The organism is Microbacterium sp. 4-7 (genome assembly GCF_014332665.1).
Classification (GTDB): Bacteria; Actinomycetota; Actinomycetes; order Actinomycetales; family Microbacteriaceae; genus Microbacterium.
This window is the reverse complement of record NZ_MCRH01000004.1, coordinates 169,553-225,356: the sequence shown is the minus strand read 5'-3', so window position 1 is coordinate 225,356 and position 55,804 is coordinate 169,553. Positions and strand designations below refer to the sequence as shown.

51 protein-coding genes and 4 tRNA genes (2 of these 55 cut by a window edge) are annotated in these 55,804 nt (G+C 67.8%); 29 read left to right on the top strand and 26 right to left on the bottom strand.

Features of this window, described 5'->3' with window-relative positions:
• On the bottom strand, nt 1-1,115 hold the 5' portion of the coding sequence (locus BEP68_RS08135; protein WP_187249688.1) for an AI-2E family transporter. It extends 40 nt beyond the left edge of the window; the window shows 1,115 of its 1,155 coding nt (coding positions 1-1,115); it begins with the start codon at nt 1,113-1,115; its stop codon lies beyond the left edge, outside the window.
• A 141-nt stretch (nt 1,116-1,256) separates the two neighbouring features.
• Here BEP68_RS08135 and BEP68_RS08130 point away from each other — a divergent pair, with 141 nt between their 5' ends.
• Nucleotides 1,257-1,445, top strand: coding sequence for a hypothetical protein (locus BEP68_RS08130; RefSeq protein WP_187249687.1), 189 nt, complete (start codon nt 1,257-1,259; stop codon nt 1,443-1,445).
• 49 nt (nt 1,446-1,494) lie between these two features.
• The gene (locus BEP68_RS08125; RefSeq protein ID WP_053096281.1) at nt 1,495-1,734 is read left to right on the top strand and encodes a hypothetical protein; all 240 of its coding nucleotides are present in this window, start codon (nt 1,495-1,497) and stop codon (nt 1,732-1,734) included.
• A 243-nt stretch (nt 1,735-1,977) separates the two neighbouring features.
• On the opposite strand, the gene glnA is transcribed toward BEP68_RS08125, so the two are convergent.
• Nucleotides 1,978-3,402, bottom strand: a complete 1,425-nt coding sequence (glnA, locus tag BEP68_RS08120; RefSeq protein WP_053096279.1) for a type I glutamate--ammonia ligase — start codon at nt 3,400-3,402, stop codon at nt 1,978-1,980.
• Between the two features lie 160 nt (nt 3,403-3,562).
• Between glnA and BEP68_RS08115 the strand changes: the two genes are divergently transcribed.
• On the top strand, nt 3,563-3,949 hold the full coding sequence (locus BEP68_RS08115) for an RDD family protein (RefSeq protein ID WP_187249881.1): 387 nt from the start codon (nt 3,563-3,565) through the stop codon (nt 3,947-3,949).
• A gap of 6 nt (nt 3,950-3,955) precedes the next feature.
• On the opposite strand, the gene BEP68_RS08110 is transcribed toward BEP68_RS08115, so the two are convergent.
• A complete protein-coding gene (locus BEP68_RS08110) occupies nt 3,956-4,435 on the bottom strand; it encodes an ATP-dependent zinc protease (RefSeq protein WP_053096276.1) in 480 nt (159 codons plus the stop codon).
• 26 nt (nt 4,436-4,461) lie between these two features.
• On the opposite strand from BEP68_RS08110, the gene BEP68_RS08105 reads away from it, so the two are divergent.
• A complete protein-coding gene (locus BEP68_RS08105; protein WP_053096274.1) occupies nt 4,462-5,649 on the top strand; it encodes a RimK family alpha-L-glutamate ligase in 1,188 nt (395 codons plus the stop codon).
• 64 nt (nt 5,650-5,713) lie between these two features.
• Here BEP68_RS08105 and BEP68_RS08100 read toward each other — a convergent pair whose 3' ends face one another.
• Nucleotides 5,714-6,424, bottom strand: a complete 711-nt coding sequence (locus tag BEP68_RS08100; protein WP_053099128.1) for a DUF4191 family protein — start codon at nt 6,422-6,424, stop codon at nt 5,714-5,716.
• A 161-nt stretch (nt 6,425-6,585) separates the two neighbouring features.
• On the opposite strand from BEP68_RS08100, the gene BEP68_RS18175 reads away from it, so the two are divergent.
• Complete coding sequence (locus tag BEP68_RS18175) at nt 6,586-8,088, top strand: hypothetical protein (protein WP_261987777.1); 1,503 nt, start codon at nt 6,586-6,588, stop codon at nt 8,086-8,088.
• A gap of 8 nt (nt 8,089-8,096) precedes the next feature.
• Here the strand turns inward: BEP68_RS18175 and sucB are convergent, their stop codons facing one another.
• The 3 genes from sucB to BEP68_RS08080 all read right to left on the bottom strand — a co-directional run bounded on the left by sucB (nt 8,097) and on the right by BEP68_RS08080 (nt 12,812).
• On the bottom strand, nt 8,097-9,893 hold the full coding sequence (gene sucB / locus BEP68_RS08090; protein ID WP_187249686.1) for a 2-oxoglutarate dehydrogenase, E2 component, dihydrolipoamide succinyltransferase: 1,797 nt from the start codon (nt 9,891-9,893) through the stop codon (nt 8,097-8,099).
• A gap of 67 nt (nt 9,894-9,960) precedes the next feature.
• Entirely contained in the window at nt 9,961-11,334 is a 1,374-nt protein-coding gene (gene lpdA / locus BEP68_RS08085) for a dihydrolipoyl dehydrogenase (protein WP_187249685.1), read from the bottom strand.
• Nucleotides 11,335-11,336: 2 nt separating this feature from the next.
• Nucleotides 11,337-12,812, bottom strand: a complete 1,476-nt coding sequence (locus BEP68_RS08080; protein WP_053096266.1) for a leucyl aminopeptidase — start codon at nt 12,810-12,812, stop codon at nt 11,337-11,339.
• 103 nt (nt 12,813-12,915) lie between these two features.
• On the opposite strand from BEP68_RS08080, the gene BEP68_RS08075 reads away from it, so the two are divergent.
• From BEP68_RS08075 to BEP68_RS08065, 3 genes are all read left to right on the top strand, one after another.
• Nucleotides 12,916-13,857, top strand: coding sequence for a proteasome assembly chaperone family protein (locus BEP68_RS08075; protein WP_053096264.1), 942 nt, complete (start codon nt 12,916-12,918; stop codon nt 13,855-13,857).
• 167 nt (nt 13,858-14,024) lie between these two features.
• A complete protein-coding gene (locus BEP68_RS08070; RefSeq protein ID WP_053096261.1) occupies nt 14,025-15,257 on the top strand; it encodes an RNA polymerase sigma factor in 1,233 nt (410 codons plus the stop codon).
• Nucleotides 15,257-15,949, top strand: a complete 693-nt coding sequence (locus BEP68_RS08065; RefSeq protein WP_053096259.1) for a coenzyme F420-0:L-glutamate ligase — start codon at nt 15,257-15,259, stop codon at nt 15,947-15,949. Before BEP68_RS08070 ends, BEP68_RS08065 begins: the two co-directional genes overlap by 1 nt.
• Nucleotides 15,950-16,024: 75 nt before the next feature.
• Here the strand turns inward: BEP68_RS08065 and BEP68_RS08060 are convergent, their stop codons facing one another.
• On the bottom strand, nt 16,025-17,041 hold the full coding sequence (locus tag BEP68_RS08060; protein WP_187249684.1) for a sugar-transfer associated ATP-grasp domain-containing protein: 1,017 nt from the start codon (nt 17,039-17,041) through the stop codon (nt 16,025-16,027).
• Between the two features lie 79 nt (nt 17,042-17,120).
• Between BEP68_RS08060 and BEP68_RS08055 the strand changes: the two genes are divergently transcribed.
• The gene (locus BEP68_RS08055) at nt 17,121-17,828 is read left to right on the top strand and encodes an alanine racemase (RefSeq protein WP_230101208.1); all 708 of its coding nucleotides are present in this window, start codon (nt 17,121-17,123) and stop codon (nt 17,826-17,828) included.
• Nucleotides 17,825-18,865, top strand: coding sequence for an alanine racemase (locus tag BEP68_RS08050; RefSeq protein ID WP_187249683.1), 1,041 nt, complete (start codon nt 17,825-17,827; stop codon nt 18,863-18,865). The genes BEP68_RS08055 and BEP68_RS08050 overlap by 4 nt, the downstream gene beginning before the upstream one ends.
• A gap of 54 nt (nt 18,866-18,919) precedes the next feature.
• Here the strand turns inward: BEP68_RS08050 and BEP68_RS08045 are convergent, their stop codons facing one another.
• A complete protein-coding gene (locus BEP68_RS08045) occupies nt 18,920-19,132 on the bottom strand; it encodes a hypothetical protein (protein ID WP_042540282.1) in 213 nt (70 codons plus the stop codon).
• Nucleotides 19,133-19,314: 182 nt separating this feature from the next.
• On the opposite strand from BEP68_RS08045, the gene BEP68_RS08040 reads away from it, so the two are divergent.
• Entirely contained in the window at nt 19,315-21,417 is a 2,103-nt protein-coding gene (locus BEP68_RS08040) for a type IIA DNA topoisomerase subunit B (RefSeq protein ID WP_410054839.1), read from the top strand.
• An 87-nt stretch (nt 21,418-21,504) separates the two neighbouring features.
• On the opposite strand, the gene BEP68_RS08035 is transcribed toward BEP68_RS08040, so the two are convergent.
• Nucleotides 21,505-23,946, bottom strand: a complete 2,442-nt coding sequence (locus tag BEP68_RS08035; RefSeq protein WP_082297818.1) for a DNA topoisomerase (ATP-hydrolyzing) subunit A — start codon at nt 23,944-23,946, stop codon at nt 21,505-21,507.
• A 59-nt stretch (nt 23,947-24,005) separates the two neighbouring features.
• Between BEP68_RS08035 and BEP68_RS08030 the strand changes: the two genes are divergently transcribed.
• Nucleotides 24,006-25,127, top strand: a complete 1,122-nt coding sequence (locus BEP68_RS08030) for an alkaline phosphatase family protein (protein WP_187249682.1) — start codon at nt 24,006-24,008, stop codon at nt 25,125-25,127.
• A 27-nt stretch (nt 25,128-25,154) separates the two neighbouring features.
• On the opposite strand, the gene sepH is transcribed toward BEP68_RS08030, so the two are convergent.
• Nucleotides 25,155-26,189, bottom strand: coding sequence for a septation protein SepH (gene sepH / locus BEP68_RS08025; RefSeq protein ID WP_187249681.1), 1,035 nt, complete (start codon nt 26,187-26,189; stop codon nt 25,155-25,157).
• Nucleotides 26,190-26,385: 196 nt separating this feature from the next.
• Here sepH and BEP68_RS08020 point away from each other — a divergent pair, with 196 nt between their 5' ends.
• The gene (locus BEP68_RS08020; RefSeq protein WP_042540214.1) at nt 26,386-26,679 is read left to right on the top strand and encodes a DUF4193 domain-containing protein; all 294 of its coding nucleotides are present in this window, start codon (nt 26,386-26,388) and stop codon (nt 26,677-26,679) included.
• A 114-nt stretch (nt 26,680-26,793) separates the two neighbouring features.
• Here the strand turns inward: BEP68_RS08020 and BEP68_RS08015 are convergent, their stop codons facing one another.
• Nucleotides 26,794-27,258 carry a DUF3093 domain-containing protein gene (locus BEP68_RS08015; protein WP_187249680.1) on the bottom strand — a complete coding sequence of 155 codons (465 nt, stop codon included), beginning with the start codon at nt 27,256-27,258 and terminating at the stop codon, nt 26,794-26,796.
• Between the two features lie 12 nt (nt 27,259-27,270).
• Between BEP68_RS08015 and dut the strand changes: the two genes are divergently transcribed.
• From dut to dxs, 5 genes are all read left to right on the top strand, one after another.
• A complete protein-coding gene (dut, locus tag BEP68_RS08010; RefSeq protein WP_056278807.1) occupies nt 27,271-27,744 on the top strand; it encodes a dUTP diphosphatase in 474 nt (157 codons plus the stop codon).
• Entirely contained in the window at nt 27,737-28,324 is a 588-nt protein-coding gene (locus tag BEP68_RS08005; RefSeq protein ID WP_056278806.1) for a DUF3710 domain-containing protein, read from the top strand. Before dut ends, BEP68_RS08005 begins: the two co-directional genes overlap by 8 nt.
• Nucleotides 28,321-29,055: a DUF3159 domain-containing protein gene (locus BEP68_RS08000; protein ID WP_056278805.1), complete on the top strand. Its 735-nt coding sequence runs from the start codon at nt 28,321-28,323 to the stop codon at nt 29,053-29,055. The genes BEP68_RS08005 and BEP68_RS08000 overlap by 4 nt, the downstream gene beginning before the upstream one ends.
• A 108-nt stretch (nt 29,056-29,163) precedes the next feature.
• The gene (locus BEP68_RS07995; RefSeq protein WP_187249679.1) at nt 29,164-32,046 is read left to right on the top strand and encodes an aconitate hydratase; all 2,883 of its coding nucleotides are present in this window, start codon (nt 29,164-29,166) and stop codon (nt 32,044-32,046) included.
• Between the two features lie 168 nt (nt 32,047-32,214).
• A complete protein-coding gene (dxs, locus tag BEP68_RS07990; RefSeq protein ID WP_187249678.1) occupies nt 32,215-34,155 on the top strand; it encodes a 1-deoxy-D-xylulose-5-phosphate synthase in 1,941 nt (646 codons plus the stop codon).
• Nucleotides 34,156-34,212: 57 nt separating this feature from the next.
• Here the strand turns inward: dxs and BEP68_RS07985 are convergent, their stop codons facing one another.
• The 3 genes from BEP68_RS07985 to BEP68_RS07975 all read right to left on the bottom strand — a co-directional run bounded on the left by BEP68_RS07985 (nt 34,213) and on the right by BEP68_RS07975 (nt 37,100).
• Entirely contained in the window at nt 34,213-34,908 is a 696-nt protein-coding gene (locus BEP68_RS07985) for an SPFH domain-containing protein (protein WP_053096235.1), read from the bottom strand.
• Between the two features lie 141 nt (nt 34,909-35,049).
• Nucleotides 35,050-36,495: a glycerol-3-phosphate dehydrogenase/oxidase gene (locus BEP68_RS07980; protein ID WP_187249677.1), complete on the bottom strand. Its 1,446-nt coding sequence runs from the start codon at nt 36,493-36,495 to the stop codon at nt 35,050-35,052.
• On the bottom strand, nt 36,492-37,100 hold the full coding sequence (locus tag BEP68_RS07975) for a TetR/AcrR family transcriptional regulator (protein WP_261987776.1): 609 nt from the start codon (nt 37,098-37,100) through the stop codon (nt 36,492-36,494). Before BEP68_RS07975 ends, BEP68_RS07980 begins: the two co-directional genes overlap by 4 nt.
• Nucleotides 37,101-37,120: 20 nt before the next feature.
• Here BEP68_RS07975 and BEP68_RS07970 point away from each other — a divergent pair, with 20 nt between their 5' ends.
• From BEP68_RS07970 to BEP68_RS07960, 3 genes are read left to right on the top strand one after another with little or no spacing between them, the layout of a single operon-like run.
• On the top strand, nt 37,121-38,752 hold the full coding sequence (locus BEP68_RS07970; RefSeq protein ID WP_261987775.1) for an FAD-binding oxidoreductase: 1,632 nt from the start codon (nt 37,121-37,123) through the stop codon (nt 38,750-38,752).
• The gene (locus BEP68_RS07965; protein WP_187249676.1) at nt 38,745-39,656 is read left to right on the top strand and encodes a YegS/Rv2252/BmrU family lipid kinase; all 912 of its coding nucleotides are present in this window, start codon (nt 38,745-38,747) and stop codon (nt 39,654-39,656) included. The genes BEP68_RS07970 and BEP68_RS07965 overlap by 8 nt, the downstream gene beginning before the upstream one ends.
• Nucleotides 39,653-41,305 (top strand): GMC oxidoreductase, encoded by a 1,653-nt coding sequence (locus BEP68_RS07960; RefSeq protein WP_187249675.1) that lies wholly within the window; start codon nt 39,653-39,655, stop codon nt 41,303-41,305. Before BEP68_RS07965 ends, BEP68_RS07960 begins: the two co-directional genes overlap by 4 nt.
• A gap of 46 nt (nt 41,306-41,351) precedes the next feature.
• Here BEP68_RS07960 and BEP68_RS07955 read toward each other — a convergent pair whose 3' ends face one another.
• The 4 genes from BEP68_RS07955 to BEP68_RS07940 all read right to left on the bottom strand — a co-directional run bounded on the left by BEP68_RS07955 (nt 41,352) and on the right by BEP68_RS07940 (nt 46,563).
• Nucleotides 41,352-43,511 carry a 3-hydroxyacyl-CoA dehydrogenase NAD-binding domain-containing protein gene (locus BEP68_RS07955; protein ID WP_187249674.1) on the bottom strand — a complete coding sequence of 720 codons (2,160 nt, stop codon included), beginning with the start codon at nt 43,509-43,511 and terminating at the stop codon, nt 41,352-41,354.
• A gap of 5 nt (nt 43,512-43,516) precedes the next feature.
• Nucleotides 43,517-44,722: a thiolase family protein gene (locus BEP68_RS07950; protein ID WP_053096225.1), complete on the bottom strand. Its 1,206-nt coding sequence runs from the start codon at nt 44,720-44,722 to the stop codon at nt 43,517-43,519.
• A 73-nt stretch (nt 44,723-44,795) separates the two neighbouring features.
• Nucleotides 44,796-45,989: a ribonuclease D gene (locus BEP68_RS07945; protein ID WP_053096223.1), complete on the bottom strand. Its 1,194-nt coding sequence runs from the start codon at nt 45,987-45,989 to the stop codon at nt 44,796-44,798.
• Nucleotides 45,982-46,563 carry a DUF3000 domain-containing protein gene (locus BEP68_RS07940; protein ID WP_056278798.1) on the bottom strand — a complete coding sequence of 194 codons (582 nt, stop codon included), beginning with the start codon at nt 46,561-46,563 and terminating at the stop codon, nt 45,982-45,984. The genes BEP68_RS07945 and BEP68_RS07940 overlap by 8 nt, the downstream gene beginning before the upstream one ends.
• Before the next feature lie 25 nt (nt 46,564-46,588).
• Between BEP68_RS07940 and BEP68_RS07935 the strand changes: the two genes are divergently transcribed.
• Nucleotides 46,589-47,743 carry an alpha/beta hydrolase family protein gene (locus BEP68_RS07935; protein ID WP_056278797.1) on the top strand — a complete coding sequence of 385 codons (1,155 nt, stop codon included), beginning with the start codon at nt 46,589-46,591 and terminating at the stop codon, nt 47,741-47,743.
• Here BEP68_RS07935 and BEP68_RS07930 read toward each other — a convergent pair.
• Nucleotides 47,727-48,158, bottom strand: coding sequence for a SufE family protein (locus tag BEP68_RS07930; RefSeq protein ID WP_072591311.1), 432 nt, complete (start codon nt 48,156-48,158; stop codon nt 47,727-47,729). The genes BEP68_RS07935 and BEP68_RS07930 overlap by 17 nt on opposite strands.
• 19 nt (nt 48,159-48,177) lie before the next feature.
• Nucleotides 48,178-49,071 carry a sulfurtransferase gene (locus BEP68_RS07925; protein ID WP_072591310.1) on the bottom strand — a complete coding sequence of 298 codons (894 nt, stop codon included), beginning with the start codon at nt 49,069-49,071 and terminating at the stop codon, nt 48,178-48,180.
• Between the two features lie 146 nt (nt 49,072-49,217).
• Here BEP68_RS07925 and zapE point away from each other — a divergent pair, with 146 nt between their 5' ends.
• From zapE to BEP68_RS07905, 4 genes are all read left to right on the top strand, one after another.
• A complete protein-coding gene (gene zapE, locus BEP68_RS07920) occupies nt 49,218-50,267 on the top strand; it encodes a cell division protein ZapE (protein ID WP_056278794.1) in 1,050 nt (349 codons plus the stop codon).
• Between the two features lie 115 nt (nt 50,268-50,382).
• On the top strand, nt 50,383-51,621 hold the full coding sequence (locus BEP68_RS07915) for an ammonium transporter (RefSeq protein WP_187249673.1): 1,239 nt from the start codon (nt 50,383-50,385) through the stop codon (nt 51,619-51,621).
• Between the two features lie 20 nt (nt 51,622-51,641).
• On the top strand, nt 51,642-52,220 hold the full coding sequence (locus tag BEP68_RS07910) for a type II toxin-antitoxin system PemK/MazF family toxin (protein WP_083569336.1): 579 nt from the start codon (nt 51,642-51,644) through the stop codon (nt 52,218-52,220).
• Nucleotides 52,221-52,313: 93 nt separating this feature from the next.
• Nucleotides 52,314-52,697, top strand: a complete 384-nt coding sequence (locus BEP68_RS07905) for an SPW repeat protein (protein ID WP_053096209.1) — start codon at nt 52,314-52,316, stop codon at nt 52,695-52,697.
• Between the two features lie 51 nt (nt 52,698-52,748).
• Here the strand turns inward: BEP68_RS07905 and BEP68_RS07900 are convergent, their stop codons facing one another.
• From BEP68_RS07900 to BEP68_RS07890, 3 genes are all read right to left on the bottom strand, one after another.
• The gene (locus BEP68_RS07900; protein ID WP_232224440.1) at nt 52,749-53,111 is read right to left on the bottom strand and encodes a GIY-YIG nuclease family protein; all 363 of its coding nucleotides are present in this window, start codon (nt 53,109-53,111) and stop codon (nt 52,749-52,751) included.
• A gap of 89 nt (nt 53,112-53,200) precedes the next feature.
• Nucleotides 53,201-53,653: a hypothetical protein gene (locus tag BEP68_RS07895; RefSeq protein ID WP_056278792.1), complete on the bottom strand. Its 453-nt coding sequence runs from the start codon at nt 53,651-53,653 to the stop codon at nt 53,201-53,203.
• 92 nt (nt 53,654-53,745) lie between these two features.
• Nucleotides 53,746-53,821, bottom strand: a tRNA-Val gene (locus BEP68_RS07890).
• Between the two features lie 152 nt (nt 53,822-53,973).
• On the opposite strand from BEP68_RS07890, the gene BEP68_RS07885 reads away from it, so the two are divergent.
• From BEP68_RS07885 to BEP68_RS07875, 3 genes are all read left to right on the top strand, one after another.
• Nucleotides 53,974-54,046: transfer RNA gene (locus BEP68_RS07885), tRNA-Gly, on the top strand.
• Nucleotides 54,047-54,099: 53 nt separating this feature from the next.
• A tRNA-Cys gene (locus BEP68_RS07880) sits at nt 54,100-54,170 on the top strand.
• Between the two features lie 25 nt (nt 54,171-54,195).
• Nucleotides 54,196-54,267 (top strand) — tRNA-Val (locus BEP68_RS07875).
• Between the two features lie 71 nt (nt 54,268-54,338).
• Here the strand turns inward: BEP68_RS07875 and BEP68_RS07870 are convergent.
• Together BEP68_RS07870 and BEP68_RS07865 are read right to left on the bottom strand one after the other, a co-directional pair.
• Nucleotides 54,339-55,688 (bottom strand): cryptochrome/photolyase family protein, encoded by a 1,350-nt coding sequence (locus BEP68_RS07870; protein ID WP_056278791.1) that lies wholly within the window; start codon nt 55,686-55,688, stop codon nt 54,339-54,341.
• Nucleotides 55,689-55,744: 56 nt separating this feature from the next.
• Nucleotides 55,745-55,804, bottom strand: partial view of a hypothetical protein gene (locus BEP68_RS07865; RefSeq protein ID WP_053096202.1) — the end only. Its footprint extends 360 nt past the window's final position; 60 of the gene's 420 nt are visible here — the last part of the coding sequence; its start codon lies beyond the right edge, outside the window; its stop codon occupies nt 55,745-55,747.

Sequence of the window (55,804 nt, the reverse complement as noted above, 5' to 3'; positions counted from 1 at the left end):
TCCTGCGTCGGGAAGACGACCTTCTGCACGATGATGATGATGCTCGCGGCGACGGGGATGGCGACGAGTGCGCCGAGGATCCCGCCGAGTGCGCCACCGGCGACGGCCGCGATCACCACGAGCGCTCCGGGAACGGCGACCGCCTTGTTCATGATTCGCGGGGACAGGACGTATGCCTCGATCTGCATGTAGACAAGGTAGTAGCCGAACGCGATGAGAGCGGTCACCGGGCTCACGATGAGGCAGATCAGCGCATTGATGATCGAGGCGCTCAACGTTCCGACGAGCGGGATCATCGAGCCGATGAAGGCGATCAGCGCGAGAAGCGCCGGCACGGGGGCTCCGATGATGCTCAGCACTATCAGGCTCAGGATGCCGTTGATGAGCGCCAGGCTGGCCTGCCCCATCACGTAACGCCCGACGGCGCCGGAGACGTCTTCGAGGAGCCCTCCGAAGGTGTCGCGCTGGTAGGACGGGACGAAGCGCACCGCGACGCGCTTCATGCTTCGAAGCGAGGCCATGAAGTACAGGGTCAGGATGAGCACGATGGTGACGCCGGTGAAGCCGCCGGCGATGCCGGCGCCGACCGCGAAGACTCCGCCGCTGATGTTGAGGATGTTGCCCGGATCCTGGACGAAGCTCAGCACGCCCTGCGCCGCGTCGTCGAAGGTGGAGCCGAACTGCTCGCTCACGTCCTTGAACCAGGCGCTGGCCATGAAGTCCTCGACCATCTTCGGGCCGTCCTGGATCAGGTTGGTCACCTGCTCGATGAGAAGAGGCACGATGGCCAGGATGATGCCGGCGAAGACCAGGATCACGACGGACACGACGATGGCGACGGCGGCCGGGCGAGGGAGCTTGCGTTCGATGAACGAGACGATCGGGTCGAGTCCGAGTGCGAGGAAGATCGCCACCCCGATGTAGACCAGCACCGTGGCGAGCTGGTTGACGATTCCGCCGAGCATCAGCGCGACGAGCACACCCAGAGCACCGAGGAGGCCGAACATGAACGGGTTGATCCGGGCGATCGCCGCGGCCGCTGTCTTCGGCTGCGCGGGAGGAGCCTCGGTGGTGTGGACCCTCTTCGGCTGCAGCCTGTCGTACTTGCGGCGCATGATGGCCCCCCACTTGTGTTCATTCGGACCCCTCAGTTGACCAGTAGGGGCGGGTGAAAGCAAGCGCGACACGGTCGTGCGGGCGGCGGATCCCCCATGCGGGGGATGCGGTGACCGCCAGGCGTTCGTACGGTGGATGACATGACGGATGCAGAGAAGGATTCGCAGAAGAAGCCGCAGAACGGTCTTGCAGTCGGCCTCGGCCTGGGCATCGCCATCGGTGCGGGGCTCGGACTCACCGTGTTCGACAACCTCGCACTCGGAATGGGCCTCGGCCTCTCGATCGGCGTCGCGATCGGCGTCGCTGTGGATTCGCGCGCCGGCGAGTGAGTACTTCCGCGACCGGGGGGATGCCGCGGGCTCGCGTAGTCTTCAGAACATGGCGAAGCGGGGTGGACGGGGTGCACGGTGGCGGTACCGCCGCGAGTGGCTGCTGACTGCGGTGTCGGCGCTGCTCTTCGCCTACATGGTCGGGCTCGTGCTGGTCACGCTGACCTGGAGCGTCGCCTATTCCCTCCCGCAGTGGATCCTCATCGGAGTCATGGTGACCGGGTCGGCCGTGCTGCTCGCATGGCAGGTGCGCAAGGTCCGCGGGCTTCGACGCAGCCGCGACCGGTGAGCTCGGCGCCGCCGTCCGTCGCCCAGGGCTACACCGTAGCGGGCGCGTAGGCCCATCCCGGCCCGGCTCGAACGGGCAGCCTCCCTCTCCGAAAAACTGGACGCGGAGCCGGGGTGAGCTCACGCGCCTAGGGCGGGACCGAGAAAGACTCTACGCGAGACGCACAGAGAGCCCGCCAGGCATGGCCTGACGGGCTCTCTGTGCGATTCGGCGGACCTACCCCCGGAATCCCGCGGGATCTGGTTACACCCCGAAGTACAGCTCGTACTCGAACGGGTGCGGGCGCTGAGCCATCGGCAGGATCTCGTTCTCGTACTTGTACGAGATCCAGGTCTCGATGAGCTCCTCGGTGAAGACGCCACCCTCGAGGAGGAACTGGTGGTCCTCCTTCAGTGCGTCGAGCGAGTCGAGCAGCGAGTTCGGGACCTGCGGGATGTTCTTCGCCTCCTCGGGGGGAAGCTCGTAGAGGTCCTTGTCGACGGGCTCGTGCGGCTCGATGCGGTTCTTGATGCCGTCGAGGCCGGCCATGAGCTGCGCGGCGAAGGCGAGGTACGGGTTGCCCGATGCGTCAGGCGCGCGGAACTCGATGCGCTTGGCCTTCGGGTTGGAGCCCGTGATCGGGATGCGGATGGCAGCCGAGCGGTTTCCGGCCGAGTAGACCAGGTTGACCGGAGCCTCGAAGCCCTTGACCAGACGGTGGTAGCTGTTGAGGGTCGGGTTCGTGAAGGCGAGCAGCGCCGGAGCGTGCGCCAGGATGCCGCCGATGTACCAGCGAGCGATGTCGCTGAGCTGACCGTAGCCGGCCTCGTCGTAGAAGAGCGGCTTGCCGTCGTTCCACAGCGACTGGTGCGTGTGCATTCCCGAGCCGTTGTCGCCGTACAGCGGCTTCGGCATGAAGGTGGCGACCTTGCCCCACTCTTCGGCGGTGTTCTTGACGATGTACTTGAACTTCAGGATGTCGTCCGCCGAGTGCACCATGGTGTCGAAGCGGTAGTTGATCTCCTGCTGGCCGGCGGTGCCGACCTCGTGGTGCGAGCGCTCGAGGATGAACCCGGCGTCGATCAGCTTCAGGGTGATGTCGTCGCGCAGGTCAGCGGTCTTGTCGACCGGGCTGACGGGGAAGTAGCCACCCTTGTACGGGGTCTTGTTGGCGAGGTTTCCGCCCTCTTCCTCACGACCGGTGTTCCACGCGGCCTCTTCGGAATCGACCTTGTAGAAGCTCTCGCCGGCGGTGACCGAGTAGCGCACGTCGTCGAAGATGTAGAACTCGGCCTCGGGGGCGAAGAACGCCGTGTCGGCGATGCCGGTGGAGGCGAGGTACTTCTCGGCCTTCTTCGCGACCTGGCGCGGGTCCTTCGAGTAGATCTCTCCCGTGCGCGGGTTGTAGATGTCGAAGATCATCACGAGGGTGCTCGCCTCGCGGAAGGGGTCCATGTATGCCGTCGTGACGTCAGGGATGAGCTGCATGTCGGACTCGTGGATGCTGGCGAAGCCACGGATCGAAGAGCCGTCGAACAGCTGTCCGTCCACGAAGAAGTCCTCGTCGACAGTGGCCGCAGGGATGTTGAAGTGCTGCTGAACACCAGGGAGATCAGTGAATCGGATGTCAAGGAACTTGACGTCGTTCTCCTTGATGTAGGTCAGCACCTCGGACGAATCTTTGAACATGTACGACTCCTGGATTGCGGATCGATGGCTTCACGGCCATTGTGCACAGTACGTGCGGGGCGTTACCCCACGGTATCCGCTTTGTTTCGAGCATGTTACGCGCCGGTAGGCTGGATACGTGACGGACGCTGTGAACACGTACCCCGGAGAACGACTCGGAATGCCGCAGACGGGGACGGGCAGCATCGCCCGCCCTGGACGGCGAATCGGGGCCCTTCTCATCGACTATGTGGCTGCGACGATCATCGCCACCGGGTTCCTCGGCTACGACCAGTTCGCACTGCCCGCCGAGGCCGGCCTCACCATGTTCGCGCCGATGGCGGTCTTCGCCCTGCTGCAGATCCTCTTCATCCCGACGGCCGGCGGAAGCCCCGGGCACCGTATCCTCGGCATGCGCGTGGTACGTCTGGGCGGCGGCTGGGTGGGGATCTGGCGTCCGATCGTCCGCACGCTGCTGATCGTCATCGTGATCCCGGCGGTCATCTGGGACGCCGATCAGCGAGGAATCCACGACAAGGCGACGGGACTCGTGCTCATCCGCGCCTGATCGGGCTCACTCCTTGCCGCGATTGCGGCGTCTGGCCTCGCGCGGAGCGCGACCGCCGAGGAACGAACGGGCAGGGTCGACGATATAACCCTGTCGCAGCGCTTCGCGACCGATGAGCATGCGGAAACCCATCTCGTCCCGGTTGCTCAGCGTGACCTCCGCGAGCACCTCCCGGTCGTGCAGACGGATCAGCATCTCGACGACGAGTCGCTCCTGGGCATGGCCCGATGAGCTGCGCACGGCGCGGCGATCATGCACAGGGGACTCGACGATGACGGCATCCTCCTGGCTGTCCTGCCAGGGCTTCACACGGAACCGGACCCACGACACGCCGTCGCGCTCGAACTCCTGGATCTGGAATGCGTGCAGCGAAGAGGTGCGCGCGCCCGTGTCGATCTTGGCTTTGAGCCAGTCGACTCCGAGATCAGGCAGGCTCACCCATTCTCGCCACCCGATAAGGGTGTTTGAATGGGATGACTTACTCACCCGACCATCCTGGCAGGAAATCCCCCGTGAAGATCGCAGTGCTCTCCCGCGCGCCGCAGGCGTACTCCACCCAAAGGCTGCGCGCCGCTGCGCTCCAGCGAGGTCACAACGTCAAGGTGCTCAACACGCTGCGATTCGCGATCGACCTCACCGCAGACGAGCCGGACCTGCACTACCGGGGCCGTCAGCTCAGCGACTACGACGCGATCCTGCCTCGCATCGGCAACTCGATCACCTACTTCGGCACCGCCGTCGTGCGCCAGTTCGAGCAGATGGACGTCTACACGCCGAACACGGCGAACGGGATCTCGAGCGCGCGGGACAAGCTCCGCGCGAATCAGATCCTCTCGCGCCACAACATCGCGATGCCTCCCACGGCCTTCGTCCGCAACCGTGCGGACGTCCGTCCGGCGATCGAACGCGTCGGGGGTGCTCCTGTCGTCATCAAGCTCCTCGAGGGCACGCAGGGGATCGGTGTGATCCTCGCGCCGCAGGTGAAGGTGGCCGAGGCCATCATCGAGACGCTGCACTCGACCAAGCAGAACGTGCTGATCCAGAAGTTCATCTCCGAGAGCCGCGGGCGCGACATCCGCGCTCTCGTCGTGGGCGACCGCGTGGTCGCCGCGATGCGGCGATCGGCGGCGGGTGACGAGTTCCGCTCGAACGTCCACCGTGGAGGCTCGGTGGAAGCCGTCGAGCTCGATCCGATCTACGAGCGCGCAGCCGTGCGCTCAGCCCAGATCATGGGACTCCGCGTCGCCGGAGTCGACATGCTCGAAGGCGACGACGGCCCGCTCGTCATGGAGGTCAACTCGTCGCCTGGCCTGCAGGGCATCGAGACGGCCACGAAGCTCGACGTCGCGGGCGCCATCATCGACTACATCGCCGGCCAGGTCGCATTCCCCGAGATCGATGTGCGTCAGCGCCTGACTGTCTCCACGGGATACGGGGTCGCCGAGCTCATGGTGCACGGAGCTGTCGACCTCGTCGGCAAGACACTCGGCGAGGCCGGACTGTGGGAGCGCGACATCACGGTGCTCACGCTGCACCGCGGCGTCTCCGTCATCCCGAACCCGCGCAAGCACGTCGTCCTCGAGGCCGAGGATCGGCTCTTCTGCTTCGGCAAGCTCGACGAGATGCGGTCGATGGTTCCGGAACGTCGCCGTCGCCGGGCGAAGGTCCGTCGCCTTCCGCGTCAGCCGCTGTCGGAGTGAACGACGAAGCGCGGCCGCCCTCGCGATGAGGTGCGGCCGCGCTTCTGCGTGTGCGGGGGTCAGCTCAACGCGGACGCTGCGCCCTGACCTTGGTGGGGTCGATGCCCTTCGGGATAGGGAGCGACGAGATCGACTGCGACACGGACTCGATGCGTCGGATGACGGCACCCATGGTGGCCTTGTCGATGACCTTCGGAAGCTTCTTGATGGTCTTTGCGAGGTCGGCGATCGCGACGTCGTCGTCGCCGTGGCCGACGTAGAGCACCGTGACCGGCACGCCGTGGGCCACACGGGCTGCCTTGCTGCGCTCATCGTTGACCAGTCGGGTGAGGCGGCCGCGGGAGCCCTCTCCGACGACCACGACGCCGCCGCGACCCACGGTGCGGTAGACGGCATCCTGCGTCTTCGGGTTGATGCCGACCGGCGTCTCGGATCCCTGCCAGTTGCGTCCGAGGCTCGTGCTCAGCACGTGGCCCGTGGCGCCCGGCATACCGTCGATCTTCTGGTACATCGCAGAAGTCGACAGGCGCGTCATCAGGAACATCGCGCCGAGCAGACCGAGCATCAGACCGGAGATGCCCCAGAGGATGAGAGTCCAGACCTGGAACGGCGGGATCAGGTAGCCCACGATGAGGCCGATGAGGACACCGATGACCAGCAGCGCGATCTGGGCCCAGGGCAGCCAGGGGTAGATCTCCCTCGTGAACTTGAAGAGGGACTTGATCTGGGAGAAGAATCCCGGACGCTTCTCGGGCGCGGACGTGCGGTTTGCCATGTGCATAAGAATACCGACTCCGGGGTGCGCTGATGGCGTCGTTCGCGTCGGGCGGATTCGGGCGCCTCGTCTTCTCCTGCACACGCGGCCGATTCGTGCGCATGCGTGCACATCATGCGATGTCTGCGTGGGAGCGCCGTGCGATGCGATGACATGGGGGAATGGCGGAGACGGAAACGAAGGCGAGCGGTGCGGCACTGGTGCCCGGTGCGCATCGGACGATCAGGAGGATCGACGCGGACGAGGGGCCGTACGCGGGAACGCTGGTCACCCGAGGCGCGGCGATGGCCGTTCTGGTGGACTCCGCCTCGATCAGCGGGTGGGCTGGGTGGGACCACGCCGGTGACGACCACGTCGCGGGGCCGCTCGACATCGTGCGGCGCGCCGACGGGCACGACGCGCTGCTCCCATGGTGCACCGAGAGGGTCGCGACGTTCGTCGGTCGTCGCGCGGCAGCCGGCGTCGCGCTCGGCTCCGGGGAGATGACGACCCTGGTCGCCAGCATCCTGCGAGGTCTCGGTGAGCTCGGACGGACCGACGAGCACGAACACACGGGTGGCTGGTGGCTCACGGATGACGGGCGACCGACTTTCGTGATCGGCGCAGGCGAGACGGCACGGACGGCAGCGGCGGGTCTCGTCGCGCGGATTCGCGAGGACTGCGTCGACCGCGCACTCGGTCGCCTGCTCGTCACGATCGAGGAAGGGCTGAGCGCTGCCACAGGACGGCCGGGGATGCCGATGCGACAGCTCGAGGGGTGGGAGGCGGACCTGTTCGACACCGCGGCGCCGAAACCGCTGAGACGCGATGTGCATGCGCCTGAGCTGGCGAGAAGTGCGGACGCAGCGATCCGCGCAGCGGTCGTGCGACCCGACGCGCGAAGTCGGGTGAGAACTCGTGCCACTCGACCCATGGCGGACAACCGCGTGCGCGCTGTGACGTCTCGCGTCGTCGCGCCCTTGCTGCGTCGCCTCGACCTCTGGCGGGGCGCGATGCTCTTCGTGGTCGCGCGCCGGCATCGGAGAGACGCGGATCGAGCACGCGCCGCCCGCGTCGACAGCAGTGTGGAGGCCCCCACAGCGGGCGTCCGAACCCCCGTGCGACGTGGGCGGAGGGCGATCGTCGCAGCGGCTGCGGCCGTAGCGGTGCTCGCCGGCGGACTCCTCTGGCCGGGAGGCGCGACAGGGGAACCGGGCGACGGGGGTGCCGCGGCGGTGCCGACAAGCGCTCAGGACGCGGAGCAGATCGACTCTGCGTCTGCCGATCCTTCACCGGCGGCGACGCCGACGGCACCCGAACCGAAGCCGGACGAGTCCCCGAAGGGATCACCGCCCGAGCGAGCCGATCCGGAGGATCCGGTCGAGGCGGCGCACCACCTCATCGACGCGATCAGGACCTGCGCGGCGAACGACGACGGGGTCTGCGCCGAAGCGGTCGCTCAGGGGTCCATCGGGGTCGCGGACGCATTGGCGGGAGGTGAGGGAGTGCTACAGCTCGAACCCGTGGACGAGTACGGGGATGTCGCCGTGATCCGAGCTTCTGCGTCGGGAGGGGAAGAAGACGGTGCGGAGTCCGCCGCCGGGGAGCGCATGGTCGTACTCGTCCGGGTGGCAGAGAAATGGCTGGTCCGCGACGTGTACGACGTCGCGGACCAGCCAGGATGATGCGGTGGTCAGGCTCCGAGCTGAGCGGCGAACTGCGCCGACTCGAGGCGGGCCTTCACAGCACCGAGGAAGCGTGCGGCGTCTGCTCCGTCGATGATGCGGTGGTCGTACGAGAGAGCGAGGTACACGTACGAGCGGACGGCGATCGCGTCTGCGCCGCCGACCTTGACGAGACCGGGGCGCTTGACGACCGTTCCGGTGCCGAGGATCGCCGACTGCGGCAGGAAGACGACCGGAGTGTCGAACAGCGCGCCACGCGAACCCGTGTTGGTCAGCGTGAACGTGCCGCCGGCGAGCTCGTCGGGCTTCAGCTTGTTGTCGCGCGTGCGTGCCGCGAGGTCGGCGATCTCATGCGCGATCTCGGCGATGTTCTTCGACGCGGCGTCGCGCAGCACCGGCGTGAGCAGACCGCGCTCGGTGTCCACGGCGATCGAGACGTTCTCGGACTCGGGGTAGACGATCTGCTCGCCGTCGACCGTGGCGTTCACGATCGGGAAGGCACGCAGAGCCTCTGCGGCAGCGAGGGCGAAGAACGGCAGGAACGACAGCTTGTCGCCCGTCTTCTCGAGGAAAGACGCCTTGACGCTGTCGCGGTACTCCGCCAGAGCGGTCACATCGACCTCGACGACCGTCGTGAGCTGTGCGGTCTGCTGCATCGACTCGACGGCGCGCTTGGCCAGAACCTTGCGCAGGCGCGACATCGGCTGCGTGGTGCCACGCAACGGCGAGACCTCGAGCGGAGCGGGCGCAGCAGGGGCGGCCGCAGCGGCGGGTGCCGCCGACGCGCTCTCTGCGGCCTTGAGCACATCTTCCTTACGGATGCGTCCGCCGACGCCGGTACCGGTGACACTGGCCAGGTCGACGCCCTGCTGCGAAGCCAGACGGCGCACGAGCGGGGTCACGTACAGGTTGTCGTTCTCGGTCGGGAGGGACAGCTTCTGCTCGGCCGGAGCCGGAGCCGGAGCCGCCGCGGGCGCGGGCTCGGACGGCGCGGCCGCCGGGGCGGGGGCGACAGGTGCGGACGCACCCTCGCTTGCCGGAGCCTGCTGCACGGGGGCTTCTGCCGCGGGAGCAGCAGGTGCCTCTGCCGCAGATGCGGGAGTCTCGGTGGGAGCGGCAGGAGCCTCGGCGGCCGGAGCCTGCGCAGCCGGTGCGGCGGCGGGAGCTGCTCCAGAACCGACACGAGCAAGCACAGCGCCGACCTCGACGGTCTCGTCTTCGGCGGCGACGATCTCCTGCAGCACGCCGGCGACGGGCGAGGGGATCTCGGTGTCGACCTTGTCGGTCGAGATCTCCAGCAGGGCCTCGTCGACCTCGACGGTGTCGCCGATCTGCTTGAGCCAGCGGGTGACGGTGCCTTCGGTCACACTCTCGCCGAGTTCGGGGAGGACGATGTCCGTAGCGTCGCCTGCGGGGGCAGCGGCCGGGGCAGCCGCGGCAGCGGGCGCAGCTTCGGCAGCAGGAGCGGGCTCCGAGGGGGCCTCGGCCTGCGGTGCTGCAGCCTGAGGCGCCTCCTCCGCGGCGGGCGCTGCGGCTGCAGGAGCATCCGCGGCAGGAGCAGCGGCGCTGCCGTCGCCGATACGCGCGAGGAGCGCGCCGACCTCGACGGTCTCGTCCTCGGCGACGAGGATCTCCTCGATCACACCGGTGACGGGCGAGGGGATCTCGGTGTCGACCTTGTCGGTCGAGATCTCGAGCAGGCCCTCATCCGCCTGAACGGTGTCTCCCACCTGCTTGAGCCAGCGGGTGACGGTACCCTCTGTGACGCTCTCGCCGAGAGGGGGGAGGACGACGGATGTGCTCATGACTGAGTCTCCTTCAGGAAGTTAAATGACGCGTGTCTAGCTTAGTGAACTGTTCACCGGTTGGTGTTCAGAGGGCGTGCAGCGGCTTTCCGGCGAGGGCGAGGAAGGCTTCACCGAGCGCCTCGCTCTGTGTGGGATGCGCATGGATCAGGGGGGCGATGTCCTCGGGGTGGGCCTCCCACGCGACGGCCAGCTGGCCCTCGGTGATGAGCTCGCCCACTCGGTCGCCGAGCAGATGGACACCGATGACGGGCCCGTCCTTGAGCCGGACCACCTTCACGAGGCCGGCTGTGCCGATGATCTCGCTCTTGCCGTTGCCGGCGAGGTTGTACTCGTACGCCACGACAGCGTCGGCGCCGTGCTCGGCGACGGCAGCCTCCTCCGTGACGCCGACCGAGGCGACCTCGGGGCTCGAATACGTGACCTTCGGGATCTGGATGTCCGGGACGTGCGCGGGGGAGAGACCGGCGATGCGTTCCGCGACGGCGATGCCCTGCTGGAAACCGCGGTGAGCGAGCTGCAGACCGGGCGTGATGTCTCCGACGGCCCAGAGCCCGGGCACACCGGTGCGCAGGTCCTGATCGACCGTGACGAAACCACGATCGAGAGTCACGCCGGCCTCTTCGAAGCCGAGGTCGGCCGTGACCGGACCTCGTCCGACCGCCACGAGAAGGTAGTCGGCGGTGAACTCCTTGCCGTCCTCCAGCGTGACGGTCACCGAGCTGTCGTCCTGCGTGGCGCTCTGGTAGCGGATTCCGAGGGAGTACTGGATGCCGCGGCGGCGGAACGCCCGTTCGAGGCCCTTGCTCATCGCGATGTCCTCGTTGGGCACCAGGTGCGGCAGCGCTTCGATGATGGTGACCTCGGTGCCGAACGAACGCCAGACGCTGGCGAACTCCACGCCGATCACGCCGCCGCCGAGCACGAGCACGCGCTCGGGGATCACGTCGAGCGACAGCGCCTGTTCGCTGGTGAGGATCCGCCCGCCGATCTCGAGTCCCGGGAGGGTCCGGCTGTACGAGCCGGTGGCGAGGATGACATCGGCGCCGACGTAGACGTCGTCGCCCACGCTCACCGACCGGTCGGCGTTCAGGCGACCGAAGCCGGCGACGGTCGTGATGCCGCGGGCCTTCACCAGGCCCTCGAGGCCCTTGTACTTCTTCGCGACGATCCCCTCGCGGTATGCGCGCACCCCGGCGGGGTCGATTCCGTCGAGGGTCGCGGAGATGCCGACGTGGGCGGCGTCTCGCACATGCTCGGCGACCTCGGCCGCGTGCAGCAGCGCCTTCGTCGGGATGCAGCCGCGGTGCAGGCAGGTGCCGCCGACCTTGTCCTTCTCGATGAGCGCGACGGACTTGCCGAGCTCGCTCGCACGCAGAGCAGCGGCGTACCCGCCGCTGCCTCCGCCCAGGACGACGATGTCGAAGGTGTGCGTGGTCATGGTCATGCCTCCTTGTGGGATGCTTCGGCGAACGCGATGATCGACCGGACCATCGCTCCGGTGGGGCCCTTGTCGGTGAAGCCGTACGGTGCGCCGTTGTGCTCGCCGGAGCCGGCGATGTCGAGGTGCACCCACGGGATGCGCGGGGCGTCCTTCTCGTCGGAGACCCGGCCGACGAAGCGGCGCAGGAAGAGGCCGGCGTACGACGCGCCACCCATCCGATCGCTCATGTTGGCGTTCTGCATGTCGGCGATGGGGGAGTCCAGCGAGTCCTCCATGTAGGCCGGGAGCGGCATGTGCCACGCGAGCTCATCGGCGGCGTCGGCGGCGGCGAGGAACTCCGCGACGGCGTCGTCGTCACCGAACACGCCGGTGTGGCGGTGCCCGAGAGCCATCACGATCGCTCCGGTGAGAGTCGCGACGTCGATGATGACGTCGGGGTTCTCGCGGCTGGCCGCGACGAGGCCGTCGGCCATGACCAGGCGCCCCTCTGCATCCGTGTTCGGAACTTCGACGGTCGTGCCGTCGAGGATGCGGATGACGTCTCCCGGACGCAATGCACGACCTGACGGCATGTTGTCGGTGATGCAGAGCCAAGCGGTGACGTGCACGGGCAGGGCGAGAGCGGCGATCGCCCGCAGTGCTGCGACGCTCGTCGCGGCACCGGCCATGTCGAACTTCATGCCGACCATCGAGGCCGCCGGCTTGAGCGACAGCCCGCCGGTGTCGAACGTGATCCCCTTGCCGACGAGTGCGATGTGACGTGTGGCGTTCGCGGGTGCGTAGTCGAGACGGACGAGGCGCGGCGGCCTGTCGGAGCCCTGCGCGACGCCGAGGATACCGCCGAAGCCCTGTTCGGCGAGCGACTTCTCGTCGAGGATCTCCACCGAGACATCCGCCAGCCCGTCGACGCTGTCGGCTGCGCTCTGTGCGAGCTGGGCCGGGCTCTGCCACTCGGCCGGGACGAACACGAGATCCTTGATGAGGGCCATCGCCTCGCCGACGGCGATGGACCTGGAGAGTGCGGACTCGTCGAGGTCGGCATGCAGCAGGACGGAAGACGCGCGGGTCTTGCCCGACTCCTTGCGGTAGCCGTCGAACCGGTAGCCGCCGAGCACGGCGCCCTCTGCGGCGGCGGCCGCGAACTGCTCGAGACCGGGAGCCAGGGCCACCGAGACCGTCTCGAAGCCGGTCAGAGACCGGAGGGCTGTGCCTACGGCGTTGCGCACGGCGGAGGCATCGGGCTCACGGCCTACGCCGACGACGGCGAACGGCAGGGTCGTGACCTCGGGGGCGTAGGCCCGCGTGAACGACGAGGCCGAGCCGGTGTGGCCGACGGCCTGCAGGGAGTCGGCGAGTCCGGGGTAGCCGGTCAGCGACTCTGCGGAGTCCGAGATCTCGGGGATGACGAGCACTGCGGCGTCTGCAGCGCTTCCTGGGAACTGATCTGAGGTGCGCGAGAGCGCGGGAAGCGTCATACCTCCATCCTAGGAGGGTCGCGCGCCCGGGCGCCGAGCGGGTGTTCGCTCTCAGCTTGAAGGTCACCGCCCGGCCGTCCGAAGCTGCTCGTAGCATTGACTCATGCCCTTCTCCGGAGAGATCCATGAACGTGTAGCGAACGCACCGGTCGTGCCGCGCGGACTGCCCCTTGTCCTGCTCCTGACGGGTTTCACCGACGCAGGCAGCGCCGTCTCCGGGCTCATCGAGCACCTTCGCGAGACGACGTCGCCCGAGCCGATCGCCGTCTTCGACAACGACGTGCTGCTGGACTACCGCGCCCGCCGCCCGGTGATCTCCTTCGACCAGGATCACCTGACCGAGTTCCGTCCTGCCCGGCTGGAGCTCTCGCTGGCGACCGACGCCCTCGGCCAGAAGTTCCTCCTCCTCGCCGGTTACGAGCCGGACTTCGCCTGGAACGAGTTCGCGCGCACCGTGCTCGAACTCGCCGACGAATTCGAGGTCTCCGGACTCAACTGGGTGCACTCGATCGCGATGCCGGTCCCGCACACCCGCCCCATCGGCACGACGGTGAGCGGCAACCGCCGTGAGCTCACCGTGGCTCACTCGGTATGGCGCCCGCGCACCCAGGTGCCGGCCACTGCGGGGCATCTCCTCGAATTCCGCTTCGCGGAGCACGGCGAGCGCGTCGTCGGGTTCGTGCTGCTCGTGCCGCACTACCTCGCCGAGACCGAGAACCCCGACGCCGTGATCGCGGCAGCCGAGAAGCTGATGGCCGCCACGGGCCTGGTCATCCTGCTCGACGAGGTGCAGGAGCGCCGCCAGGACTACCTCACGCGCGTCGACGACCAGGTGCTGGGCAACGATGAGCTGCAGCAGATGGTGCAGGGGCTCGAGCGCCGCTACGACGCGTATATGGCCGGTCGTGATCCTGAGGACGGGTCGTACGACGAGGGCGGATTCAACGAGCGCGACCTGCCGAGCGCGGACGAGCTCGCCGCAGAACTCGAGCGCTACCTCGCCTCGCGCCCCAGCGGCGACGAGGACAAGCCGGGTCGCGGCTGACATCGAGCGAGCGAACTTGGGCGGATTGCACCTGCATGCCCACACGTGTGCGATACTAGGACTCTGACCCGTTGTCAATCGATCTTTCCGGAGATCGGACTTGACAAGGGTCTTACTAGTGTCCGAAATGCTCCGGGGCCTGCGAGCGGCCCCGTGAAAGGCGAAACGTGACTCCTGCCACGACGAAGAAGACCCGGACGAAGAAGACCGCCGACGCTCCCGAGGTCGATGCTCCGGTCGAGGAGGCCGCTGAGAAGCCGGCGCCCAAGACCGCCGCGCAGCGTGCCGCTGCCAAGCGCGCGCCCGCGAAGAAGAAGAAGGCCGATGACATCGTCGAAGACGACGAGACTCCTCCCGCCGCAGAGCCCGATGAGGACGATGAGGACTCCAAGCCGAAGTTCACCGAGCCTCTGCCCACGGGAGCGATCGTCATCTCGTCGAACGACGACGAAGACGTGCCCGTCTACTCCACGCAGATCACCGGTGCGACCGCCGACCCTGTCAAGGACTACCTGAAGCAGATCGGAAAGGTCGCCCTGCTGAACGCGGCCGAAGAGGTCGAGCTCGCGATGCGCATCGAGGCCGGGCTGTTCGCCGAGGAAAAGCTCTCCACGATGACGGCCGCCGAGAAGGCCAGCCAGCTCGGGCTCGACCTGCAGTGGGTAGCCCGCGACGGTCAGCGCGCGAAGAGCCACCTGCTCGGTGCGAACCTCCGTCTCGTCGTCTCGCTCGCCAAGCGCTACACCGGCCGCGGCATGCAGTTCCTGGACCTGATCCAGGAGGGCAACCTCGGTCTGATCCGCGCCGTCGAGAAATTCGACTACACCAAGGGCTTCAAGTTCTCGACGTACGCCACCTGGTGGATCCGTCAGGCGATCACCCGCGCGATGGCAGACCAGGCCCGCACCATCCGCATCCCCGTGCACATGGTCGAGGTCATCAACAAGCTCGCCCGAGTGCAGCGCCAGATGCTGCAGGACCTGGGCCGTGAGCCCACGCCCGAAGAGCTCAGCCGCGAGCTGGACATGACGCCCGAGAAGGTCGTCGAGGTGCAGAAGTACGGCCGAGAGCCGATCTCCCTGCACACGCCTCTCGGTGAGGACGGCGACAGCGAGTTCGGTGACCTCATCGAGGACACCGAGGCAGTGGTCCCCGCGGATGCCGTGGGCTTCACGATGCTGCAGCGTCAGCTGGAGCAGCTGCTCGACTCGCTCTCCGAGCGTGAGGCCGGTGTCATCCGGATGCGCTTCGGACTCGGCGACGGACAGCCCAAGACCCTCGACCAGATCGGTGACACGTTCGGCGTGACGCGTGAGCGCATCCGTCAGATCGAGTCGAAGACGATGGCGAAGCTCCGCCACCCGAGCCGCTCGCAGTCGCTGCGGGACTACCTCGAGTGATGCAGGCGAACGAAGGCAAGGCGCTCGAGGCGAGCGTCGACGGCAAGAACTACGCGCGCATCCCGCTGCGGACGCGCGTCGTCATGCCGAACGACGACCTCGACTCCGTCGTCCTGGAGTACGCGAAGGAAGCTGTTCAGCCCGGTGACCTGCTGTTCGTGACCGAGAAGATCGTGGCGATCACGCAGGGCCGGTCGTACCGGCTCGACGAGATCACGCCCCGTCCGCTTGCGCGCTTCCTGTCGCGATACGTCGTCCGCACCTCCTACGGCATCGGTCTCGGCATGCCCGAGACGATGGAGATGGCCCTGCGCGAATGCGGCACCCTGCGGATCCTCTTCGCAGCCGGCGTCTCGGTGATCACCAAGGCCTTCGGGCGTCGCGGTGACTTCTACCGCATCGCAGGTGACAAGGCACGCGCCATCGACGGCCCGACGAAGAACACGATCCCGCCGTACAACCAGGCGGTCGTCCTCGGACCGAAGAACCCGCGTGAGGTGGCCCTCCGTCTGAAGAAGATGCTCGGCGGCGACCTCGAGGTCGCCGTCGTCGACATCAACGACATCGGCGGCAACATCCTCGGCTCGACGCTCGACAAGGCGGGGGAGCGTCGGCTCGTCCAGATCCTGGGCGACAATCCTCTCGGCCAGGCGACGCAGTCGACCCCGATGGGGATCGTCCGCGAGGTCTGACCTCCGCGTGAGCGACGCCTCAGCAAGAAGGGCCCGGATGCTCAGCATCCGGGCCCTTCTTCATGCCTGCCGCGGTCAGAACCCGATCGCGGCCTGGTAGCGCGGCTTGTGCCCTGTGCGGATCCCGGTGACGCTCGGCTTGTTCTCGTACACGCCGGCGCCCCAGTTGCCCTCGACGAGCACCGGACCGTCAGGCGTGACCACGACATCCCAGCCGACGTACTGGATCTGCGGTACGACGCGCGCGACCTGGTCGACGAACACGCGGACCTCGTCCATCATCGGCAGCTGGAAGTCGGCGATCGGGAAGCCGGAGTCCGGGTGCGTGACGTGCACGTGGCCGTGAGAGTCGTATCCGGATCCCACAGAGTGACCGTTCTCGTCGAGCATCGTGTAGAAGCCGCCGAAGCTCATCTGGTCGCTCACCGCTCCGCGTCCGAACTTCTGGGCCATCGCGAGGATGTGCGTCTTCTCGCCATCGAAGAATGCGGTGATGCGGGTGGTGTTCACGGTGCCGGGGCACACGGCCGCGAGGTCGGCGTGCTGGCGGATGACCTCTTCGACGAGGACCTGCTTCTTCGAGAGCAGCTCGGCGTGGAACGCATCCCAGTCGGTCACGTCGGCGGCGTGGTAGCGGTGGACACCCGTGCCCGCCTGGCCGTGCGTCTCCTTCACGACGATCGTGCCCTGGCGCTCGGTGAATGAACGCAGCTCGTCTGCGTTGCCCTGCGTGATGAGCATCCACTCCCTCTTGAGGAAGGCATCGAAGACGGCGTTGAACTCTGCCTTGTCATGGAACAGGTGCCGATAGTCGGGGTGGTCGTACTTCTGCGAGATCTCGTTCGACACGGGGTGGGTCATGAACGTGTCGCGCTCCGCCTTGGTGAGGATCGCGAAGTCGTAGTCGATGTAGTCCTGGAACCCGACGTTGTGGCGGCCCGCTGACCACAGCATGTCGACGACCACGAGGGGAACGGCCTTGCCGTGCTGAGAAGACGCCTCTTTGGCCCTCTCGATGACCGAGGCGACGTCGATGCGGCGAGCACGCGCCAGCAGATAGCGGACGCGGGGCGCGAGGGAAAAGCGTGACATGGATCTCCAAGTTCGGGGTCCCCTCCAGTCTACGGTGGGTGCGTGGAGCATCCTGAGAAGGCGGAGCTAGGCTGGAAACGTGTGTGAGAAGACATCCAGCTCCCGCCCGCGCGCGATGATCTCGCGGTCGGCGCTCGCGGTCGCATCCGCTGCCGCCGTCGATGCAGGGGGACGCGTCGCCGACCTCCGCCGCGATGCCTGGGGGCATGGGGTGCTCTCCGTCGCACACGCGGTGGTCGCCGCCGGTGCGGAGGCCGTGCTGGTCGACCATGCCGAGGAGGTCGAGGCCCTGGCTCTCGAAGGCATCGACGCCGTGACGACCGGCGCACCGGATATCGACCCCTTCCTGCTCTACGGGCTCCCCGATGCGGAGGGAGCACTGAGCGCGAGGCCGGTCATGCGGCTCGTCGGCAGAGTGCTTTCCACGAAGCCGCTCAGGGCCGGAGACGCGGTCTCCTACGGCTACACCCATCGAGTGGCCCATGACACGACGGCCGCACTCATCACCGGCGGCTACGCCCAGGGGATCGTGCGCGCGCTGGGCAATGCCGCCCACGTGGAGATCGACGGTGTGCAGCGCCCGATCATCGGGCGTGTCGCGATGGATGTGTGCGTGATAGATCTGCAGGGATCCGCCGCCGTCACCGTGGGCGCCGAGGCCACCTACTTCGGAGGTCGCGGGCCGGCCGCTCCCGGGCTCGCCCGATGGAGCGCCGTCACCGGACTCACGATCGCCGAGCTCGTTACCGTCGCGGGTGCACACGCGGAGCGGGGGTGGGAGGCATGAGTCGGCCGGAGCTGCGGATCGACACCGACCTGTTCCGAGCGAACATCCGCGCGGTCCGCGATCGCATCGCCCCGTCGGAGCTCATGGTCGTCCTCAAGGACGACGCGTACGGTCACGGACTCCGGTGGGCCGTCGAGGCGGCGAAGGACACGGGCGTCGAGTGGTACGGGTCATACGACGTCCGAAGCGGGGTCGAAGCACGACGCGTGCTCGGCGACACCGGTCGGATCTTCGCGTGGGTCACCTCGACGGACGAGGAGATCGACGACGCGCTGCGCGCCGACATCGACCTCGGCGTCGGATCGGCGGAGTACCTGGCGCGCATCACCGCCAGGGCTGCGCATGCCGGCGCGCGGGCACGTATCCACCTCAAGATCGACACGGGGCTGCATCGCAACGGTCTGCTCCCGGCCGAGTGGGAGCGCACCGTCGCCGATGTGCGCGCGGGTGAAGCGGCGGGACACCTCGAGCTCGCCGGGATCTGGAGCCATCTCGCCGAGGCGAGCGACGACGAGGACGACGATGCTCAGGCCCTGTTCCTCGATGCCGTCCGTGTCGTGGAGCAGTCAGGACCGACGCCCGAGGCGCTGCACCTGACGGCATCCGCTGCGTCCTGGTGGCGGCCGGAGCTCCGGGGCTCGCTGTCTCGGATCGGGGCGTTCTGCTACGGCGTCCGCTCGGCGGAGGGACCCGACCTGCCGGGTGTCACGCCGGTGGCCGAGCTCACGGCGACGGTCCGGAAGATCGTGGACGGGAACGCTCAGGTCGGCGTCGGGTCGTTGGACGGCATCCCGTCCACTCTCGCAGGAGCAGACGTGGGCACCCCGGGCGGATCTCGCGAGCTGCTGCGGATCGACGAGACGACGTCGCTGGTCCAGGGGTGGCCGGGGATGCAGATCGGCGACTCGGTCTGGCTGTTCGGCGCGGGCGAGCACGGAGAAGCGAGTGCGACGACCCTCGCCGAGCGCGTCGACACCGTCGGCGAGGAGATACTCACCCGGCTCACGAGCCGCGTGCGCCGGGTCACCACCCCTTAACGAAGGCGGAGCCCGTCTGATGACGGGCTCCGAGGCGGATCGAACCGCGACCGATCAGTCGATCAGTCGTGCGGTCTCGTCGTGCCAGCTCGTTGCGATGCTGCGGAGCTTCTCTTCGTACTTGCGACCGTGGTGGGCGCAGAACAGGAGCTCGGATCCGTTGACCTCGGCGGCGATGTAGGCCTGAGCGCCACATGAATCACAGCGATCCATGGCGGTCAGGCGGAACTCGACGGCGGAGGTCTCACGTTCGGTCGTTGCGTTCATCTCGGGGCCTCCTTGAGTGTCGGGTTCGCTGGCTGGGCGTGTTCAATACAACCACGCTGGGGCTGTGTGCATGCCCGGTTTGCGGCGTGTTTCGCTCAGCGCGTACGCGCGGGTGCCGTACTGAGGGCTCCCGGGGAGTGTCTGCGGCTGGTGGAGAGGCATCGCGAATAGACTCGGAGATTGTGACCGCCGAGTATTCCGCCCATCATCTCCAGGTGCTCGAAGGGCTCGAGGCCGTCCGCAAGCGCCCAGGTATGTACATCGGCTCGAACGGATCCCCGGGCCTGATGCACTGCCTCTGGGAGATCATCGACAACGCCGTCGACGAGGCCGTCGCGGGCAACGGCTCGAAGATCGACATCATCCTGCATGAGGACGGCAGTGTCGAGGTCCACGACCGCGGTCGCGGCATCCCCGTCGACGTCGAACCGCGCACCGGTCTCACCGGCGTCGAGGTCGTCTTCACGAAGCTGCATGCCGGCGGCAAGTTCGGTGGAGGCTCTTACGCGGCATCCGGTGGTCTGCACGGTGTGGGCGCCTCTGTGGTGAACGCCCTCTCGGAGCGGCTCGACGTCGAGGTAGACCGAGGTGGCAAGACCTATGCCATGTCGTTCCATCGCGGCGAACCCGGACTCTTCGCCGACAAGGGCGAGAAGCGGCCGGACGCTCCGTTCACCCCGTTCCAGGACAAGAGCGAGCTGCGGGTCGTCGGCAAGGCGCCGCGCGGCTCGAGCGGAACACGTATCCGATATTGGGCGGATCACCAGATCTTCACGAAGGATGCCGCGTTCCAGCTCAACGACCTGGTGACTCGCGCACGTCAGACGGCGTTCCTCGTCCCAGGGCTGGAACTCGTGATCCGCGACGAGCGCGCGGCCAACGGCGCCGAGGTCGAGGGCCAGCCGATCGAGACGTCCTACCGGTACGACGGCGGCATCTCGGAGTTCGTCGAGTACCTCGCGAACGACGCTCCCGTCACCGACACCTGGCGCATCCAGGGCGAAGGCACGTTCAAAGAGACAGTGCCGGTGCTGCAGGCCGACGGCCACATGATCGCCACAGAGGTCGAGCGCGTCTGCGCCGTCGACATCGCGATGCGGTGGGGCACCGGCTACGACACGACCACGCGGTCGTTCGTCAACATCATCGCGACCCCCAAGGGCGGCACCCACCAGCAGGGCTTCGAGCAGGAGCTGCTCAAGGTGCTGCGCTCGCAGGTCGAGCAGAACGCACGTCGATTGAAGGTCGGCAGCAACGACAAGCTCGAGAAGGACGACGTCCTCGCCGGGCTCACCGCGGTGCTCACGGTGAACGTCCCAGAGCCGCAGTTCGAGGGCCAGACGAAGGAGATCCTCGGCACCCCGGCCGTGCGTCAGATCGTGGCCCAGGTGCTCCGGAAGGATCTCGGCGCCCGATTCAGCTCGACGAAGCGCGACGACAAGAGCCAGTCGACGCAGCTGCTCGACAAGGTGGTCGCGGAGATGAAGGCACGAGTCTCCGCTCGTGCCCACAAGGAGACCCAGCGCCGAAAGAACGCGCTCGAGTCCTCGACCCTTCCGACCAAGCTGGTCGACTGCCGCACGAACGAGGTGGAGCGCAGCGAGCTGTTCATCGTCGAGGGAGACTCCGCGCTCGGCACAGCGAAGAACGCACGGAACAGCGAGTTCCAGGCGCTGCTGCCCATTCGCGGAAAGATCCTCAACGTCCAGAAGGCGTCGGTCGGCGACATGCTGTCGAACGCCGAGTGCGCATCGATCATCCAGGTGATCGGTGCGGGCTCCGGCCGCAGCTTCGACATCGACGCCGCGCGGTACGGCAAGGTCATCCTGATGAGCGACGCCGATGTCGACGGCGCGCACATCCGCACGCTCCTGCTCACGCTGTTCTATCGCTACATGCGGCCGCTCATCGAGCATGGCCGCGTGTTCGCCGCGGTGCCGCCGCTGCACCGCGTGATCGTGATGAATCCGGGCTCCAAGCCCAACGAGACCATCTACACCTACAGCGAGCAGGAGATGCACGCCCTTCTCGCCAAGCTCCGCAAGTCGGGCAAGCGGTGGCACGAGCCGATTCAGCGTTACAAGGGACTCGGCGAGATGGACGCGGAGCAGCTCGCCACGACCACCATGGAACGCGGCGGCCGCCTGCTGCGCCGGGTGCGCATGGAGGATGCCGAGGCGGCGGGTCGCGTGTTCGAGCTGCTGATGGGCAACGAGGTCGCGCCTCGACGTGAGTTCATCATCGATTCGTCCGATCGCCTCTCCCGGGAATCGATCGACGCCTGATCGTTCAGCGCCTCAGCGCCAGAGCCGCGCGGTAGACATCGAGCAGCGCGTCGCGGTGGGCGCTCGGCAAGCGGCGTGGAACAGCGCTCAGACCAGAGTGCGGCCGATGCTCCCGATCACGCCGTCCACCGGCTGACCCGATGCGTCGCGTCGTGCGCCGGGTTCGGGGAGCTTGCGCACCGCACCCGTCGGATCGACGGCCTGCGCCGGGCTCGGCCCGACCCAGGCGACCATGAGGCGGTCCTCGCCCTTCAGGAAGGCGTGGGCACGGACTCCGCCGGTCGCTCGGCCCTTCGAGGGATACTCCGCGAACGAGGTCACCTTGGCACGTCCCGGTTCGGTACCGGGCAGGCTGCTGTCGGAACCGGAGACCGTGGCGACGACGGCATCGGCATCCGGAGTGACAGCGCCGAAGAACAGCACGGACGCGCCGGCCCCCAGCTTCATGCCCGCCATACCGCCGGCCGGTGCTCCCTGCGGGCGCACGGCTGAGGCCGAGAAGCGCAGCAGCTGGGCATCCGTGGTCACGAACACGAGGTCTGCGTCATCCTGAGCCTCGACAGCACCCACGACCGTGTCGCCGGGCTTCATGCCGATGACCTCGAGGTCGGGACGCACGGGGAGCGTGGAGGGAACGATCCGCTTGACTGTGCCCTGGGCCGTGCCCAGGGCGATCGGGACGTCGCTGTCGAAGCGCACGAACGCGAGGATCCGCTCTCCGCGGGTGGTGATCCCGAGGTAGTCGCGCAGCGGCGCGCCTGCCGCGAGCTGCACGGAAGACGACGGTACCGACGGCAGATCGACGGGGGAGAAGCGCAGCACGCGCCCTTCCGTCGTCAGTGCACCGATCTCCGCGCGCACCGTCGTGTCGACGGTGGTCAGGATCGCGTCGTGCTTGCTCCGTCGGGCCGGCAGCGTGAGCTCCTGCCCCTCGGCGAGGTCCACGCGCACGGCGCGTCCGGTCGTCGACAGCACGAGCACGGTGGGAGCATCGGCGATCTGCAGGTCGACGGCCCCCTTCGTCGCGCGCGGCTTCGGGGGCGCGGCGTTCATCAGGAGCGTACGGCGAGGAGTGCCGTAGGCCTCGGCTGCGGCATCCAACTCCTGTGCGACCACTGCGCGCAGCAGGGCCTCGCTCGACAGGAGATCGCGGAGTCTGGCGATCTCGGCGAGCAGCGCGTCGCGCTCGGTCTCGAGCTCGATGCGCGAGAACTTCGTCAGACGCCGCAGGCGCAGCTCGAGGATGTACTCCGCCTGCAGTTCGCTGAGGTCGAAGACGGACCGCAGTCGTGCGCGCGCCTGCTCGGAGTCGTCGGAGGAGCGGATGACCTGGATGACCTCGTCGATGTCGAGGATCGCGATCAGGAGCCCCTCGACGAGGTGCAGACGCTCTTCGCGGCGAGCGAGGCGATAGCGGCTGCGGCGCGTGATGACCTCGAGCCGGTGCGCGACATAGACCCGCAGCATCTCCTTGAGCCCGAGGGTGCGCGGCTGGCCGTCGACCAGAGCCACATTGTTGATGCTGAAGGAATCCTCGAGAGGCGTGAGTCGGTAGAGCTGCTCGAGGACGGCGTTGGGGTCGAACCCGGTCTTGATGCCGATTGCGACGCGCAGGCCGTGGTTGCGGTCGGTGAGGTCGGTCACGTCGCTGATGCCCTGCAGCTTCTTCGACTGGACGGCGTCACGGATCTTCTCGATCAGTCGCTCCGGCCCGACCATGTACGGCAGCTCGGATACGACGATGCCGGTGCGCCGCGGGCCGAGTGGCTCGACCGACACCTTGCCGCGCACCTTCAATGCGCCGCGTCCGGTCGCGTATGCGTCCTTGACTCCGTCGAGACCCATCAGGATGCCGCCCGAGGGGAAGTCCGGTCCGGGGACGAACTCCATGAGCTCTTCGGTCGTCGCGTCGGGATTCTCGAGCAGGTGGGTGGCGGCGGCGACGACCTCGATCAGGTTGTGCGGTGCCATGTTGGTCGCCATGCCGACGGCGATACCGCTCGCTCCGTTGACGAGCAGGTTCGGGAAAGCTGCGGGCAGCACGGACGGCTGCTGGAACTGGCCGTCGTAGTTCGGGATGAAATCGACGACGTCCTCGTCGAGGTTCTCGGTGAGCGCCATCGCGGGGGAGGCGAGACGCGCCTCGGTGTAGCGCGCAGCCGCGGGACCGTCGTCGAGCGAGCCGAAGTTGCCGTGTCCGTCGACCAGCGGCACGCGCAGCGCCCACTCCTGGGCGAGGCGCACGAGGGCGTCGTAGATCGCCGAGTCGCCGTGCGGGTGCAGCTTTCCCATGACCTCGCCCACGACGCGGGCGCTCTTGACGTGACCGCGGTCGGGACGGAGGCCCATCTCGGCCATCTGATACAGGATTCGTCGCTGCACGGGCTTCAGGCCGTCGCGAGCGTCGGGCAGAGCCCGCGAGTAGATCACCGAGTAGGCGTACTCGAGGAAGGAACCCTGCATCTCTGTCTCGAGATCGATGTCCTGGATACGCTCAGGGGCGAGCTCGGCAGGCGGGGTCTTCGGCATGGGCATCCTGAATGGTGCGAGGCTGAGGGCGTACGGGAGCCTGTGTCAGACTGGCTCGGATGTCCCTCATTCTACCGTCCGAGTCGCCGGCAGCCCGGAGCGTCGTCGGGGTGGCGGACGACGTGTTCGCCGCTCTGCGCGGTGAGTCCGCGACCCTGCCGCGGGCCGAGTCCGTCGTCCTCGTGCTCATCGACGGCCTCGGCGCCATCAGTCTGCGCGCCCATGCCGGCCACGCCAGAGCGCTCACCGCCGGCATGGCGAAGAAGGATGTCGCCCATTCGGTCTTCCCGTCGACCACCGCGGCGGCTCTCACCAGCATCCTCACGGGCACATGGCCCGGCCAGCATGGACTGGTCGGCTACCGGGTCCTCGATCCCGACAGGGACGTGCTGGTCAACCAGCTCACGGGCTGGGAATCGGAAGGTCTCGATCCGGCGACGTGGCAGGCGGCTCCGACGGTCTTCGAGCGCGCCAGGTCAGAGGGTCGTCTGACCTTCGCCGTCGGCGTCGCGGCGTACGCGGGGAGCGGGTTCACCCGTGCGACGCTGCGCGGTGCCGACTTCGTCGCCGCCCAGACACCCGCCGAGCGAGTGGAGGCCGCATACGACCTCGCGGAGCGCCACCCGGGCTCGCTCGTCTACTGCTACCTGCCCGAGGCCGATAAGGCGGGGCACAGATACGGCCTCGACTCCGTGCACTGGATCGCCGCGCTCGAGGAGATCGACGCCGCGCTCTCACGACGTGTGCCGCCGGGTATCGGTGTGCTCGTGACGTCGGACCACGGCATGCTCGACGTGCCGGCGCACCGGCAGATCGTTCTCGAGGCAGAGCATCTCGAGGGAGTTCGCCATCTCGGTGGGGAACCGCGGATGCTGCACGTCTATGTCGAACCGGATGCCGACGCATCTGCGGTCGCCGAGCGGTGGTTTCGTGACCTCGACGGCGTCGCTGATGTCGGAACCCGGGATCAGGCGATCGCGGCGGGGTTGTTCGGCCCGGAGGTGACCGAGGCGGCGTCGTCGCGGATCGGCGATGTCCTCGTCGTGGCCCGGGGCAACGGTGCCGTCTACGACGGCACGGCTGCAGACCAGCGCGGCCGTGGAATGATCGGGCAGCACGGGGGACTGACTCCGGAAGAGCGTCAGGTTCCGCTGCTCAGGTTCGGAGCCTTCGCGCGCTGAGTCCTCGCACTCGTGCCGGGTGCCGGTCTACTCGTCGGTGCGTGCCCCGAAGACGATCTCGTCCCACGACGGCATCGCGTTTCGGCGTCGACGGCGACCGTTGCCCTCGTTCGCGGGCTCCGGTGCGGGCTCCGGCTCGTCACTCTCCGCAGGAACGCTCTCGAAGGCGTCGAACAGTGCGATCGGACTCTGGTCCGTGTTCTCCTCGTCTGGCTCGTCGAGGATCGGTGCGGTCTCGCGCTGACCGCGCCGGCGTCGCAACGCCTCGAGCAGGTCGGCGGTCTCGGGGCTCGTCGTCGCGGACTCCGGCGCGCGCTTGATCGCGGCATCCTGCGCCGCTGCCATCGAGCGTTCGGGGGCGATGCTGTCGTCGACCTCGGCTTCGGGCGCCGGGAGCAGACGTGGCCCGAATGCGCCGGAGTCGAAACGGCTGTCGTCCTTGTAGGGCGATGCCTGCCGCTCGGCCTCGACGGCGCGCAGTCGCGGGATGAGTCCGTCGGGCAGTGAGCCCTGGCGAGACAGCTGGGTCGCGTCGGCGTTGAGCGGTGCGAGGGCGCTGCGGCGGGGGTCGAAGCTCCAGCGAGCGTCGTGCTCGACCTCGTTGGCGGTGAACTCGAGCTTGATGATCCAGCCGGTCTCGTCCTTCCAGCTCGCCCAGCGCTCGGCAGAGGCCTCGACCTCTGACAGCTTGGCTCGGATCGCGGTGCCGAAAGTCGGCTGAGCGTCGGGCTCGACATCGCTGCCGATCAGGACGGGTACGGCGAGCGCCTGGCCGATGACGTGCTCGCGCTCGGCGAGAACGGGTCCTTCGAAGCGGATGACGTCGTCGACGCCGATGCCGAGGAGGGCCGCGACCTCGGGCGCCGTGAGGCCGGCGCGGATCTGAGCCTGGATGTCGCGCGGGCTCGCCGCGAGACGCTGAGCAGCCGGCTCGCTCTGTCGCGTCGCCCGACGGATCTCTCGGTGCAGGACGTCGTCGATGGGCAGCGCGAACCGCTCGCCCGACTCGGTCGCGAGTACGAGCAGTCCTGCTTCTGTGCCGACGATGGTGACGTTTTCCATGCGAATGCCCCTCTGATGGGTGTGCGTTCATGGTGTCACGCGGGGCCGCTCAGAACCGGGAATAGTCTGGGCGTGCCGTGAGTTTGGTCTGTCGCAGCCGCGGGCATTTGCTTATTCCTCCGCGGTCATGCAAACTATGGCCGCCGATTACCCCGACGGCGCACCACCCACTCGCATGAAAGTGGAGATTTACCACATGGCAACCGACTACGACGCTCCCCGCAAGAGTGAAGACGACTCCGAGTCGATCGAAGCCCTCAAGGAGCGTGTGCCGGACAAGCTCTCCGGCTCATCGGGAGACGAAGACGCGGACAACCCGTCCAGCTTCGACCTCCCGGGAGCGGATCTCTCCGACCTCGAGCTCGATGTCGTCGTGCTGCCCGCGCAGCAGGACGAGTTCACCTGCATGAACTGCTTCCTCGTGAAGCACCGTTCTCAGCTCGACCACGAGGGCGCATCCGGCCCCATCTGCAAGGAGTGCGCCGCCTGAGCGCACCATAGAGCGAGATCTCACGCGCCCCCGACCTCTTGGTCAGGGGCGCGTCGTCTTTCCGGCGTTGAGCGGCGTGATCGATCCCGCAGCGGGCTCCGGCGGGCGGCGTGGTCAGCGCTGGGCGGCGACGATCGCGGCGGCCAGCCGATCGGGCGTGCGCGACGAGATGGTCCAGGTGTCGACGGGATCGTCGGGGTCGATGTTCGGAACGACGACGATGCCGTCTACCCCGCCCCGGATCAGATGCCAGCCTCGCGCCGGAAGCCCCGGTCCTCGAGCCTGGCGCGCCTCTTCGCCGTTCAGCGCCTGTGGTGTGCCGAGGTGTCGGACGTCGATGTGCGCTCGACCGGCCCGCAGCACATCGCCGTCGACCGCGACGGGCGGGGCGAGTGCGAGGAAGGCGATCACGAGGAGAGCCGAGACCGCTGCGCCGACGACCAGGGCGATGGTCGAGCCGACGGGCACGAAGATGAGCGCCACCATGGGGCCCGCCAGAGCGACCGTCACCAGCAGCCACAGGCTGGGGGACAGTCTCTCGCGGTAGTGGATCCGCGCGTCAGGAGCGATGTTCTGCATTAGCCTCGTGGGGTGACTGATTCCGTTGATGTCCCCATTATCGCCTCTGTGGTGCCCGGCTACGCCCACCCCGGTGATGCGGGCGCCGATCTCGTCGCCGCCGAGGCCGTCCACCTGGCACCCGGCGAGCGGGCGCTCGTGGCCACCGGAGTGCGCATCGCCCTGCCCGAGGGATACGCCGCATTCGTGGTGCCGCGCAGCGGGCTCGCGGCCAAGCATGGGATCTCGATCGTCAACTCGCCCGGCACGGTGGATGCCGGCTATCGCGGTGAGATCAAGGTGAGCCTGATCAACACCGACATCCACAGCGCGTACGATGTCGCCGTCGGCGATCGCATCGCGCAACTGATCGTGATGCCCGTGACCCGAGCCGTGTTCATTCCGGTCGAGGAGCTGCCAGAGAGCGTCCGCGGCGAGGGTGGCTTCGGCTCGACGGGCTACCAGGCAGGATCCCATTCCCCTTCGGCAGGACAGACCAATGACTGACAACAACGCGACTCCTTCGAAGTCCGCACCGGACGACCGGGCGACACAGGGCCCGTTCGACGACTCCGAGGCGAACCCCGTCCGGCCCTACATCGATCTCGGCGGCATCAAGATCCTTCCGCGCGAGGGCCTCAACCTTCGGCTCGAGGTCGAAGAGCAGTCCAAGCGCATCGTGGCCGTCGGGCTCGACTACGCCGATTCGTCCCTGCAGGTGCAGCCTTTCGCGGCACCGCGCTCGGGCGGCCTCTGGGACGAGACCCGGGTGCAGCTGCGTGATCAGGTGCGCACCCAGGGCGGCCGGGTCGAGGAGCGCGACGGTCCCCTCGGCAAGGAGCTCCTCGCCGAGGTTCCCGCGGCGGCCAACGAAGGATCCGAGCTGCGCCTCGCGCGCTTCATCGGCATCGACGGGCCCCGCTGGTTCCTTCGTGGGGTCATCGGCGGAGCCGCGGCATCCGATCTCGAAGCGGCCGCCAAGGTCGAGGATCTCTTCCGGTCGATCGTCGTCGTGCGCGGTGGCGCTCCGATGCCGCCGCGCGACCTGATCCCGCTGAAGATGCCCGCGACTCCCGGCTCCGCGTGACCACCCCGGCCCCGGAGCCCGAGCGCGAGCAGAGCGCGTCGGACATCGTCGGCGCGGCTCTCGGCGGCGCCGCTCGCCGAGCGGGTCTCGACCCGAACGAGAGCGGCGCGACGCACCGTGTGGTGTGGTCCGCGATCGGCGGATGGCGCGGCATCCTCGAGTCCGTCCTTCCGAGCCTCGCGTTCGTCATCCTCTTCACCATCCGCCCCGAGCCGCTGATCGTTCCTCTGGGCGTGTCGGTCGGGCTCGCCGCGGTGTTCACCGTCGTGCGGCTGATCCAGAAGTCACCCCCGTCTGCGGCCATCGGCGGTCTCGTGGCCGCCGCAGCCGCGGCTGCGCTCGCGCTGTGGACGGGCCGCGGCGAAGACAACTTCGTCCCCGGTCTCATCACCAACGCCCTCTATGGCACCGGCATGCTGGTGTCGGCGCTGATCGGCTGGTCGCTGATCGGTCTCGCGGTCGGTTTTCTGATGGGGGAGGGCACCGCATGGCGGCGCGACCGTCGCAAGCGTCGTGCCTTCCTGTGGCTCGGCGTGGCCTGGGCCGCTCTGTTCTTCGCACGTCTCGCAGTGCAGTTGCCGCTGTACCTCGCCGGAGACGTCACCGCGCTCGGCACGCTGAAGCTGATCATGGGCCTGCCGCTGTTCGCGCCGCTGATCGCCGTCACCTGGCTCGTCGTGCGCGCGCTGTATCCGCGCGGCGCCGATGCCGACAAGGCCGCTCAGCCGTGATAGATTTATCTTGACATCAAGATAAATTGCAGGCTTTCGCCTGAGGGCTGAGCGGAGCAGACTGGTTAGGTCTGCCTTGCTAGCCGCAGGGGCTCGCTGGCGAGCAAGATGGAGGCGCCTGTCGCTCCCATCCGAATAGAAGGAGACGGATTCGTGTCCACGGTGAACAGCTTCGGTGCCAAGAGCACCCTGACGGTCGGCAGCACCGACTACGAGATCTTCCGCATCGACACGGTGCCCGGTTTCGACAAGCTCCCTTTCAGTCTGAAGGTCCTCCTCGAGAACCTGCTTCGCACCGAGGACGGCGCGAATGTGACCAAGGCGCAGATCGAAGCACTGGGTTCGTGGGATGCCGCGGCTGAGCCGAGCACCGAGATCCAGTTCACGCCGGCCCGTGTGGTCATGCAGGACTTCACCGGTGTTCCCTGCATCGTCGACCTCGCCACCATGCGCGAGGCCGTCACGGCGCTGGGTGGCGACGCGAACAAGATCAACCCGCTCTCGCCCGCCGAGATGGTCATCGACCACTCGGTGATCGCCGACCTCTTCGGTTCCGAGAACGCCCTCGAGCGCAACGTCGAGATCGAGTACGAGCGCAACGGTGAGCGGTACCAGTTCCTTCGCTGGGGCCAGACGGCATTCAGCGACTTCAAGGTCGTTCCCCCCGGAACCGGCATCGTGCACCAGGTGAACATCGAGCACCTGGCCAAGGTCATCTACGACCGTGACGTCGACGGAGTGCTGCGCGCCTACCCCGACACCTGCGTCGGCACCGACTCGCACACCACGATGGTCAACGGCCTGGGTGTGCTCGGGTGGGGCGTCGGCGGCATCGAGGCCGAGGCCGCGATGCTCGGCCAGCCCGTGTCGATGCTCATCCCGCGCGTCGTCGGCTTCAAGCTCTCGGGCGAGATCCCGGCCGGCGTCACGGCCACGGACGTCGTGCTGACGATCACCGACCTGCTGCGCAAGCACGGAGTCGTCGGCAAGTTCGTCGAGTTCTACGGTGAGGGCGTGGCATCCGTGCCGCTGGCCAACCGCGCGACGATCGGCAACATGTCGCCCGAGTTCGGTTCGACGGCGGCGATCTTCCCGATCGACGACGTGACCCTCGACTACCTGCGTCTGACCGGCCGCAGCGACGAGGCCGTCGCGCTGGTCGAGGCGTACGCGAAGACCCAGAAGCTCTGGCACGACGCATCGCAGGAGCCCGTCTTCAGCGAGTACCTCGAGCTCGACCTCGGCACTGTGGTGCCGTCGATCGCCGGCCCGAAGCGCCCGCAGGACCGCATCCTCCTCTCCGAGGCGAAGTCGCAGTTCGAGCAGGACATCCTGGCCTACGCCGCACCGTCGACCTCGGACGACGTCGTCGACCTCGAGTCGAAGCACTCGTTCCCCGCCTCCGACCCGGGCAACGCGCCCGGTGAAGAGGAGCCGCGCACCACCCGGCCCGTGCACATCAACAGCGGCGCACCGGCGAACGCGTCGAAGCCCGTGCCGGTCACCACTCCGTCGGGTGAGAAGTACATCCTCGACAACGGTGCAGTGACCCTCGCGGCGATCACCTCGTGCACCAACACCTCGAACCCCTCGGTGATGATCGCCGCAGGTCTCGTCGCCCGCAAGGCGCTCGAGAAGGGCCTGAAGCAGAAGCCCTGGGTCAAGACCACCCTCGGCCCCGGCTCGAAGGTCGTCACCGACTACTACGAGAAGTCCGGACTCGACAAGGACCTCGAGGGCCTCGGCTTCTACACCGTCGGCTACGGCTGCACCATCTGCATCGGAAACTCGGGTCCGCTGATCGAAGAGGTCTCCGCGGCCATCAACGATCACGACCTCGCCGTGACCGCCGTGCTCTCGGGCAACCGCAACTTCGAGGGCCGCATCAGCCCCGACGTGAAGATGAACTACCTCGCGAGCCCGCCGCTCGTCATCGCCTACGCCCTCGCGGGGTCGATGCACTTCGACTTCGAGAACGATGCGCTCGGCAAGGGATCCGACGGCAACGACGTGTTCCTCAAGGACATCTGGCCGACGCCCGACGAGGTGCAGGAGATCGTCGATTCCTCGATCTCGCGTGAGCAGTTCATCAAGCAGTACGCGACCGTCTTCGACGGTGACGAGCGCTGGCGCAGCCTGCCCACCCCGGACGACGACATCTTCCAGTGGGACGAGAACTCGACGTACGTGCGCAAGGCTCCGTACTTCGACGGCATGACGATGGAGCTCACCCCGGTGCGCGACATCGAGGGCGCCCGCGTCATGGCGACTCTGGGCGACTCGGTCACGACCGACCACATCTCGCCCGCCGGCAACATCAAGCCCGGCACCCCCGCGGCGCAGTACCTCATGGAGCACGGGGTCGACCGCAAGGACTTCAACTCCTTCGGATCGCGTCGCGGCAACCACGAGGTCATGATCCGCGGCACGTTCGCGAACATCCGCCTGAAGAACCTGATGGTCTCGGCTGTCAACGACGGCCAGGTCGTCGAGGGTGGCTACACCCGCGACTTCACGCAGCCCGGTGGACCGCAGTCGTACATCTACGACGCGAGCATGAACTACCACGAGCAGGGCACGCCCCTCGTCATCTTCGGTGGCAAGGAGTACGGTTCGGGATCGTCGCGCGACTGGGCGGCGAAGGGCACGAGCCTCCTCGGCGTCAAGGCGGTCATCACCGAGAGCTTCGAGCGCATCCACCGCTCGAACCTGATCGGAATGGGCGTCGTCCCGCTGCAGTTCCCGGCCGGTGAGAGCTGGGAGTCACTGGGTCTCGACGGCACCGAGATCGTCTCGATCTCCGGTCTCGAGGAGCTCAACAACGGCGTGACCCCGAAGACGGTTCGCGTCACGGCCACGCCGAGCGAGAACTCGCCCGAGGGCAAGCAGGTCGTCGAGTTCGACGCGGTCGTCCGCATCGACACCCCCGGTGAGGCGGATTACTACCGCAACGGCGGCATCCTGCAGTACGTGCTGCGTTCGCTGGTCTGATCGCACGATCGGAAAGGGCTCGGTTCTTCGGAACCGGGCCCTTTCCGCGTCCCGGGGGCGGTGTCAAGGGGGAGTCGCTCTCCGAGCTTTCCCGGGTGCCCGGGGTAGGATCGAGCAGGCGTCCGTACCGGAATCGGCGCCGCGAACGGTGCCTAAGAGGAGGTGCAGATGCCCATTCTTCCGAGCATCTCAGGACCCCGTGACCTCGACTCCCTGTCAGAGGATCAGCTGATCGAACTCGCCGGTGAGATCCGCGAGTTCCTCGTCGAGAACGTGTCGCGCACCGGCGGGCATCTCGGCCCCAACCTCGGTGTCGTCGAGCTCACGATCGCTCTGCACCGCGTCTTCTCGTCGCCCGACGACCCCTTCATCTTCGACACGGGGCACCAGTCCTACGTGCACAAGCTCCTCACCGGTCGCCAGGACTTCTCGTCTCTGCGAGTGCGCGGTGGACTCGCCGGGTATCCCCAGCGCGGCGAGAGCTCTCACGACGTGGTCGAGTCCTCGCACGCGTCGAGCTCGCTCAGCTGGGCCGACGGTGTGTCGCGCGCGCTGACCGCCACGGGGCGAGCCGACCGTCACGTCGTGGCCGTCGTCGGCGATGGAGCACTCACGGGCGGCATGACGTGGGAGGCGCTCAACAACATCTCCGACGACAACGATCGCAACCTCGTGATCGTCGTGAATGACAACGGTCGTTCCTACGCGCCGACCATCGGCGGCATGTCCCGGTTCCTCAACCGGGTGCGCACCGCGGCTGCGTACAAGGAGCTGCACCACAAGTCGGACCGACTCTTCCGTGCGTTCGGTCCGGTCGGCCGCGCGGTGTTCCGCGGGGTGCGCGGCGGCACCCACGGCTTCCTCTCGCGGTTCACGAACAACGAGGCGCTGTACTCGAACCTCGACATCAAGTACCTCGGCCCGGTCGACGGGCACGATCTCCCCGCCCTGCTCGAGACGCTCGAGCTGGCCAAATCGTACGGTGCGCCGGTGATCGTGCACACGATCACCGAGAAGGGCCGCGGCTACCAGCCTGCTCGCGACGATGAGGCCGACCAGTTCCATGCGGTCGGACGCATCGACCCCGCGACCGGCGAGACACTCTCTTCCAGCGGAACGGGCTGGTCCGACGTGTTCTCCGAGTCGCTCGTCGCCATCGGAGAGCGTCGAAGCGATGTCATCGCGATGACCGCAGCGATGCTGCGACCGACCGGTCTCGCGCCGTTCGCCGAGCGCTTCCCCGATCGCGTGTACGACGTGGGCATCGCCGAGCAGCACGCCGTCGCGTCGGCCGCAGGTCTCGCCTTCGGAGGTCTGCACCCCGTCGTCGCGGTCTACGCCACCTTCATGGGGCGCGCCTTCGACCAGGTGCTCATGGACGTCGCTCTGCATCGGGCGGGCGTGACCTTCGTGCTCGACCGCGCCGGCGTCACCGGCCCGGACGGTCCCAGCCACCACGGCATGTGGGATCTCGCGATGCTGCAGATCGTCCCGCACATCCGCATCGCCGCGCCGCGTGACGGAGCCCGGTTGCAGGAGGCCCTCGATGAGGCGGTGCTCGTCGACGATGCGCCGACCGTCATCCGCTTCCCGAAGGGCGACGTCGCGGCGGATCTTCCGGCCATCGAGCGGCTGCACGATGGCGTCGATGTGCTCGCCCGCGGCGAGTCCGAGGATGTCCTGCTCATCGGCATCGGCCCGTTCGCCGCGCTCGCGATGGACGTCGCAGAGCGTCTGCGCGCTCAGGGCATCGGCGCCACGGTGATCGATCCCCGCTGGGCCATCCCGGTGCAGCCCTCGATCGTGAGCATGGCAGCTCGTCATCGTCTGGTCATCACCATCGAAGACGGCATCCGCGTCGGCGGCATCGGCACGCGTGTCCGGCAGGTGCTTCGCGAGGCGGGCATCGACACCGCCGTCGACGAGCTGGGGCTTCCTGACGAGTTCATCGATCACGCGTCGAGGGACCAGATCCTCGCCGACGCCGGTCTCACCGCATCGAAGATCGCGCAGGACGTCGTGTCGCAGGTGCTCGGGACTCGGATCCCCGTCGCTCGGGATGCGGGCACGAGCGGGACGGTCGATCTGCCGCTGCACGAACGCCGCTGACCGGCGTCGCCACCGCGTGACGGCGGATGACGGTCACAGACCGTTCGACCGCTGCGATCAGTTGAGAGCGTGGAGTGCGGCGACCGCCTGCGCCCCACGATCGGTGTCCCGGAGCGCGGCCGAGAGCAGATAGCCGTCGGTGAGCGCGTCACCGGTGACCATGACGCGTACCAGCTCGACGCCGCATGCCCGACGCACCTCGTCGGCGCTGGCCGCGATCACGCGGGTGTTGATCTCGTCGTTGTGGGGCAGCTCCGCGCCCTCGAGGCCGCGGATGACGTCGCGCAGTGCGGCGCCCACGATGTTCGAGGCCCGTTCTTTAACGTTCACGACGTCGAGTTCGAACACTCGGAGATCTCGTCCGGTCGGGATCGGTCGCCACTCGAACGACGCGTGCACCCGGTGCTGATGGCCGCTCGCCCCGGTCATCTCGCGCGCGGGCAGATCCGTCGCCCTGCAGCGCACATCGATCAGTCGATACCAGTAGAACAGGGGGAACGCGCCATGCGACCCCGGATCGAGGACCACGACTTCGCCGACCGCTCCGCCACGTGAGGTGGGGCGCCGTTGCGGGCGGTTCCGGATGATCGGCTTGCCGTTCCGGGTGCGGATCGCAGCCCACCCCTCATCGACCGTGACGATGAAGATCTTCAGCAGCGCCGGCACGACCAGCAGGATCGTGAGGATCGCCGTGCCGGTCTTGAAGAGCCCCGACATTCCCTTGCCGCCCAACATCGAGAGGAGCATGTCCATGCCACCACTGTGCCCCCTCGATCGCGTTCGGAGCGCTCTCTGAGCGGCGCTGGCGAAGGTGTTCATTCGCTGTTCCGTGCTCGTTACCCGGTGTGCCGTGACGCGGATACGGTTGGCGGCGGTCGCGCGGATGCGGCGTCGTCAGGAGAACGTGGCGAGGATCTCGGCGACCTCGGATTCGACGAACGCCCTCTGCCGCTCCCGGTCGTCGTCGACGAGGCCGAGCCGGGTGCGGCGATCGAGGACGTCGTCGGCGGTCATCGCGCCCTCCGCGCGGACGGCGAAGTCGATGGTCGCTGGGGAGATGTGCCCCCGGCCCCCGCTGTCCTCGGCCCTCATCGCGGAGTCGGTGAGGCGGAGGGATGCCGTGCGGCTGACGCCGGCGTCGAGCCCCGCCGATGCCACGGCGAGGTCGACCGCATCCTCCGCCATCCGCCGGTAGGTGGTCAGCTTGCCTCCGAGGACGTTGACGAAGCCGCGCTCGGACACGCTGACCAGATGCCGACGGGAGATGTCCGCCGTCGACGCCGCACCGGTGTCGACGAGCGGCCGCAGGCCCGCGAACGATCCCCTGACCTGCGTGCGCGTGATCGGGACGGTCAGTACTCGGTTGAGGTTCGCGAGCAGGAACTCGATCTCGCCCTCGGTCGGCTCGGGGACCCGCGGAACAGGGCCCGGCGCATCTTCGTCAGTGAGTCCGACGATCACGCGGCCGTGCTGCTGCGGCAGCGCGAACACAAAGCGGCTGATCGACCCCTCATGCGGAATGGTCAGTGCCGAGGACGGATCGCCGAGATCCGCGGCATCCAGCACGATGTGCGTTCCGCGGCTGGGCCGCACGGTGATCGACTCGTCGAGGCTTCCGGCCCAGACGCCGGTGGCATTGACGACGGATCGGGCGCGCATGTCCAGACGCTCGCCCGTCAGCACGTCTTCGGCGGTCGCGCCGTCGACGCGCAGCTCGAGCGCTCGGACGCGGGTGAGGACGCGGGCGCCCAGACTGGCGGCTGTCCTGGCGACGGTCACGACCAGGCGGGCGTCGTCGATCAGCTGCCCGTCGTAGGAGAGCATCCCTCCGCGCAGCCCAGCTCCGGCGAGCGACGGGAAGAGCCGCTGTGCCGTACGCGCCGAGACGAGACGCGGCGGGGGGAGGAACCGGCGCGGCGTGCCCGCTCGCATCCGCAGCAGATCACCCAGGGCCATCCCGACCGCGCCGGCTGCGCGCTGGCGGGCCGTCAGCCCTGTCGTGAAGGGCAGCAGCTGCGGGAGAGAGCGAATGAGGTGCGGCGCGATCCTGGTCATCAGCAGGTGACGCTCGAATGCGCTCTCCTTCGCCGTGGCCACATCGCCGGTGGCGAGATAACGGAGTCCACCGTGCACCAGTTTCGAGCTGAATCGGCTGGTGCCGAACGCGAGGTCCTCGCCTTCGAGAAGAGTGACGCTCAGACCCCGCGAGGCGGCGTCGAGCGCGACACCGACCCCCGTGATGCCTCCGCCGATCACCAGAAGGTCGACGGTCTGCTCCGCGGCCAGGGAGAGCTCTGCGGCCCGACGCGCGACGTTGAGGTCGGGGGAGTGCGCGGTCATGGCCGCAGGAGCCCGTCGAGGGCTGCTCGCAGCTCGCGCTCCCAAGACTCCTCGGAGAGGAGCTCCGACACCGTTCCGTGCGAGAGCACGGCCGACTGCGCGATGAGCAGCAGCATGACGGCAACCTCGTCGGGATCGCCGTGCCTCACCGATCCTCCCTGCTGCGCCGCACCGATCGCGGTCGCCAGCCACCTCAGGATGAGTCTCTGGCTCGAACCCACACGCTGCAGCGTGTAGCGGGTGAACGCCTCCGGTTCATCGGCGAGAAGCCGTCCGTACACGTCGTCGGCGCGGAAGAGGGTGGAGAAGCGGAGAACATCGTCGACGAGTCCGTGTCGGCTGGTCGCGTGCGTGGGGAACTGCGCGAGGATCACCGCGACTCTGCGCAGGAGCGCTGAGCGGACGACATCGTCGGCGTCGTTCCAGCTGCGGTAGATCGTCGGCCGGCTGTGCCCCGCGCGCCGAGCGAGCTCTGCGATCGTGACGCCATTCACGCCTCGTCGACCGATCAGCGCATCGGCGGCGTCGAGGATGCGCGACTGCGTGGCATCCCACTCCGGAGCGCGATCGGACATCGCGTCGAGCACCAGTTGACGTTCTTCCATGATCTGTCACACTGTAACGCATGGGCTCAGAGAACGGCAGGGTTGCCGTGACGACGGAGATGCGATGGAACGGCTGGGGCGATCCCGCCAGGGCGTCGGATCTGCCGCGCGCCGTCCGGATGATGCTGCCGTTGCTGCTCGGTCGCGTGCACAGGCCCGCGACGCCCGTGGAACTCGCCGAGGTGGCGCTCGCGCCGTCGTCGCTCCAGGAGGACGATCTCGAGGGACTGGCCGCCGTCGTCGGCGCGGAGCACATCGACATCTCGAGCGAGACGCGCATCCGCCATGCCGGGGGACGTTCGACGCCGGACCTTCTCCGGCGCCGTAGACCTCAGCAGACTTCCCCTGACGCGGTGGTGCTGCCGGGAACCCACGATGAGGTCGCGGCGGTGCTCCGGGCGTGCGTCGACCGGAGGATAGCCGTGATCCCGTTCGGCGGTGGGACGAGCGTGGTGGGCGCTCTCGATCCCGAACGCGGCACGCACCGCGCTGTCGTCAGCCTGGATCTGCGCCGGCTCTCGGGCCTCATCCACTTCGACGAGGCGAGCGGCGAAGCGATTCTCGCCGCCGGAACGACGGGGCCGGATGCTGAGGCTCTGCTCGCGGCCAGGGGGTTCGAACTCGGTCACTACCCCCAGAGCTTCCGGTACGCCACGATCGGAGGGTTCGCCGCTGCACGCTCGTCAGGTCAGAACTCGGCAGGGCATGGGCGATTCGACTCCATGGTCACCGGGCTGAGAGTCGCGACGCCGACCGGCGACATCGAGCTCGGACGGTCGCCGGGATCTTCAGCCGGGCCCGATCTCGTCCGCGTCTTCCTGGGGTCGGAGGGCATCTTCGGCGTCATCACCGAAGTGAGAGTGCGCGTTCATCCGGTACCGCGTGACCGCCTCTTCGAAGCCTGGACCTTCGCGGACTTCACGCAGGGCGTCGAGGGACTGCGCCGCGTGACGCAGCACGGTGGCGGCCCGACAGTGCTGCGTCTGTCGGATGAAGCCGAGACGGCGGTCAGCCTCGCCCAGGTCGGTCGGATCGGGCGGGCCCTCGCGAAGGGCGCGAGCCTCGTCACCGTCTATGAGGGAGACGACATCGCCGAGCGTCGGGGGCGCACATCGGCGATCCTGGCGGCGGCCGGTGGGATCTCGTCGGGTGAGGGCGCCGCAGAGGGGTGGCTCTCCGGGCGCTTCGACGGTCCGTATCTGCGCGACTCGCTGCTGGACGCAGGAGTGTTCTGCGAGACGCTCGAGACGGCGACCACCTGGTCGAACCTGCTGCACCTCAGAGCGGCGGTCACGTCGGCTCTTCGTGCAGGATTCGAGGATGCCGGCGCCCGGTCGTACGTGATGTGCCACGTCTCGCACGTCTATCCCACCGGAGCCTCGCTGTATTTCACGGTGATCGCGAATCTCCGATCCGAACCGCTCGACACCTGGACGCAGATCAAGCGACGGGTGAACGATGCGCTGCTCGCGGCGGGCGGTACCATCAGCCATCACCATGCGGTCGGTCGTGATCATGCCGCCTGGCTGGAGCAGGAGATCGGAGACACGGGGGTGCGAATCCTCGCGGCCATCAAGCGGGAGCTCGATCCGACGTGGATCCTCAACCCGGGAGCGGTCATCTCGTCGGATCGGTCGCGCGGACGTGGCTGAGCACATCGCGGTGCTGTCGAACCCGTTCGCAGGAAAAGGTCGTGGTGCCCGAGAGACCGAGGTCGCCGTGGCGCACCTGCGATCCCGAGGAGCGGACGTGCGGGCGTACACGGGAGAGTCGGCAGCATCGAGTCGGCTCCTGGCGACTCGGGCGCTCGACGCGCGCCCGGGGGTGCTCGTCGTGGTGGGCGGAGACGGCACGCTGTCCGGCATCCTCGACGTGGTCTGCGCTGCGGGGGTTCCGGTGGTCCTGGTGCCTGCGGGCACGGGCAACGACCTCGCTCGAGCCCTGGGCCTGCCGCGTCGCGACGCGGTCGCTGCGGCCGAGCTCGCTCTGACGGGTATCCCGCGCACGATGGATGTCGGCGAAGTCCGCGCCGCCGGCCGTGTCGATCTGTTCCTGACGATCGCCGCCCTCGGCTTCGATGCGAAGGTGAGCGATCGGACCAATCGTCTGCGCTGGCCGCGCGGCGTGCTGCGCTACTACCTGGCGCTGGTCGTGGAGCTCGTGCGACTGCGGCCGATGGATTTCACCGTCTCCCTCGATGGCGCGGAGCCGGTTCACGTGCCGGGAACGCTCGTCGCCGTGGGCAATACGCCGAGCTACGGAGGTGGCATGCCTCTCTGCGTGGGCGCCGCCGCGGACGACGGGATGCTGGACATCGTGCACGTCGCGCCGCTGACCCGGCTCCGCCTGCTGCGGCTGTTCCCGCTCCTGCTGCGCGGAGTGCATCTCGCTCGACCGGAGGTGACGCGGCGCCAGGCTCGTACCGTGACAGTGAGCGCGCCTGGACTCGTCGTCTACGCCGACGGAGAGCGCATCGCCGAAGATGAGTGCACGATCGGAATCCGGCGCTCCGCGCTGACCGTCCTCGTCCCCTCGGGTGCCGGAGGGACACCGTGAACCACAGGTCGGCTTCTCCTCACCACGCCCAGGACTTCGACGAGGACGTCGTCGTCATCGGCTCGGGGTTCGGCGGATCGGTCGCTGCGTTGCGGCTCGTGGAGAAGGGCTACCGTGTCCGCGTGTACGAGGCGGGCCGACGCTTCGAGGACGAGGACTTCGCGAAGACCAGCTGGGACGTGCGCCGCTATCTGTGGGCACCGAGGCTCGGCTGTTTCGGCATCCAGCGCATCCATCGCCTGCCGCACGTGATGGTCCTCGCCGGGGCGGGCGTGGGCGGAGGGTCTCTGAACTATGCCAATACGCTGTACCAGCCCGGCGGAGCGTTCTTCGCGGATCCGCAGTGGGGCGCTCTCGCAGACTGGGAGGCGGAGCTGGCGCCGCACTATGCGACGGCGAAGCGGATGCTCGGTGTGGTCGAGCGCTACCCGCACTCCGGACCCGTCGAGCGCATCATGGCAGGAGCGGCCGAAGATCTCGGCGTAGGAAGCACATTTCGACACGCGCCGGTCGGGGTCTGGTTCGGCGCGCCGGGAGTTCGGACGCCCGATCCCTTCTTCGGTGGGGAGGGGCCGGACCGCACCGGATGCACTCTCTGCGGCAACTGCATGGTCGGATGCCGCGTCGGCGCGAAGAACACGCTCATGAAAAACTACCTGGCGCTGGCCGAGAGGAGAGGCGCCGTCATCGAAGCGCTGCGCACCGTCACCGAGGTGCGCGCCCTGGCAGACGGCGGCTTCGCCGTGACGACGGAGCGCAGCGGAGCGTGGTTCCGGCGCGACCGTCGCACCGTGAGCGCGCGTCAGGTGGTGCTCGCCGCGGGAACCTGGGGCACGCAACAGCTGCTGCATCGGATGAAGCTGTCCGGGGCCCTTCCACGGGTCTCCGATGCGGTGGGTCGCCTGACGCGGACCAACTCCGAGGCTCTCGACGGTGCCGTCGCCGTCGCCGTTCCAGCGTCCCTCGAACTCGCGCACGGTGTCGCGATCACGACCTCGTTCCACATCGACGAGAGCACTCACGTCGAGAATGTGCGGTACGGGCCGGGATCGAACCTGATGGGGGCCCTCGCATCGCTGATGGTGCCGGGCGACCGAGGTCTCGGAGGCCGTCTCGTGAGTGTGCTGGGCCAGGTCGTCCGCGCACCGATCCGTCAGTTTCGCCTGGGCTCGCTCCGACGTTGGAGCGAACGGGGCATCATCGCACTCGTGATGCAGACCCTGGACAATTCGCTCACTCTGTCGCTCCGGCGCAGATTCGGGCGGATGGTCATGACGAGCGCGCAGGGGCACGGCGAACCGAACCCCAGTCATCTTCCGCAGGCTCATCGCGCGGCTTCGGCGATCGCCGCGCGTGTCGAGAAGGACGGCGGGGTCGCCGCCGAGCCTCGCGGATCCTGGCCCGAGATCTTCGGGATTCCGCTCACCGCCCACTTCCTCGGCGGAGCGGTGATCTCTGGGGCGCCCGAGACCGGTGTCGTCGACCCCTTCCACCGGGTGTGGGGTCACCCGGGGCTGCACGTCATGGACGGCGCAGCGGTTCCCGCGAATCCCGGGGTGAATCCGTCGCTCACGATCACCGCGCTCGCTGAGAGAGCGATGTCGTTCTGGCCGCGTTCCGGTGAGCTCGACGAGCGTCCTGCACCGTAGACACGGAAAAGGGGGCCGCCGGACGGCGGCCCCCCAGAGGTTCAGCTCAGCGGTGCTCGATGCCGCGGATCTGCGGAGTGTGGAACTCTCCGCCGAACGCGCGCTGCGAGGCGCCCTCGCGGTCGAGGTAGGGCGAAGCCCCACCATCGATGAAGGGCCAGCCCGCGCCGAGGATCAGGCACAGGTCGATGTCCTCGACCTCGGGTACGACGCCCTCGTCGAGCATCATCTTGATCTCGCTCGCAAGGCCGTCCTGCACCCGCTGCAGGATCGTCTCGGCCGACGCGGGCGTCTTGCCGACAGCGGGCTTCAGCAGCTTCTCGGCCTGCTTCGTCCAACCGGTCACACGACCGCCCTTGTCCTTCTCGATGACCGCGTCGAGCTCGGCGAGAGCGTGGAAGTTCTCGTTCGCGTAGAAGCGATCGGGGAACGCGTGCGCCATCGTGTCCTGCACGTGGGCGGCGACCTTCCATCCGACGAGATCGATCAGCTGGAAGGGACCCATCGGGAGTCCGAGTGGCGCGAAGGCCTTCTCGACATCCGTGATCGGGGTGCCCTCGTACACCGCGCGAGCCGCTTCGCCCATGACCTTGGCCAGCAGACGGTTCACGACGAAGCCCGGCGCGTCGGCAGTGAGGACCGCGTTCTTGCCGAGATTCTTCGCGACGACGAACGCGGTCGAGAGCGCCGCCTCCGAGGTCGTCGGTGTCTTGACGATCTCGATCAGCGGCATCACTGCCACCGGGTTGAAGAAGTGGAAGCCGACGAGGCGCTCGGGGTGAGCGAGCTTCGCGCCGATCTCCTCGACCGAGAGCGAGGAGGTGTTGGTCGCCAGGATCGCGTCCTCGGCGATGATCTTCTCGATCTCGCCGAACACCTGCTGCTTGACGCCGACCTCCTCGAACACGGCCTCGATGACGAAGTCGCAGTCCGCATAGAGGTTCTTGTCGGTCGTCCCGGTCACGAGCGCGCGCAGCTTGTTCGCGGAGTCCGCGTCCAGGCGGCCCTTCGCCTCGAGCTTGCCGATCTCCTCGTGGATGTAGGCCACGCCCTTGTCGACGCGCGCCTGATCGAGGTCGGTGATGAGTACCGGCACCTGCAGCTTGCGCACGAAGAGCAGGGCGAACTGGCTCGCCATGAGACCAGCGCCGATGATGCCGACCTTCGTGACCTTCTTCGCAAGCGCCTTGTCGGGGGCTCCCACCGGACGCTTCGCACGCTTCTGCACGAGGTCGAAGGCGTACATGGATGCTGCGAACTGGTCGCCCGTGACGAGTTCGGCGAGCGCCTCGTCCTCACGGGCGAAGCCCTCCGCCTTGGTGCCGCTCTTGGCCTTGTCGAGCAGGTCGAGTGCGGCGTAGGGCGACTTCGGGACGGTGCCGATCTTCGATTCCAGCATGCCGCGTGCCATCTTGATGGCGATCGGCCACTTCGTGAGTCGCTCGATCTTGCCCGGCTCGTTCCTGCGCTCGACCTTCTTGCCGCCGAGCACGGCGTCCGCCCACGCGAGCGAGTTCTCGAGATAGTTCGCGGCGGGGAAGATCGCGTCGACGATGCCGAGGTCGAACGCCTGCTGCGGCTTCAGCATCCGGTTCTGCTTGAGCGGGTTCGAGATGACCACCTCGAGGGCGTTCTCGATCCCGATCAGGTTGGGCAGCAGGTAGGCACCGCCCCAGCCGGGGATGATGCCGAGGAAGACCTCGGGGAGTGCGATCGCCGCGGCGGAGGCGTCGACCGTGCGGTAGGTCGAGTTGAGTGCGATCTCGAGTCCGCCTCCGAGTGCGAGTCCGTTCACGAAGGCGAACGACGGAACGCCGAGCTCCCCGAACTTTCCGAGCACCTTGTGGCCGAGCTGCGCGATCAGGCGGGCGTTGTCCCGCGACCCGACCTTGCTGATGTCGGAGAGATCGGCGCCGGCGGCCAGGATGTACTGCTTGCCGGTGATGCCGACCGCCTGGATCTCGCCGGCTGACGCACGAGCGGCCAGGCCGTCCAGCGTCTCACCGAGGGCGGTGAGCGTCGCCGGCCCCAGAGTGTTCGGACGCGTGTGGTCGCGTCCGTTGTCGAGGGTGATCAGTGCGAGCACCTTGCCCGACGCGAGACGAACGTCGCGCACGGGGGAGTGCGTGATCACCTCGCCGTCGGTGAGCGCCTGGATGGGGGAGAAGTCCACGTTCGCGTACTGCTCGGAAATTGAGTGGGCCATCAGGCTTACTTCCTCTTCTTGCCGTCGAAGTGCGGATTCTCCCAGATGACCGAGCCGCCCTGTCCGAGACCGACGCACATGGCCGTCAGGCCGTAGCGCACATCGGGTCGCTCGGCGAACTGCGCCGCGAGCTGGATCATCAGACGCACGCCGGATGCCGCGAGCGGGTGGCCCAGCGCGATCGCGCCGCCCCACTGGTTGACGCGGGGGTCGTCGTCGGCGATGCCGAAGTGGTCGAGCAGCGAGATCACCTGGATGGCGAAGGCTTCGTTGAGCTCGAACAGGCCGATGTCGGCGATCGTGAGTCCGGCCTTCTTCAGGGCCTTCTCGGTCGAGGGAATCGGGCCGATTCCCATGATCTCCGGCTGCACGCCTGCGAAGGCGAACGAGACCATGCGCATCTTCGGCGCGAGACCGAACTCCTTGACCGCGCCGCCTCCGGCGAGCAGTGACATCGTGGCGCCGTCTGTGAGGGGCGACGAGGTTCCGGCGGTCACACGGCCGTGCGGGCGGAAAGGAGTCTTGAGGGCCGCGAGGTCCTCCATGGTGGTCTGCGGACGACGACCTTCGTCCTCCGTCGCCAGGCCCCATGCGCCGTCGGCGGTCTTGGTCGCGACGGGCACGAGATCCGGCTGGATCTTGCCCGCGTCGTACGCCGCCTGCACCTTGTGCTGGCTGAGCATGCCGAATCGATCGGAGCGCTCCTTGGTGAGGTGCGGGAAGCGATCGAAGATGCGCTCGGCCGTGACACCCATGTTCAGAGCGCCGGGGTCGACCATGCGCTCCGCGACGAATCGCGGGTTGGGGTCGGCGTTGCCGCCGATCGGGTGGTGACCCATGTGCTCGACCCCGCCGGCGAGCGCGAAGTCGTACATGCCGACCCCGATCGATGCTCCCATCGTGGTGACGCTCGTCATCGCTCCCGCGCACATGCGCTCGACGGCGAGTCCGGGCACCGTCTGCGGGAGTCCTGCGAGGATCGCCACGGAGCGCCCGAGGGTCAGGCCCTGGTCTCCGGTCTGGCTGGTCGCGGCGATGGCGACGTCGTCGATGCGGTCGGCCGGAACGGCTGCGTTCCGCTCCATCAGGCCGATGGTCGCCTTGACGGCGAGGTCATCAGCGCGGGTGTTCCAGTACATGCCTTTTTCGCCGGCGCGCCCGAAGGGGGTGCGCACTCCATCGACGAAGAAGACGTCCGAGATCTCGGCCACTCTGCCTCCAAGTTTGTGCGGTGGCCTCAGTCTATGGAGGGCCGGAAACGGGGAGGAATCGGTTGGATCGAACCTACGAAGCCGGTGCGGACGCCTCGTCGGGCGTTTGCGCCGCCTCTACAAAGGCGTCCGCGATCTTCTGTGCAGTCTGTGCAATCTGCCACGGGCGGGCACCCAGCGCGGCGAGTGCCTCGCCGATGGCCTCGGGCGTCGTTCCCGGTACATCCCACGCCACACGGCGCAGGTGATCGGGGGTGAGCAGGTTCTCGGTCGGCATCCCGAGTTCCTCGGCCGTGGCCTCGACGACCGGGCGGGCGGCTTTGAGTCGCGCGTCGGCCTCCGGATTGCGATCGGACCAGGCTCGCGGCGGCGGCAGCGTATCGCTGGGAACCCGCTCCCGGGGAAGCTCCTCCGTGGCACGTCCGTCGACCATCGCCTGCCACCAGCGGTCGAGCTGGGTGCGGCTCGCTCGGCCCTGGAACTCCTTGATCCCGGCGAGCGCCTGCTTGCTCTGCGGGTTCGCCAGCACGGCCGCGATGAGCGATCGGTCCGGCACCAGACGGCCGGGAGAGACGTCCTGATCCTGGGCGAAGCTCTCGCGAGCCTGCCACAGCGAGCGAGCGACCGCGAGGTTCCGCGCGCCGCGCACCTGGTGCAGTCCGCTGAGTCGTCGCCAGGGGTCTTCGCGAGGAGGCTTCGGCAGTCGGGCGAGCGTGGCGGCGAACTCCTCGGCCGCGTACTCGGTCTTCCCCTGCTCCTCGAGCTCCGCCTCCAGAGCCTCGTAGACGTCGATGAGGTGCAGCACATCGAGTGCCGCGTACTCGAGCCATGCAGCGGGAAGGGGTCTGGTCGACCAGTCCGCCGCGGAGTGCTCCTTCTTGAGCGTGATGCCGAGCGTGTTCTCGACGACCGCGGCGAGTCCGACTCGGTCATGACCCAGCAGTCGCGATGCGAGCTCCGTGTCGAAGATCGTGTGGGGGAGCAGATCGAGTTCGCGCAGAGACGGAAGATCCTGGCTGGCGGCGTGGAACACCCACAGGGCGTCGCCGATGGCCTGCTGCAGAGGGCTGAAGTCGCCGAGAGCGGGAGGGTCGAACAGGAAGACCCCCGCGTCGCGGCGGAACACCTGCACGAGATAGGCGCGCTGGGAGTAGCGGAATCCGGATGCCCTCTCGACGTCCACGGCGACAGGCCCAGTTCCTGCGGCCAGTGCGGCGCATGCCGCGTGGAACTCCGAGACGTCGGAGATCACGGAGTATTCAGTCACGTGCTGCCTTTCGCGCGCCGATAACGGCGATGCCCTCGGAACCGGGCGGAAGACCCGCCAGCATCCCGACCAGTTCGACCCAGGCCTCGACATGGGGTGTGAAGGGGCCCTCGGGTGTCCAGGACGCCCTCAACTCTATCTGTGCGCCGTCTCCTTCGTCGGCGAGTCCGCCGAACCCCTTCGACAGGGTCTTGGTCGACGTGCCCGACGCGGAGTGGTAGCCGGCGCCTCTCGAGTCGAGTGCATCGACGAGCCAGGACCACGTGACGTCGGCGAGCAGGGGGTCGGTGCCGATCTCGGTCTCGAGCGGCGCCTGGGCGAAGATCACGATCCGCCAGTCGCCGTCCCATGCGGCGGGGTTGTCGGGATCATGCAGCAGAACGAAACGTCCCGTCCCGTATGCCGACTCTCCGCCGTCGTCCGGGCGGACGTCGGCTGCGAGGGCGAGGGCGTGCGGAGCGAGGCCCTGCGGCGTCGCTATCTCGCGGATGGTGATGTCTGAGCGGAAGGCGATGTCGCGCAGTTCAGCCACGGCGGCGTCGAAGATCGTCCCGGCATCGGGGTGTGCGGTCACGGCAACAGGCTAGAGTCAGGAAGCGATGAAGAGTCTCAGGCACGCCGTTGCACTCCTTGTCCCTGCTCTGCTCGCTCTGGGGACGGCGCTGGCTCTGCTCGTCTTCAGCGTCGCCCGTCGGGTCGTCATGCCGGCGAAGCGACCGGCGAACGTCGAGATCCTCGCCGTCGACACCGGGGCGCAGACGATCGAGCTCACCCGGACGCGGGACACCGAGCTCCCGGGTCGATACGGACTCTTCACCTCGGGAACGTATGGCTACGTCAAGCTCGGCGCGGTGCTGAGCGCTGATGCCACCACCGTGAGGCGCAAGCTGCTGACGCAGATCGAACCGGGCGCCCGCGTCGACAGGAGCGCGGCGTTCAGCGGTTGGTACTACTCCACTCCCGGCGAGCTCCACCTGCCCTCGCAGAACGTGCTCATCGGTTCCCCGGCCGGGCCATGCCCCGCCTGGCTGTTCCCGGCCGACTCCTCGACGTGGGTGATCCAGGTCCACGGACGAGGGGTCACCCGAGCCGAGTGCCTTCGTGCCGTCCCCGTGCTGCATGCCGCGGGCTTCCCGAACCTCGTCGTCTCGTACCGCAACGACGGTGAGGCGCCGCGCAGCCGAAGCGGTGCGTACGCTCTGGGGGCTTCGGAGTGGCGCGACGTCGATGCGGCGGTGTCGTATGCGCTCCGACACGGCGCCGATCGAGTGATCCTGATGGGATGGTCGATGGGCGGAGCGGTCGCGATGCAGACCGCCCTGAACTCGGGCAACCGCGACCGCATCGTCGGTCTCATCCTCGAGTCGCCGGTGATCGACTGGCGCAGCGTGCTGCGATTCCAAGCGCGCGAGTCCGGCATGCACGCACCGCTGCCGGACCTCGCGATGGGCGCACTGTCCGTCCCGTTCACCGCGCGGCTCAGCGGCGCGGAGAACGCGATCCCGTTCGACAGCCTGGACATGGTGTCGCGCGCCGACGAGCTGTCGGTGCCCATCCTCATCCTGCACAGCGACGACGACGGATTCGTGCCCGCCGATGCATCGCACGCACTCGAGCAGGCCAGACCCGACCTGGTCACGATGCCCCGCTTCACGGTCGCCCGGCACACCAAGATCTGGAACTACGACCAGGCAGGGTGGAGCGATGCCATCACCGGATGGCTCGCAGCGCAGGGGTTCAGCGCTTCTGCATGACCTGCTTCTTGGCGCGCATCAGCATGCCGGTCATGCCGCCGATGCGCAGCGGCGACACCGCGCGGGTGAGACCGATCGACTGCGGATAGTCGTCGGGGATCGCGAGAACCTCGTCAGGGGTGAGGCCGGAGATGCCCTGCACGAGGATGCTCGCGAATCCGCGCGTGGTCGGCGCCTCGGGCGGGGCGGTGGCGTGCATGGTCACGATTCCGTCGGCGACCTCGACGTAGATGTAGACCGGTGACTGGCACTCCGCGACGCGCTCGCACATCTCGGGGTGATTCGCGACCTCTTCGGAGACCTCCGGCAGCTCGTCCGAGTACTCCAGCAGGAGCAGCAGTCGATCCGCCTCGGGGGTCTCGAGGAATCCGTCGCGGATCTCGGCGAGGGTGTCAGGAACGTGCGTGGTGCTCATCCCTGTCATTCTCCCACGATCAGAGGGATCCGGGCTCCGCGCCGGTCACGATCGGGACCCGCACCGCGCTGCCCCACTCGGTCCACGAGCCGTCGTAGTTGCGGACGTTCTCGAATCCGAGCAGGTGCGTGAGGACGAACCACGTGTGGCTCGAGCGCTCTCCGATGCGGCAGTACGCGACGACCTCGTCGCCATCGGCGAGTCCGGCCCCGTCACGATAGATCGCGTCGAGCTCGGCCCGCGACCGGAAGCCGCCGTCCTCAGCCACGGCCTTCGCCCACGGCACGCTCTGGGCGGTGGGGATGTGCCCCGCGCGCAGGGCTCCCTCTTCGGGGTAGGCCGGTGCGGTGGTGCGCTCACCGCTGTACTCCTCGGGAGAGCGCACATCGATCAGCGGGCTGCCGATGTGAGCGAGGACATCCTCCTTGTATGCGCGGATCTCCGAATCGTCGCGTTCGACCACGGGATACTCCGTCGGCGTGATCTGCGGGGCGTCCCGGGTGATCTCGCGGCCCTCGGAGATCCAGCGATCGCGTCCGCCGTCGAGCAGCCGAACGTCCTCGTGGCCGAAGAGCGAGAAGACCCAGAGCGCGTAGGCGGCCCACCAGTTGTTCTTGTCGCCGTAGATCACGACGGTGTCGTCGCGGGAGATGCCCTTGGTGCTGAGCAGCTTCGCGAAGCCCTCGCCGTCGACATAGTCGCGCACGACGGGATCATTGAGCTCGGTGTGCCAGTCGACCTTCACGGCGCCGGGGATGTGGCCCGTCTCGTACAGCAGCACGTCCTCATCGGATTCGACGACGACCAGGCCCGGTGTGCCGAGGCGCTCGGCCAGCCACTCGGTGCTCACGAGACGGCCGGGCTCGGCGTACTCGGCGAACTTTGACGAAGTGGTGTCGAACTCGATGGCCACAGGGATCTCCTCAGACGGTGAGCGGCGATGATGCAGGGGACGACGGCGTAATGTGGAGCCGATACTTCGACGATAGATCCACGCCGTGCGCCCTGCACCCGATTCGTAAGACTTCGACACAGGTGCGCCCCCGACACAGGACCGTGATGACCGACACGCCCAGCCGCACGGGCATCGTGCACCTGACAGATCGACAGCCGACCGTCACCGGTCCCGAGATGCTGGCCAGCCTCGTGCCGCCGCCGCAGTTCGACGGTGCGACGTTCGAGAGCTATCGTGCCGATGCGGCCTACCCCTCGCAGGAGGACGCCAAGGAGACGCTCATCCGGTTCGCCGGACGCGGTGCTCCGCTCAAGCGGGGCGGATTCTTCAGCCGAGCCAAGAAGGAGCCGGAGACGAAGCCGGGCGTCTATCTCGACGGCGGATTCGGCGTCGGCAAGACCCACCTGCTGGCGTCGATCTATCACGCGATGCCCGCGCGCAGGAAGTACTTCGGCTCGTTCATCGAGTACACGGCTCTGGTCGGTGCGCTCGGCTACAAGAACACCGTCGACCTGCTCAAGGGTGCAGACCTGCTGTGCATCGACGAGTTCGAACTCGATGACCCGGGCGACACCATGGTCATGACTCGGCTCATCGGTGAGCTGGTTCCCACCGGCACCAAGCTCGCGGCGACCTCGAACACTCCGCCGAACGCACTGGGTGAGGGCCGCTTCGCCGCACAGGACTTCCTCCGAGAGATCCACGCGATGTCCGACAGCTTCCAGACGATCCGCATCGACGGTGTCGACTTCCGCCAGCGGGCGCTCGACGGGCACGCCGTCGTGAGCGACGACGATTCCTATGCCCGCGCGATCGACGAGGGGGCGGGGCACGGAAACGCATCCGACGATTCCTTCGCCGACGTCATCCGTCACCTGGCCCGGGTGCACCCCTCGCGGTATCTGCGGATCATCGCCGAGCTGGATCTCGTGGGCCTGCGGGACGTGCGGGTCCTGACCGATCAGTCCGAGGCTCTGCGCTTCGTCGCGTTCGTCGACCGCGTGTACGACGCGCAGATCCCGATCGTCGCCACCGGTGTGAGCCTCGACCAGGTCTTCGCAGAAGAGATGCTGAACGGGGGATACCGCAAGAAATACCTGCGCGCTGTCTCCAGACTCAATGCACTTACACACGCGGATCGCAGTGTCGCGTAACGCAGTGTTCACACACGCGGCGTCTCTGTAACGCCACCGCAACAAACCTCACGCATTCCGGAAATCGGGCCTCGTCACACTGAAGCTCTCAGTTTCCCGAATGTGAGGTTTGACTATGGATGCTCCAGGCAACATCTCCTGGGCGATCACCGCGACCGCCCTCGTACTGCTCATGACGCCCGGCGTCGCCTTCTTCTACGGCGGTCTCGTCAAGGCCAAGAGCGTCGTCAGCATGATGATGATGAGCTTCGGCTCGATCGGTCTCGTCGCCGTCCTCTGGATCCTCTTCGGATTCTCGATGAGCGCGGTCGACAGCCGGACGGCATTCGCCGGCAACCCCTTCGCCGACTTCGGTCTCTCGAGCCTCGCGGCCGGTGAGGGCTCGAACGTCGCACTTCTCGGAGTCGCCTACGGCGCGACCTTCGCGATCATCACCGTCGCGCTCATCTCGGGCGCCATCGCCGACCGCGCGAAGTTCGGCAGCTGGCTCATCTTCGCCGGTGTCTTCGCCACCGTCGGATACTTCCCCGTAGCCGCATGGGTCTGGGGCGGCGGCTGGATCATGAACCTCGGCACCACGCTGTTCGGTGAGGACAGCGGCATCGGCGTCATCGACTACGCCGGTGGTACCGCGGTGCACATCAACGCCGGCGCAGCGGCTCTCGCCCTCGCGATCGTCCTCGGCAAGCGCATCGGCTTCCAGAAGGGCATCCTCAAGCCGCACAACGTGCCGCTGACGCTCCTCGGCGCAGCGCTGCTGTGGTTCGGCTGGTTCGGCTTCAACGCCGGCGCGGAGTGGCTCGCAGAGGACATGGGCGGCGTCGGACTCATCGGCCTGAACACCCTCGGCGCCACGGCGGCCGCGATCCTCGGCTGGATCCTCATCGAGCGCATCAAGGACGGCAAGGCAACCTCGGTCGGTGCAGCGTCCGGCGCGGTCGCCGGTCTCGTCGCCATCACCCCGGCCTGCGCGAACCTGACGCCCGGATGGTCGCTGCTGCTCGGTGCCGTCGCCGGTATCGTCTGCGCGCTGGCGGTCGAGATGAAGTTCCGTCTCGGCTTCGACGACTCGCTCGACGTGGTCGGCATCCACCTGGTGGGTGGCCTCATCGGAACGCTGTACCTCGGCTTCTTCGCCACCGAGACCGGTCTGTTCGTCGGAGGCGACGCACGTCAGCTCGCCGTCCAGGCGATCGCAGCGCTCGGTGTGCTGATCTACTCCTTCGTCGTCGCCTTCATCATCGGCTTCGCGATCGAGAAGACGATCGGCTTCCGCATCACGAGCGAAGACGAGATCGCCGGTGTCGACCAGGTCGTCCACGGCGAGGAGGGCTACGCGCTGGCCGACGCCTGAACTGCCGTTAGGGTGACCGTGTGAGCAACACCAACGGCATCCTGGCACGACTCGCGGAGATCCTCTTCACAGCACTGGGATCTGACCGGGCGTCTCGGACGAAAACTCGTCCGAGACGCCCGGTCTCGCGTCTGCGCACCTCCGAGGAGGTCCGCTCCGCCTCAGGGGCGTCGAGAGCGGCGTCGCGCGGCACCGAGACACGGCGGGTCGACCCCGACCGGATCGATGACCTCCGCATCGGCTACGCGCCCGACCGGGACGGCGCCCCTGACGCGGGTGAGATCATCTGGACCTGGGTGCCCTACGAGGAGAACGACGGTCGAGGCAAGGATCGGCCGGTGCTCGTGATCGGGCGCGAATCCGCAGAACGTGTCTATGCGGTGCGGATGACGAGCAAGGCGCACGACGGCGACCGCGACTACCTGTCGATCGGCTCCGGCGGCTGGGACGCGCAGGGACGGGAGTCCTGGGTCGACATCGAGCTGCTGTACAGCGTGCACGAGAGCGGACTGCGCCGTGAGGCCGCGGTGCTCGACCGATCGCGCTACGGGGAGGTCGCTTCGGCTCTGGCTCGACGATACGGCTGGGCGACCGCCTGAAGCCCCGACCCGTGTGACCGTTCGCAATCCGTTCGACGAACGGCTGCGAACAGTCTGTGAGTCGCAGGATGCGACGACACCACAGGAGGAATCATGCGTTTCATCCCCACCAAGGTCCATGGAATTCTCGACTACATCGTCGGAGTGGCGCTGATCGCCGCTCCGTGGCTCTTCGGCTTCGCGAGCATGGGCGGCCCCGCCGTGATCATCCCGATCGTGCTCGGAATCGGGCTCATCGTCTACAGCCTCTTCACGAAGTACGAATGGGGGCCGTTCGGCGTCATCCCGATGCCCGTCCACCTCGTGTTCGACATCGTCGCGAGCCTGTTCCTGGCGCTGTCGCCGTGGATCTTCGGCTTCTCGACGGAGGCGCCGAACGTCTGGGTGCCGCACGTGGTCGTCGGCGTCGCCGTGATCGTGGTCGTGCTGTTCTCGCAGCCGCAGCCCGCGAAGGTCAAGGCCACCGCTCGCGTCTGATGGCGTACGAACTCTGAAGCCCCGCACGGAACGTCGGCCCTGTGCGGGGCTTCAGTTCTGCAATGCCGCCGCCACCCAGCGCGCGTAGAGCTGCCAGGGGTCGTCCAGCGTGCGCAGTCCATCGATGTGGGCCGCGAGATACGGGGTGAGGGTGAACCATTCGCCGCCCTCCCGGATGTCGGCGAACTCGCGGTGTCTCGATTGCTCCACCGCACGGCCACCCGGCTCGAACGCGAGGAGCTCGTCGTGGCGGATGCTCGCGAGTCGGTGACGCGGCCGGCGACTGGTGCCGATCTTCACCCGACGGTCGTAGCGGATGTAATAGACCACCTCGACCACCGGGCGGGGGAGGTCGGGGTCGGGGGAGTCGCCGTAACGCCACCCGCACCAGTCGCACAGCAGCGCGGTGGTCACGCGCACCGCGTCTCCATGGCCGCAGAGCGGACAAGGGCTCGGGAGCGGAGTGCGCGGCATGGTCGGAACGCTACCGCCGGCCACCGACGTCAGACCTCTCCGCGGCTTCTCTTCACCCCGCGCGGCACCCATCTCCACCACATGAAGTGATGGTCCCCCTGCTCGACATCGAACAGCCTCCCGCACACGGCGCATTCGGTGACATAGGTCATCGACCAGCCAGGATCGCTCGTCGAGAGGATGCTGACGTGGCCGAGCGCCTGTTCCTTCTCGGGGTCATTCGTGAGCAGCCCGGGGTAAGCGGCGCACCAGCACTCCCTATCGCGATACTGTTCGAGTTTGGTGAGCGCGTGCGCCAGATGGGCGTTGTTCGAATAGATCATCCCGCCCAGATCGAGCCTCGTCGCCTCGCGCCGGAGCTGCGGAAGCGCGGCGACGAGGGGGTCGAGAGTCGCGGCATCCCGCGAGCGGATCGTCTCCCACACCGCGTGCATCACGCGTCCGCGATCTCCGGAGAGGAAGTCGTCGAGCAAGGTGGGCATGCCGCAACGCTAGCAATCGAAAGATCGGCGCTGGCTCCCGCGCCCTCGCGCCATGAGAAAACCCCGCGGCATCTCAGATGCGCGGGGTTCTGTGGTGGGCGATACCGGACTCGAACCGATGACCTCTTCCGTGTGAAGGAAGCGCGCTACCAACTGCGCCAATCGCCCATACCTGCGGGGTACGTCAACCGATACTACCCGACCGTCGGAGGCCAAGTTGACCACGCTGCGAGACACGCGCGAGATTCGGTTTCGGTTTGGACAGTCGCCGATCATCGGCTAATGTTTCATAAGTGCCCGGGACAACAACCGGGAACAACGCGGATGTAGCGCAGTTGGTAGCGCACAACCTTGCCAAGGTTGGGGTCGCGAGTTCGAGTCTCGTCATCCGCTCAAGTGCAGGGGCCTTCTTCGGAAGGCCTTCGGCACGTGGGGTCAATCCACACGGTGGCGTGGCCGAGCGGCTAGGCACCGGCCTGCAAAGCCGTTTACACGGGTTCGAATCCCGTCGCCACCTCTCAGTAACTGAATAGCCCCAACGGGCGCGATTGGCGCAGCGGTAGCGCGCTTCCCTGACACGGAAGAGGTCACTGGTTCGATCCCAGTATCGCGCACAGACAAAACCCCCGGTTCTCCGGGGGTTTTTTGTTGTCCCATGACGGGGCGCAGCCGTCACCGGCGGCGGTCACCCCGAGACCGGGGACGACCGCTTGACGACCTCGTACGCTGCGAGCGCCGCTTTGCGGGTGGCCGCGAGATCGACGATCGGCTCTGTCGGGGCATCCGACGCCCACTCCGAGATGTACAGGCCGTGCGGGTCGAACTTCTTCGCCTGCAGCTCGGGATTGAAGACGCGGAAGTACGGGGCGGCGTCGGCGCCGGATCCTGCCACCCACTGCCAGTTGAACGGGTTGCTCGCGCCGTCGGCGTCGACCAGGGTGTCCCAGAACCACTCCTCGCCGCGCCGCCAGTCGATGAGCAGGTTCTTCACGAGGAACGAGGCCGTCACCATGCGCACCCTGTTGTGCATGAAACCCGTGCGCCACAGTTCACGCATCCCCGCATCGACGAGCGGGATCCCGGTATCGCCGCGCTGCCACGCCTCGAGTTCCGACGGCTTGAGCCGCGGCCAGGGGAAGGCGTCGTACTGACGGCGGAGGTTCTTCGTGGCGATGTCCGGTGCGTGGAACGTCGTGTGCCAGGCGAATTCGCGCCAGCCCAACTCCGAGAGGAACCCGGCCGCGCCATCGGCCTCCACCGCCGCGTGCCACACTGTGAACGGGCTCAGCTCGCCCCAGCGCAGACGCGGTGACAGCAGTGACGTCGCGCCCGCCGACGGCTCGTCCCGCGCGCGATCGTACGAGCCGATGTCGTCATGCAGGAACGTACGCAGCCGAGCTCTGGCCGCCGGCTCACCGGGCTCCCAGGCGTCGCGGAGTCCGCCCGCCCAGTCGGGGCGGGTCGGCAGCAGATTCCAGTCGACGAGATCGTCGGACGCCGGGGGCCGGGGCACGCCAGCGACACTCCGGGGCGCGGGGAGGGGCACTCGCGGCGTGGGGAGGGAGAGACATGCCCGCCAGAACGGCGTGAACACCGAGAAGTGGGTGCCGCCGCCGGTCTTCACCGTCCACGGTTCGTGCAGCAGCGACGCCTGGAACGACGTGACCTCGTGGCCGTCCGCGCGCAGCGCCGCCTTGAGCGCGGTGTCGACCTCGCGTTCGGCGCCCCCGTATCGACGGTTCCAGAAGACGGCCGTCGCGCCCGAGTCTGCGACGGTCTCGCGGACGATGCGTTCGGCAGGACCTCGACGCAGCGTCAGAGTGGCGCCGAGTTCCCGCAGCGCGTCGTCCAAAGACGCGAGGGAGTGGTGGAGCCACCAGCGTGCGGCTCCGCCGAGCGGTCGGATGCCGGGGGACTCCTCGTCGAGGACGAACAGCACGACCAGTGGTTCACCGCGATCGATCGCCGCCCTGAGCGCCGGATTGTCGGCGAGTCGAAGGTCGTCGCGGAGCCAGACGAGCGAGGGAGAGGCCATGGCTCCATTCTGACGGGGTGGACGGAACGAGTGGGCGGGCTTGCGCTGCCGGCTGCTCAGCGGATACGAGGCACCGCGCGCATCCGCGGTCGAGCCGGCTCAGTCGTCGCCCACAG

Coding starts and splice junctions, on each gene's coding strand:
- BEP68_RS18175 (WP_261987777.1), top strand. CDS start 6,586: ATGGCGGAGACGGAAACGAAGGCGAGCGGTGCGGCACTGGTGCCCGGT.
- BEP68_RS07930 (WP_072591311.1), bottom strand. CDS start 48,158: ATGAGCACCACGCACGTTCCTGACACCCTCGCCGAGATCCGCGACGGA.
- BEP68_RS08080 (WP_053096266.1), bottom strand. CDS start 12,812: ATGACGCTTCCCGCGCTCTCGCGCACCTCAGATCAGTTCCCAGGAAGC.
- BEP68_RS07935 (WP_056278797.1), top strand. CDS start 46,589: ATGAAGAGTCTCAGGCACGCCGTTGCACTCCTTGTCCCTGCTCTGCTC.
- lpdA (WP_187249685.1), bottom strand. CDS start 11,334: ATGACCACGCACACCTTCGACATCGTCGTCCTGGGCGGAGGCAGCGGC.
- BEP68_RS08005 (WP_056278806.1), top strand. CDS start 27,737: ATGACTGACAACAACGCGACTCCTTCGAAGTCCGCACCGGACGACCGG.
- BEP68_RS08050 (WP_187249683.1), top strand. CDS start 17,825: ATGAGTCGGCCGGAGCTGCGGATCGACACCGACCTGTTCCGAGCGAAC.
- BEP68_RS08130 (WP_187249687.1), top strand. CDS start 1,257: ATGACGGATGCAGAGAAGGATTCGCAGAAGAAGCCGCAGAACGGTCTT.
- BEP68_RS08075 (WP_053096264.1), top strand. CDS start 12,916: ATGCCCTTCTCCGGAGAGATCCATGAACGTGTAGCGAACGCACCGGTC.
- sepH (WP_187249681.1), bottom strand. CDS start 26,189: ATGGAAAACGTCACCATCGTCGGCACAGAAGCAGGACTGCTCGTACTC.
- BEP68_RS08115 (WP_187249881.1), top strand. CDS start 3,563: ATGCCGCAGACGGGGACGGGCAGCATCGCCCGCCCTGGACGGCGAATC.
- BEP68_RS07895 (WP_056278792.1), bottom strand. CDS start 53,653: ATGCCCACCTTGCTCGACGACTTCCTCTCCGGAGATCGCGGACGCGTG.
- zapE (WP_056278794.1), top strand. CDS start 49,218: ATGACCGACACGCCCAGCCGCACGGGCATCGTGCACCTGACAGATCGA.
- BEP68_RS07975 (WP_261987776.1), bottom strand. CDS start 37,100: ATGGAAGAACGTCAACTGGTGCTCGACGCGATGTCCGATCGCGCTCCG.
- BEP68_RS07995 (WP_187249679.1), top strand. CDS start 29,164: ATGGAGGCGCCTGTCGCTCCCATCCGAATAGAAGGAGACGGATTCGTG.
- BEP68_RS07985 (WP_053096235.1), bottom strand. CDS start 34,908: ATGGACATGCTCCTCTCGATGTTGGGCGGCAAGGGAATGTCGGGGCTC.
- sucB (WP_187249686.1), bottom strand. CDS start 9,893: ATGAGCACATCCGTCGTCCTCCCCCCTCTCGGCGAGAGCGTCACAGAG.
- BEP68_RS08100 (WP_053099128.1), bottom strand. CDS start 6,424: ATGGCAAACCGCACGTCCGCGCCCGAGAAGCGTCCGGGATTCTTCTCC.
- glnA (WP_053096279.1), bottom strand. CDS start 3,402: ATGTTCAAAGATTCGTCCGAGGTGCTGACCTACATCAAGGAGAACGAC.
- BEP68_RS08020 (WP_042540214.1), top strand. CDS start 26,386: ATGGCAACCGACTACGACGCTCCCCGCAAGAGTGAAGACGACTCCGAG.
- BEP68_RS08015 (WP_187249680.1), bottom strand. CDS start 27,258: ATGCAGAACATCGCTCCTGACGCGCGGATCCACTACCGCGAGAGACTG.
- BEP68_RS07915 (WP_187249673.1), top strand. CDS start 50,383: ATGGATGCTCCAGGCAACATCTCCTGGGCGATCACCGCGACCGCCCTC.
- BEP68_RS07870 (WP_056278791.1), bottom strand. CDS start 55,688: ATGGCCTCTCCCTCGCTCGTCTGGCTCCGCGACGACCTTCGACTCGCC.
- BEP68_RS08060 (WP_187249684.1), bottom strand. CDS start 17,041: ATGTCACGCTTTTCCCTCGCGCCCCGCGTCCGCTATCTGCTGGCGCGT.
- BEP68_RS07905 (WP_053096209.1), top strand. CDS start 52,314: ATGCGTTTCATCCCCACCAAGGTCCATGGAATTCTCGACTACATCGTC.
- dxs (WP_187249678.1), top strand. CDS start 32,215: ATGCCCATTCTTCCGAGCATCTCAGGACCCCGTGACCTCGACTCCCTG.
- BEP68_RS08035 (WP_082297818.1), bottom strand. CDS start 23,946: ATGCCGAAGACCCCGCCTGCCGAGCTCGCCCCTGAGCGTATCCAGGAC.
- BEP68_RS07980 (WP_187249677.1), bottom strand. CDS start 36,495: ATGACCGCGCACTCCCCCGACCTCAACGTCGCGCGTCGGGCCGCAGAG.
- BEP68_RS08125 (WP_053096281.1), top strand. CDS start 1,495: ATGGCGAAGCGGGGTGGACGGGGTGCACGGTGGCGGTACCGCCGCGAG.
- BEP68_RS08030 (WP_187249682.1), top strand. CDS start 24,006: ATGTCCCTCATTCTACCGTCCGAGTCGCCGGCAGCCCGGAGCGTCGTC.
- BEP68_RS08065 (WP_053096259.1), top strand. CDS start 15,257: ATGCAGGCGAACGAAGGCAAGGCGCTCGAGGCGAGCGTCGACGGCAAG.
- BEP68_RS07955 (WP_187249674.1), bottom strand. CDS start 43,511: ATGGCCCACTCAATTTCCGAGCAGTACGCGAACGTGGACTTCTCCCCC.
- BEP68_RS07970 (WP_261987775.1), top strand. CDS start 37,121: ATGGGCTCAGAGAACGGCAGGGTTGCCGTGACGACGGAGATGCGATGG.
- BEP68_RS08045 (WP_042540282.1), bottom strand. CDS start 19,132: ATGAACGCAACGACCGAACGTGAGACCTCCGCCGTCGAGTTCCGCCTG.